At 75.8% G+C, this 51088-nt stretch carries 44 protein-coding genes (1 of these 44 only partly in view); 12 read left to right on the forward strand and 32 right to left on the reverse strand.

Translation table 11 applies throughout. From position 1 onward, the window contains the following. The 19 genes from ACFWAR_RS03090 to ACFWAR_RS03180 form a co-directional block, all read right to left on the reverse strand. Positions 1-425, reverse strand: partial view of a hypothetical protein gene (locus ACFWAR_RS03090; protein WP_385772535.1) — the 5' end (the start) only. 1045 nt of this gene lie to the left of the window's left edge; 425 of the gene's 1470 nt are visible here — the first part of the coding sequence; it begins with the start codon at positions 423-425; its stop codon lies off the left edge, out of view. Further along, a complete protein-coding gene (locus tag ACFWAR_RS03095; RefSeq protein WP_385772536.1) occupies positions 422-1885 on the reverse strand; it encodes a hypothetical protein in 1464 nt (487 codons plus the stop codon). Before ACFWAR_RS03095 ends, ACFWAR_RS03090 begins: the two co-directional genes overlap by 4 nt. Next, entirely contained in the window at positions 1882-3978 is a 2097-nt protein-coding gene (locus ACFWAR_RS03100) for an ATP-binding protein (RefSeq protein ID WP_385772537.1), read from the reverse strand. The genes ACFWAR_RS03095 and ACFWAR_RS03100 overlap by 4 nt, the downstream gene beginning before the upstream one ends. Next, a complete protein-coding gene (locus tag ACFWAR_RS03105) occupies positions 3971-5695 on the reverse strand; it encodes a hypothetical protein (protein WP_385772538.1) in 1725 nt (574 codons plus the stop codon). The genes ACFWAR_RS03100 and ACFWAR_RS03105 overlap by 8 nt, the downstream gene beginning before the upstream one ends. Further along, positions 5692-7833, reverse strand: a complete 2142-nt coding sequence (locus ACFWAR_RS03110) for a phage tail protein (RefSeq protein ID WP_385772539.1) — start codon at positions 7831-7833, stop codon at positions 5692-5694. The genes ACFWAR_RS03105 and ACFWAR_RS03110 overlap by 4 nt, the downstream gene beginning before the upstream one ends. Next, complete coding sequence (locus tag ACFWAR_RS03115) at positions 7833-10076, reverse strand: putative baseplate assembly protein (protein WP_385772540.1); 2244 nt, start codon at positions 10074-10076, stop codon at positions 7833-7835. Before ACFWAR_RS03115 ends, ACFWAR_RS03110 begins: the two co-directional genes overlap by 1 nt. Positions 10077-10095: 19 nt before the next feature. After that, on the reverse strand, positions 10096-10578 hold the full coding sequence (locus ACFWAR_RS03120) for a GPW/gp25 family protein (RefSeq protein ID WP_385772541.1): 483 nt from the start codon (positions 10576-10578) through the stop codon (positions 10096-10098). A gap of 76 nt (positions 10579-10654) precedes the next feature. Continuing rightward, the gene (locus ACFWAR_RS03125; RefSeq protein ID WP_385772542.1) at positions 10655-13636 is read right to left on the reverse strand and encodes a hypothetical protein; all 2982 of its coding nucleotides are present in this window, start codon (positions 13634-13636) and stop codon (positions 10655-10657) included. Continuing rightward, positions 13633-15162, reverse strand: a complete 1530-nt coding sequence (locus ACFWAR_RS03130) for a hypothetical protein (RefSeq protein ID WP_385772543.1) — start codon at positions 15160-15162, stop codon at positions 13633-13635. The genes ACFWAR_RS03125 and ACFWAR_RS03130 overlap by 4 nt, the downstream gene beginning before the upstream one ends. Then, positions 15159-15824 (reverse strand): phage baseplate assembly protein V, encoded by a 666-nt coding sequence (locus ACFWAR_RS03135; protein ID WP_385772544.1) that lies wholly within the window; start codon positions 15822-15824, stop codon positions 15159-15161. The genes ACFWAR_RS03130 and ACFWAR_RS03135 overlap by 4 nt, the downstream gene beginning before the upstream one ends. Continuing rightward, entirely contained in the window at positions 15821-16909 is a 1089-nt protein-coding gene (locus tag ACFWAR_RS03140; protein ID WP_385772545.1) for a phage late control D family protein, read from the reverse strand. The genes ACFWAR_RS03135 and ACFWAR_RS03140 overlap by 4 nt, the downstream gene beginning before the upstream one ends. Then, entirely contained in the window at positions 16902-17078 is a 177-nt protein-coding gene (locus ACFWAR_RS03145; protein WP_385772546.1) for a hypothetical protein, read from the reverse strand. The genes ACFWAR_RS03140 and ACFWAR_RS03145 overlap by 8 nt, the downstream gene beginning before the upstream one ends. After that, positions 17075-18439 carry a hypothetical protein gene (locus ACFWAR_RS03150; protein WP_385772547.1) on the reverse strand — a complete coding sequence of 455 codons (1365 nt, stop codon included), beginning with the start codon at positions 18437-18439 and terminating at the stop codon, positions 17075-17077. Before ACFWAR_RS03150 ends, ACFWAR_RS03145 begins: the two co-directional genes overlap by 4 nt. Further along, positions 18436-19020 (reverse strand): phage tail protein, encoded by a 585-nt coding sequence (locus ACFWAR_RS03155; RefSeq protein WP_385772548.1) that lies wholly within the window; start codon positions 19018-19020, stop codon positions 18436-18438. Before ACFWAR_RS03155 ends, ACFWAR_RS03150 begins: the two co-directional genes overlap by 4 nt. Positions 19021-19023: 3 nt before the next feature. Then, complete coding sequence (locus ACFWAR_RS03160; protein WP_385772549.1) at positions 19024-21063, reverse strand: phage tail sheath C-terminal domain-containing protein; 2040 nt, start codon at positions 21061-21063, stop codon at positions 19024-19026. Continuing rightward, on the reverse strand, positions 21060-21527 hold the full coding sequence (locus ACFWAR_RS03165; protein ID WP_385772550.1) for a phage tail protein: 468 nt from the start codon (positions 21525-21527) through the stop codon (positions 21060-21062). Before ACFWAR_RS03165 ends, ACFWAR_RS03160 begins: the two co-directional genes overlap by 4 nt. A gap of 42 nt (positions 21528-21569) precedes the next feature. Further along, on the reverse strand, positions 21570-23444 hold the full coding sequence (locus ACFWAR_RS03170; protein ID WP_385772551.1) for a phage tail sheath family protein: 1875 nt from the start codon (positions 23442-23444) through the stop codon (positions 21570-21572). After that, complete coding sequence (locus ACFWAR_RS03175) at positions 23429-24370, reverse strand: hypothetical protein (RefSeq protein WP_385772552.1); 942 nt, start codon at positions 24368-24370, stop codon at positions 23429-23431. The genes ACFWAR_RS03170 and ACFWAR_RS03175 overlap by 16 nt, the downstream gene beginning before the upstream one ends. Further along, positions 24367-24960 carry a DUF4255 domain-containing protein gene (locus tag ACFWAR_RS03180; RefSeq protein ID WP_385772553.1) on the reverse strand — a complete coding sequence of 198 codons (594 nt, stop codon included), beginning with the start codon at positions 24958-24960 and terminating at the stop codon, positions 24367-24369. Before ACFWAR_RS03180 ends, ACFWAR_RS03175 begins: the two co-directional genes overlap by 4 nt. Positions 24961-25074: 114 nt before the next feature. Here ACFWAR_RS03180 and ACFWAR_RS03185 point away from each other — a divergent pair, with 114 nt between their 5' ends. After that, positions 25075-25971: a hypothetical protein gene (locus ACFWAR_RS03185; RefSeq protein WP_385772554.1), complete on the forward strand. Its 897-nt coding sequence runs from the start codon at positions 25075-25077 to the stop codon at positions 25969-25971. 150 nt (positions 25972-26121) lie between these two features. On the opposite strand, the gene ACFWAR_RS03190 is transcribed toward ACFWAR_RS03185, so the two are convergent. Together ACFWAR_RS03190 and ACFWAR_RS03195 are read right to left on the reverse strand one after the other, a co-directional pair. Beyond that, entirely contained in the window at positions 26122-27036 is a 915-nt protein-coding gene (locus ACFWAR_RS03190) for an AAA family ATPase (RefSeq protein ID WP_385772555.1), read from the reverse strand. Between the two features lie 3 nt (positions 27037-27039). Beyond that, entirely contained in the window at positions 27040-28248 is a 1209-nt protein-coding gene (locus tag ACFWAR_RS03195; RefSeq protein ID WP_385772556.1) for an RNA ligase, read from the reverse strand. Positions 28249-28495: 247 nt separating this feature from the next. Between ACFWAR_RS03195 and ACFWAR_RS03200 the strand changes: the two genes are divergently transcribed. Next, on the forward strand, positions 28496-30235 hold the full coding sequence (locus tag ACFWAR_RS03200) for an Imm49 family immunity protein (RefSeq protein ID WP_385772557.1): 1740 nt from the start codon (positions 28496-28498) through the stop codon (positions 30233-30235). A gap of 66 nt (positions 30236-30301) precedes the next feature. Beyond that, entirely contained in the window at positions 30302-31156 is an 855-nt protein-coding gene (locus ACFWAR_RS03205; RefSeq protein WP_385772558.1) for a carbon-nitrogen hydrolase family protein, read from the forward strand. Between the two features lie 19 nt (positions 31157-31175). On the opposite strand, the gene ACFWAR_RS03210 is transcribed toward ACFWAR_RS03205, so the two are convergent. Beyond that, positions 31176-34349 (reverse strand): transcriptional regulator, encoded by a 3174-nt coding sequence (locus ACFWAR_RS03210; RefSeq protein ID WP_385772559.1) that lies wholly within the window; start codon positions 34347-34349, stop codon positions 31176-31178. A gap of 106 nt (positions 34350-34455) precedes the next feature. Continuing rightward, on the reverse strand, positions 34456-34899 hold the full coding sequence (locus ACFWAR_RS03215) for a MarR family winged helix-turn-helix transcriptional regulator (protein WP_385772560.1): 444 nt from the start codon (positions 34897-34899) through the stop codon (positions 34456-34458). A 186-nt stretch (positions 34900-35085) separates the two neighbouring features. On the opposite strand from ACFWAR_RS03215, the gene ACFWAR_RS03220 reads away from it, so the two are divergent. Continuing rightward, positions 35086-36591 carry an MFS transporter gene (locus ACFWAR_RS03220; RefSeq protein ID WP_385772561.1) on the forward strand — a complete coding sequence of 502 codons (1506 nt, stop codon included), beginning with the start codon at positions 35086-35088 and terminating at the stop codon, positions 36589-36591. 6 nt (positions 36592-36597) lie between these two features. On the opposite strand, the gene ACFWAR_RS03225 is transcribed toward ACFWAR_RS03220, so the two are convergent. Beyond that, positions 36598-37209 (reverse strand): HutD family protein, encoded by a 612-nt coding sequence (locus tag ACFWAR_RS03225; RefSeq protein WP_385772562.1) that lies wholly within the window; start codon positions 37207-37209, stop codon positions 36598-36600. Positions 37210-37326: 117 nt separating this feature from the next. Next, positions 37327-39078 (reverse strand): glycosyl hydrolase family 18 protein, encoded by a 1752-nt coding sequence (locus ACFWAR_RS03230; RefSeq protein ID WP_385772563.1) that lies wholly within the window; start codon positions 39076-39078, stop codon positions 37327-37329. Positions 39079-39383: 305 nt separating this feature from the next. Here ACFWAR_RS03230 and ACFWAR_RS03235 point away from each other — a divergent pair, with 305 nt between their 5' ends. Then, positions 39384-40283: a RimK family alpha-L-glutamate ligase gene (locus ACFWAR_RS03235; protein ID WP_385772564.1), complete on the forward strand. Its 900-nt coding sequence runs from the start codon at positions 39384-39386 to the stop codon at positions 40281-40283. Further along, positions 40280-41089 (forward strand): RimK family alpha-L-glutamate ligase, encoded by an 810-nt coding sequence (locus ACFWAR_RS03240; protein ID WP_385772565.1) that lies wholly within the window; start codon positions 40280-40282, stop codon positions 41087-41089. The genes ACFWAR_RS03235 and ACFWAR_RS03240 overlap by 4 nt, the downstream gene beginning before the upstream one ends. Positions 41090-41137: 48 nt before the next feature. On the opposite strand, the gene ACFWAR_RS03245 is transcribed toward ACFWAR_RS03240, so the two are convergent. After that, positions 41138-41806, reverse strand: a complete 669-nt coding sequence (locus ACFWAR_RS03245; protein ID WP_385772566.1) for a GNAT family N-acetyltransferase — start codon at positions 41804-41806, stop codon at positions 41138-41140. A 64-nt stretch (positions 41807-41870) separates the two neighbouring features. On the opposite strand from ACFWAR_RS03245, the gene ACFWAR_RS03250 reads away from it, so the two are divergent. Both ACFWAR_RS03250 and ACFWAR_RS03255 read left to right on the forward strand, forming a co-directional pair. Then, on the forward strand, positions 41871-42608 hold the full coding sequence (locus ACFWAR_RS03250) for an SAM-dependent methyltransferase (RefSeq protein WP_385772567.1): 738 nt from the start codon (positions 41871-41873) through the stop codon (positions 42606-42608). A gap of 43 nt (positions 42609-42651) precedes the next feature. After that, positions 42652-43017 carry a DUF6204 family protein gene (locus tag ACFWAR_RS03255; protein ID WP_385772568.1) on the forward strand — a complete coding sequence of 122 codons (366 nt, stop codon included), beginning with the start codon at positions 42652-42654 and terminating at the stop codon, positions 43015-43017. Here the strand turns inward: ACFWAR_RS03255 and ACFWAR_RS03260 are convergent. Next, the gene (locus ACFWAR_RS03260) at positions 42932-43888 is read right to left on the reverse strand and encodes an EamA family transporter (protein WP_385772569.1); all 957 of its coding nucleotides are present in this window, start codon (positions 43886-43888) and stop codon (positions 42932-42934) included. The genes ACFWAR_RS03255 and ACFWAR_RS03260 overlap by 86 nt on opposite strands. Before the next feature lie 117 nt (positions 43889-44005). Between ACFWAR_RS03260 and ACFWAR_RS03265 the strand changes: the two genes are divergently transcribed. The 4 genes from ACFWAR_RS03265 to ACFWAR_RS03280 all read left to right on the forward strand — a co-directional run bounded on the left by ACFWAR_RS03265 (position 44006) and on the right by ACFWAR_RS03280 (position 46722). After that, positions 44006-44488, forward strand: coding sequence for a MarR family winged helix-turn-helix transcriptional regulator (locus tag ACFWAR_RS03265; protein ID WP_385772582.1), 483 nt, complete (start codon positions 44006-44008; stop codon positions 44486-44488). Between the two features lie 47 nt (positions 44489-44535). Then, the gene (locus tag ACFWAR_RS03270; protein WP_385772570.1) at positions 44536-44901 is read left to right on the forward strand and encodes a YbjQ family protein; all 366 of its coding nucleotides are present in this window, start codon (positions 44536-44538) and stop codon (positions 44899-44901) included. Between the two features lie 133 nt (positions 44902-45034). Next, positions 45035-46159, forward strand: coding sequence for a TauD/TfdA family dioxygenase (locus ACFWAR_RS03275; RefSeq protein WP_385772571.1), 1125 nt, complete (start codon positions 45035-45037; stop codon positions 46157-46159). Further along, on the forward strand, positions 46156-46722 hold the full coding sequence (locus ACFWAR_RS03280) for a phosphonate degradation HD-domain oxygenase (RefSeq protein WP_385772572.1): 567 nt from the start codon (positions 46156-46158) through the stop codon (positions 46720-46722). Before ACFWAR_RS03275 ends, ACFWAR_RS03280 begins: the two co-directional genes overlap by 4 nt. 26 nt (positions 46723-46748) lie before the next feature. On the opposite strand, the gene ACFWAR_RS03285 is transcribed toward ACFWAR_RS03280, so the two are convergent. Genes ACFWAR_RS03285 through ACFWAR_RS03305 form a run of 5 tightly spaced genes read right to left on the reverse strand, consistent with a single transcriptional unit; the run spans position 46749 to position 51042 of the window. Further along, positions 46749-47501, reverse strand: coding sequence for a GntR family transcriptional regulator (locus ACFWAR_RS03285; RefSeq protein ID WP_385772573.1), 753 nt, complete (start codon positions 47499-47501; stop codon positions 46749-46751). A gap of 58 nt (positions 47502-47559) precedes the next feature. Continuing rightward, positions 47560-48201, reverse strand: a complete 642-nt coding sequence (locus ACFWAR_RS03290) for an HAD family hydrolase (RefSeq protein WP_385772574.1) — start codon at positions 48199-48201, stop codon at positions 47560-47562. Next, a complete protein-coding gene (locus ACFWAR_RS03295; RefSeq protein ID WP_385772583.1) occupies positions 48198-49274 on the reverse strand; it encodes an ABC transporter ATP-binding protein in 1077 nt (358 codons plus the stop codon). The genes ACFWAR_RS03290 and ACFWAR_RS03295 overlap by 4 nt, the downstream gene beginning before the upstream one ends. Positions 49275-49318: 44 nt before the next feature. After that, positions 49319-50194 carry an ABC transporter permease gene (locus ACFWAR_RS03300; protein ID WP_385772575.1) on the reverse strand — a complete coding sequence of 292 codons (876 nt, stop codon included), beginning with the start codon at positions 50192-50194 and terminating at the stop codon, positions 49319-49321. Further along, the gene (locus ACFWAR_RS03305; RefSeq protein WP_385772584.1) at positions 50182-51042 is read right to left on the reverse strand and encodes an ABC transporter permease; all 861 of its coding nucleotides are present in this window, start codon (positions 51040-51042) and stop codon (positions 50182-50184) included. The genes ACFWAR_RS03300 and ACFWAR_RS03305 overlap by 13 nt, the downstream gene beginning before the upstream one ends. Positions 51043-51088 lie beyond the last annotated feature (46 nt).

Below are 51088 nucleotides of genomic sequence, written 5' to 3' on the forward strand. Positions count from 1 at the left end.
CCGTAGGGCCAGGAGGCGGGGACGACCTCGACGTACCAGAAGGCGTTGGGTCCGGGGGCGAGGCCGCCGAGCGGGAGGGTGATCAGGCGTTGCGAGCGCAGCGGGCGGCCGTCGGGGGCGACGGCGAGCCCGCCGCCGACGCGCAAGGTGGCGTCCTTGACGCTGACCTCGTACCCCTCGGCGACGCCGGGACCGCCCGCCTCGCCGACGGCCAGGGCCAGCTCGCGGGCGTAGTCCTGGATCCGGTTGAGGTGTTCGGCGCGCAGGAACAGGCCGTCGAAGGCGGTCAGCCGGTCGATGCCGCCGCCCGCCGTCGCGGGGGTGCCGTCGGACGCCGGGGAACCGGGTCCGGCGGCGACCGGTCCCACCGGCGGGGCGGGCGGGGTCGTGGCGGGGGACGGGGGCGTGCCCTCGGTGACGGTCATGCCTCGTTCCTCCCCGTCGCCGATACGCGCGGCAGACGTACGGTGATGATGGCGTCGTTCCCTTCGTCGGCCGTGCCCGGCGGCCCCCCGACCACCCCGGCGAACGGCACGGCCGGGTCCTTCCCGTAGAGCGGCTTGGAGCCGGTGCCGCGGACCCGGATGCGGACGGTCTCGTAGGCGGGCCGTTGGTCGAGGTCGACCTTCACCCGGTGGCCGTCGGTGGAGATCCGGATCCCCGCGACCTCGTCGTCGGCCCAGCCCCGCCCGGCGTCGGACAGCGAGCTGATCTCCACCCCTTCCGGTTCGGCCGACCCCGGGGCGAGCGGGGCCGTGACGTCGAAGCTCAGCACGGTGTGCTCCCGCGACCAGGTGAGGGACTCCGGGACCAGCCGCGGCCCCCCGGCGTCCGGCGCCGCGGGGGCCCCGATCAGGCCGGGGGCCAGGGCGCACAGCAGTTCCTGGATCGTGGTGGTCGGCAGGAGGGCGGTACGGGCCCCCGCGTCCAGGGTGACGGCGCCGATCCGGACGCACTCCTCGTACTGCGTGACCTCCACCGTGAGGCGGGCCAGCACCACCGCGGCGTGGTCCTCCGTCACCGGGGCCCCGGGCGCGCACGCGTCGCCCTCCGCCCGCTCCGGTGCCTGCGCGGTGGCGTCCAGCGCGGCGAGCCGCCGGAAGGCTTCGAGCAGGGCCGGGGCGCGGCGCGCCTCGGGGACCCGCGCCACCTCGGCCGCGGCGCGCCGGGCCTCCTCGCCCGCCCGGTCGCCCGGCAGGACCTCGTCCAACCCGAGCAGGACCCGTACCCGGTGGTACGGACGCCAGGGGGCCGGCGCCTTCGAGCGGATCGTGATCCGCGCCGTCTCGACGATCCGGGAGAAGTCGTCGTGGCGCCGCGTCACGTCGCAGGGGTCGGCGAGTGCGGGCACGGGCCGGTCGGGACAGGTCGCGAACTCGGCGAGGATCCACGCCTCGACGGTCCTGGCCGCGGGAGGGCAGGGCGGGGGCTGCGCGGGCGCGCCGGGCTCCGGGTCGGGTGGTGCCGGAGCGGGATCCGGGTGGCGTGCGGCCCAGGCCGCGGCCCAGTCCGTGAGCGAGACGCACCAGGACGTCTCCAGGCTCAGCTCGCGCCCGAGCCCGTCCACGGCGAGTCCGGGCACCACGCGCAGTTCCCCGCCGTCGCGCCGCACGCCCAGGCCCCACACCACGCCGGGGCCGTGCAGCCAGGCGTTGTGCAGCATCTGTTTGCCGCGCGGATTGCCCATCAGGACGCGGAAGTCGTCCTCTCCCAGCAACATCCCGAAGGCCACGCGCAGCGCGAGGAACGGGTTCGCCCCGACGTCGTCCCCGGCGCAGGGGCCGGGGTCGCGGGCCGTGCCGCGGGGGTCGCCGGTGTACGGGTCGGGGGCGGACGCGCCGCCGCAGCCGCACGGGCTGGTGCTGCCGGTGCCGAGCGCCGTCATGATCTCTCCTCCTGAGGGGGTTCCTGCGGGGACCTGCGCCGATCGGACTCCTCGACGGGCGCGGTCGGTTCGGCGGCGGCCAGGGCGGTCGCGGCCCGGCGGTCCGGGGGCGGGCCGCCCGGGTCGGGGCCGCCCCCGGGGAACGGCCGGCCGGCCTTCGCGTACTCGCGCCGCATCGCGTCGAGGAGGTGGTCCTGGTCGATCGCTCTGCCCTGGTCCGCGGCGCGGAAGGCGCCGCCGATGGCGGCGTTGCGGATCCATCCGCCCGGTACCGGACAGCGCCGCGCGAGCGCGGCGAGGTCGACCTCGGGGTGCAGGAGGCCGGGCGGCAGGTGGATCTCCCACAGCCGACGGCGTCCGTCCGCGTCGGGGAAGGGGAAGTCCACGACGAAGTCCATCCGGCGGGTGAAGGCGGCGTCGATGTTCTGCCGCAGGTTGGTGGTCAGCACCGCGAGGCCGTCGAACCGGTCCAGCCGCTGGAGCAGGTAGGCCGTCTCCATGTTCGCGAAGCGGTCGTTGGACCCGGAGACCTCCGTCCGGGTGGCGCAGAGCGCGTCGGCCTCGTCGAGGAGGAAGACCGCCTGGGTGCGCTCGGCGACGTCGAAGCACGCGGCGAGGTTCTTCTCGGTCTCGCCGATGTACTTGGAGACCAGCTCGGACCCGTCGACGACCAACAGGTCGCGCCCCGCCTCCGCCGCCAGGACCTCGGCGGCCAGTGACTTCCCGGTCCCGGAGGGCCCGGTGAGCAGCAGCCGCACCCCCCGGGCAGCCCGGGCCGTTTCCCGCAACCGCCAGTCGTCCAGGACGAGGGCCTGGTCGCGCAGGCGCGCCACGGCGTCGCGGAGTTGGCGGCCGGACTCCCCCGCGAGCACCAGCCGGGACCAGCGGGCGCGCGGGGTGCGCAGCCGGGTGCCCGGGGGCAGCAGCGCGGCGGCCCGCGCCCGGATGGCGCCGCGGACGTCCTGCTCGACGCCCTCGTCCCGCGCGCCGAGCGCGGCCCGGCTGTGGACGTCGAGGGCCACCTGCGCCGTGAGCGCGGGGTCGAGGGGGTGGCGCGCGGCCAGCTCGGGGGCCCGCTCGGGGGCGTCGGGCAGGGCGGCGCGCCAGGCCGCCCGCCGGTCCCGGGCACCGATCGGGCCGACGGGCACGGTCAGTACGGGCCACTGCGGGCCGGGGCGGACCGTCCCGGGTGCGGCGCAGACGAGGAGCGGGCCCGGCAGCCGGTCCAGGGCGGGGACCACGGGACCGCGGCCGTCGGTCGATGCCGGTGCGATGAGCAGGGGCACCGCGCCGCGCAGCGCCGCGTGGAGCCCCAACAGCCCCATGGCCACGGGGTCGTCGGGGCGGGCGCGGGCGGCGGTCAGTCCGAGCCCGGCCGCCCGGGCGAGCGCCGCGCACCGGCTCAGCGCGATGGTCTCGTCCCGGTCCGGCACGAGCAGGATCCTGGGTTCGGCGGAGCACAGCGCGGCCACGGCCCGGGCGGTCTCGGGGAGTTCGAGCCAGGCCTCCAGACCGGCGACCGGCGGGCCGGGGTCGACCGGGGCGAGCGCGGCGGGCCAGGCGGGATGCCCGTGCAGCGCCTCCCACGCCTGGTCGGCGAGGGTGAGGGAGCGTTCGTGGAAGGGGCCCTCGCCGGTGAGCGCGAGGACGCCGCCGCGCACGGCGGCGCCTTCGTGGAAGAGCCTGCGCAGCAGCACCCGGGCCGGGACCCCGTTCCCGCCGTCGTCGCCCGGGCGGTCAGTGAGCAGGCAGGCGAGGCCGACGCTGGGGTGCGGGGCGCCGCCGGGATGCATGGCGCGCAGCGTCCGGGCCAGGCCCTCGTGTTCCTCGGGGAGCCCGGCGAGCAGGACGAGTTCGCACTCCAGCGGGCTCAGCCCGAACCGGTCCACCAGGCGCCCGAAGGGGGTGGCGAAGAGCGGGGCGGCCGGATCGCCGATCACCGCCCGGCTCGCGGCTCCCTCGGCCCAGGCCCGCAGGAACGCCGAGGGCGCGCCGCCCGCCTCGGCGCTGCACGTACGGTCCAGGAGGTCGGCCAGCCGGAGGGCGACGGTGGCCGCGCGCGCCGACAGGTCCCGGCTGGTGCGGTCAGACATAGCGGTACCTCACGACCGCGCCGAGCCAGCCGAGCCAGCCCGGGTCGAGGTCCAGTCCGGCGCGGCGCACCACGGGATCGGTGTCGGCGGCGGACAGCGTCGCCTCGATCCAGCCGGGTTCGGCGGTGATCCGTCCGGCGCGGCGGGCCATCGCCCGCACCGCCGCCATCGCCTCGGCGGGGGTCGTGCCCGCCCGCTCGCCGTGCAGGCGTACGGCGGTGACGCGGGCCCAGTCCGCGGCGAGTTCCGCGATCCGGGCCCGCTCGGCCGACGTCGCGGGGGCGGCGGCCGTGACGGTGGCGGCGCGGTCGGGTCCGAGCCCGGCCAGGGCGAGCAGCGCCGCGTCGGCGGCGGGGGCGTCGGGCAGTAGGAGCCGCGCGACGTGGTGGAGCACCCAGGACAACGGGCGGGCGGCGAGGTCGGTGTCGTCCAGGACCCGGTCGGGGAGTCCGGTCCCGGCGGCCGTGGCGAAGAGGAAGAGCAGGCCGGTCCAGCCGGTGTCCGCGCCCGCCTCGGGAGCGGGCGGCGGCGCGGAGCCCGCCGACCGGGGCGGTACGGTCCCCCGCGCGCGCGAGCCGTCGTCCTCGGGCGGTACCGGAAGCCGGGGCGCGCCGGGGTCGGCCGGAGCCAGGGGCGGCCGCGCGGCGGCCACGGGCGCGGGGATCGCGGCGCCCCGCACGGCATCGGCCGACGCGGCCGGGGGCGCTGCGGGGGCGGGGACCGGGGCGGCGGCGGGCGACGGGGCGGGATCCGGTGCGGGTCGGACGCCCGGGTCCGGCGGCGCGAGGTCCGCGCCGTGCTCCGCGGACGCGTCGGCCGGACCGCACAACCGCTCGGCGAGCTCCCCCGCCAGACCGGGCGCCGGGGGGCGCAGGAGCAGGGCCGGGGCGGTGTCCGCGACGACCAGCACGGCCCACGCGGCCCGTACCGGGGCGGAGGGCCGCAGCCGGGACGACCTGATCAGCTCCGCCAGCGGCGAGGCGGCGGCCAGGGCGGTCGCGAGCGCGGTCGCGCGGGCGCGGGCCGCCCGGTCCGGCGCTCCGGCGGGGGTCGCCCGTACCGCGGCGGCGGGTGCGGTCCAGGCGGCGTCCGGGGTGAGCCGCGCGGCCAGCAGTTGCCAACCGGCTCGGCCGAGGGACCGGTCCAGGGCGGCGAGTCCGGCCCGCTCGGCGGCGCGCAGCAGGGCGGCGGGGGTCTGTCGGGGGTGCCGGTCCAGGGCGGCCAGGATCGCGGGGCCGGGCGCGAGCGACGGGTCCGGGTCCCCGGCGCGCAGGATGCCGGTCTGCCGCCAGGCCCACAGCCGGGCGGTGCGGCCGGTCGCGAGCCCGGCGACGGCGTCGGCCAATGCCTCCCCGTCGTGCCGGTAGTGCACGAAGGTGCCCGGGCGGGCCTCCCGGACGGTCTCCTCGATCGCGGCCGCGACCGCCTCGGACCAGGCCCGGGCGAGCGCGGGGTCGGGGCGGGCCAGGTCGAGGGGCACGGTCAGGTCGAGGCGGGGCAGGCACCAGCGGCCCGGCGGCAGGTCCAGGGCCCGCAGGGCCGCTTCGAGGCCGCCCCCGAGGGCGTGCCGCAGGGGACCGCGCAGCCGTCCGGGATCGGCCGCGCCCGAGTCGGCGGCCGGTCGCAGGATGACCGAGAGCCGGTCGACGACGAGGACGGACCGGTCCGCGTCCTCGGGCGGAGCGGCGGGGGCGGGCGGGGTGGCGGCGGGGGTCATCCGACCCTCACCGCCCCGGCGATGGAGGTCTCGCCGACGCGCGCGCCGACGGCGGGCACGCCGACGATGCCGTCGTCCCCGATCCGGACGCCGCCGACGACGGCGGGGCCCCAGGCGGCGCCGGGGCCCACGACGGAGGTCAGTCCGAGGTGGAGCGTACGGCCGATCCGCATCCCCGCGCCCAGCGGGCAGATGTCGACCAGGGTGTGCGCCGGCTTGTGGGCCTCGACGACGGCCCGGACCACCTCCAGCTGTTCCGCGCCGAGTTCGGCGGGGATCAGCACGCTGAACCGGTGTGCGGTGGCCGTGTATCCGTCCTCGCCGGGCCGGGTGCCGCCGACGGTGAAGCGGCCCAGCGCTCCCGAGGTGCTCGCGGCGCCGCCGACCGCGGGGGCGGGCGGCCCGCCGGGTCCGGCGCCGAGCACGGCCCCGCCGAGCCCGCGCAGCCGCCAGCTCTCCACGACGCTGATGGGCAGCGGGAGGTAGAGGCGCAGGATCCGTTCGAGGCAGGCCACGGTGCCGCGGATGCGGAAGAGGTCGTAGGCCTGGGCGACCAGCGCGCGCCGGGCGGCGAGGGGCCAGCGCCGGTCGAGGGCGAGTCCCAACAGCCCGGCCAACCAGCCGAGGGCTTCTCGCGGAGTGGCGTCCGGGTCGAGCAGCAGGGTGCGTTCGGCGGCCCGGCCGTCCCACTCGTGCAGCAGGCCTTCGGCGGGGGCGAGGAACCGTTGGAGGAAGTCCGCGTCGCCCTCGTCCCGGCTCCAGGCCCGGGGGAGCCGGCCGGGCAGTCGGTGGCCGGGCCGCTCCACCCGTAGCCCCCGCACGCGGGGGGTGAGGCGGAGGGTTCCGGTCAGGTGGAGCACGATCCACAGGTACCGGCCGGGTGGAGCCGTGACGGGGGCCTCGTACGTGTCGTACCCGTCGTCGGGGGCGATCTGCGCCCAGGGCCATTCGCGCCCCGTCGGGCGGCGGAAGAGCGGTGCGCGTTCGGGGAGATGGGCGGCGACCTGGTCGGCGGAGGGCAGCGGCGGGGTGAGCTCGGGGTGGCGCACGACCCGCCCGCCCCGGACCGGAGGCGTCTGCGGCAGCGGGTCGGGGACGGTGTCCTCGTCGCTGGTGAGGCAGCTGATCCGGAGGTCGGTGCCGGGCGGGACGCACGCGTCGAGGAACACCCGCCCCCAGCGGGTGCGGTACTCGGCGGCGTCCAGCCGGTAGCAGACGACCCGACCCGTGGGGGTGTAGCGGGCGGCGGGTCCCGCGGTACGGGCGATGCCGTCGGCGGTGGTGAAGGCGATCCGGCCGTCGGGGGCCACGGTCAGGGCCCCGCCGTCGTAACCGGGGGCGCGCAGCGGTTCGATCTCGGCCCAGGAGGCGCCGTCGGGGCGGAAGAGGCGCAGCGGCCGGCCCGGGCCGCGGGCCACCACCAGGGTGCCCTCGGCGGTGAAGTCGAGGTCACCGGCATCGGGCACGACGAGCGGTCGGGAGCCGTCCGCCCGGGCGAGCACGGCCCGGCCGCCGCCGGGTCCGGTCCACAGGACGTGCACCTGCCCGGCGTGGTCGGCGATCCGGGTGGGCCGCAGGCCCGCGGCCCCGGCCGGTGGGCGCAGCACGGGCCCGGGCCGCGGGTCCCGGCGCCCGCGCAGGACGACGAGGCCGACCGGCCGGGTGAGCAGGGCGACGACGGCGCCGCAGTGGGCGGTCAGGTCGAGCGGCCGCCGGTGCGGCCGGGCGGCGTCGCGGACCGGGACGCGGCGCAGCGGCCGTTCGGCCCAGAGGTCGACCACCTGGACGGCGCCCGCGCCGGATTCGGCGATGTAGAGGCGTTGCGCCGTGTCGACGGCGAGTCCGCGCGGTACGCACAGGGTGCCGGGCGGCTGGTGCGCGGCGTCGGCGGCGGGCCCGGTGCACGCGGCGGGCAGGGCTTCGACCCGGCCGGTCCTGGGGTGCGACCGGTAGGCGCGGCCCCACCGGTCGAAGGCCAGCCCGGCGGGCCCGTGCCCGGCCGGTGGGGGGCCTCGTTCCGGCTCGGGCTCCCAGGCCAGGCAGACCCCGCCCTCGTCCAGGAGCGCCGTCGATTCGTGGGCGCAGCGCGCCCATTGATCCGCGTCGGCGAGCAGGCCGAGCGTCCGGTCCGCGTACATCAGCACACCTCCGGGGGCAGGGGGACGATGACGGGGTCGCCCGGGGGCGGCGCGGGGGTGCCGTAGCCGGCGCCGACGGGCAGCGGGGTGCCGGTGACCACGGTGATCGCGCCGAGCCGGGGGACCTCCCACGGCCGGAGGGGGACGAGGGGCATCGGTGTCCACACCGGGTCGGCCGCCCCTGCCCGCGAGGGCGCGGCCGGGTGTGCGGTCGCGGACGGTGTGGCGCGGCGGGCCAGCAGCAGTTCGTCCTCGATGTACGCGAGGCCCTCCACCTGGACGGCCACGGCTTCCAGTTCCGCGCGCCGCACCGCCCGGCCCAGCGGCCAGCCGCCGCCCTCCGGCCCGTACGGCGGGAGCGGGGCGAGGTACTGGCGCAGGATCAGCTCCACCCAGCGGCGCACCGCGTCGCTCTGGTAGCCCTCCCGGGTCCGGATGCCGACGGAGACCGCGATGTCCACGTAGGTGGGCGGGATGACGTACAGCTCGGTGGTGACCAGCCGACGCGGATCGAGGTACGCCGCGACCCGGCGCAGGAGTGCGAGGTCGGGCAGGGGGGCGCCCGGGTCGCGCAGGTCCTCCGTCGGGAAGACGAGCACGCTGATGACGCCCGCCGCGGGTTGGGTCGGCGTGTCGGGGTGCAGCAGCGGCAGGGCTTCGGCGCGCCGGATCCCGGGCACTTCGAGGGCCAGCGCCCGGAAGTCCTCGGCGGTGACGGCCCGGTCGCGGCGGTGCACCTCGGCGGGCAGGGCGTCCAGGGCGTCGGCGAGGGAGGCGGGATCGGCTCCCCCGGTGGCGGGGAGCGGGTTGGTGACCTTCACCCCGGCGACCCCGGTGAAGGAGTCGATCGCCCCGGCCGCCACGTTTCCCGCGGAACCGCCGCCGTACCGGTAGGAGAGCACCCGGATCCGCTCGCCGATCCGGGGCAGTCGGCCGCGCGTGGCGAAGCGGACCACGCCCGCTTCGGCGTCCAGCGTGTAGTGCCGGTCGAGGGGGCCGCTGGTGGCGAAGGACTCGACTTCGGTCCAGGGCAGCCAGCCGTCGGCCTCCTCCACCTCCAGGCGGACGCTGCCCGCGACCACGGGGCGCTGGGTGAGGCGGAAGGCCTGGTCGGCGTCGGCCGTGCCGGTGCCGAGGAGTTCGGGCGTGGCGGTACGGGCCTGCAGGGCGCCCACCGCATTGATCCCGACCCAGCGGATGCGGTGGATGGCGTCGTTCTCCCCGGCCGGACGGCGTACCCGGAGCCAGCACAGGACCCGCGCGGCGGCCTTCTCGTCGTCGAGCGGGGGCGGGCTGTCCGCGCCCGCTCCGCCCGCGGCGCCCCGGGCGTGGGTGGGGAACGCGGACGGCAGGGCGAGGGAGACCACGCCGCGAGCGGTCAGTCCGCGGGTGGTGTCCGCGAGGACGTCGAGCGGGGTGAAGGCGGACGGGCCGACGGGGCCGTTCCACAGCTCCCAGAGGAAGCCGGGGGGCGCCGAGAGCAGGTCCGACGCGCGCAGCCGGGTCGGGTCCGCGGGGGTGCGGGGCACCAGGTCGTAGGGGCGCGGCAGTTCCTCGTCGGGGAGGACGCCCAGGAAGATGCTCCGGCCGCGCAACTCGCGCGGGTCGGCGGAGTCCTTGGCCAGCAGCGCGATCCACAGGCACTGGTCGAGGGTGGCGGCGACGTCGAGCGGTGGGGCGGCCCCGTCCAGGGGATCGGTGGGCACGGCGGTGGTGACGTAGAAGGAGACGGGCGCTCCGGCGCAGGCCCGGTCGCGCTCGGCCGGCGGCAGCGCCTCCACCGCGTTCTGTCGGCGCCGCTTCTCGGTGGCCGCGCGCGCGGGGTCGTCGGCGGACGGGGCCGGGGCCGCGGTCTTCCCGACCGCCAGGACCTCCAGCGGCCAGGCCACCACCTCGTTGTCGGTCTCGAAGGGGACGGCGCCCGCGCGGGCTTCGGCGGCGCGCAGGACCTGGACGCCCGCGGGCCGTTCGGTGTCGAGGACCAACAGGGTGCGGGCGATCAGGGCGGGCCGGGGACGGACGCCCAGCAGCCGCAGGAACGCGACCTTGGTGGTGTCGGGGATCTGGTTGAAGCGGAAGAGCAGCGACTCGCCGAGGTGCGCGAAGAGTTCGAGCAGGGCGATGCCGGGATCGCCCGCGTTGTGGTCGGTCCACTCGGGGGCGTAGACGGGGATCCGCTTGACCAGCTCGTCCCTGAGCTGCTCGAAGGTGCGGTCGTCGAGGATGGGGCCGATCAGTGGCATGCGCGCTCCCGTCCCTCCGCTATCGCAGGTAGAAGGGGTAGACGAGGTTGTCGGGGCGCAGGTCCAGGAGGTGGACGTAGGCGATGTCGATCCACACCATGGTCGGCTCCTCCCCCGGGGTCACGGCGACCTCGGTGACCCTGATCCGCGGCTCCCAACGGGTGAGCGCCTCGCTGATCTCCGCGCTGATGGCGCCGCGGGTGGCCGGGGTGTTCGGTGCCATCAGGTGGCGGCGCAGTCCGCAGCCGAAGGTGGGCCGCATGACGCGCTCGCCGGGCTCGGTGTCGAGGATCGTCTCGATCGACTGCCGGACCACGGCGGGCCCGCTCAGCCAGGCGGGGGCTCCGGGTCGGTCCCCGGGCGCCGGTCCGCTTCCCGCCGTGCCCGCCGCCGAGGGGCGCAGCGGGAACCGGATCCCGGTCCCGGTCCAGGTCTCGCCTGCGGATGGTGCTCCCGGTCCGTAGCCGCCGGGGGCGGAGGTGAGGGCGTCGATTGCTGCCATGCCCTCCATGCTCCGCACGGACCGTCACCGCAACGTTTCCGGCGGGCCGTGGCGAGGGGTCCCGCCACGGAGGGCCTCATCCCCGGCGTCTGCCGAGGATCTTGGCTATCTGCCCCAGCAGCAGCGTCTTCGCCTCGTGGTACCACTTGATGGCCTCGTTGATGCGCTCCTGCGGGTACCACTTGCGGGCTCCGGCCCACTGGGGCCAGGGCACTTCCTGGCGGGAGGAGTTGGGGCCCTTGGCCTGCATGCGCAGGTTGCCCGGCTGGTGCACCAGCTCCACCCGCTCCTCGTGGTGCAGCCGTGCGACGTCGGGGATCTCGGCGAACTCCTTCTTCGCCACGACGTGGTCCACGCTCCAGGACGCGCGCGGGACGGGGTTCGCGCCGTACTCGTCCTTGCCACCGGCCCGCTGGTAGGTCGCGGTGCGGTGCGTCGCGGGCACCTTGGTGTCCTCCAGCGTGTCGTAGACCGACCGGCCGGCCCGCTCCCGCTTCTTCGCGCGTTCGGCGTCGATCAGGTCCTGCTTGACGCCGTTGGCCTTGCGGGCGTCCAGCTCTCTGATGTGGACCATGACCATCCCCCGGGTGACCAGGGCGGGGGCGATGTCGGGATACGCGTCCCGGAGGATCGCCCGTTCCACCGGGGTGCTGCCCTGTCCCACCTTCCCGGCTCCGACGGCCTCCATCCTCCGGTTGAGGGCCGCCAGGTGGACGCGGGCCTCCTCGTCGTCCGGGACGGGCACCTCCGCGGTCGGCTTCGCCGCGGTGTCGGCCTCCACGAGCGGGATGTTGTGCGTCGTGGGGTTCATCGAGGCCGTGATCTGCCAGGCGTGGCCGTGGAGTTCGGCCTCCAGTGCGGTGAAGCCGTGCGTCCTCTTGATGCCGGCGAGGGCGTCCCGGAGTTCGACCGCGTCGTACGGGTCGCGGTGGGACTTCGCGGCGACCTCGCCGAGCGCCTTGAGGCCGGTGAGCCAGCGTTCCTGGACGGCGGACGCGGGCACGACGGGCGCGTCCGGCCCCGCCTTCGCGCCGACCGCTTTCGTCCCGGCCGCTTTCGTCCCGGCCGGTTTCGCCCCGGCTGCTTTCGTCCCCGGGGGTGGGGTGGCACCGGCCCCCTTGGCGGTGGGCGGCGGGGTGGCCGGACGGGTGGCCCCCGCCGCCTTGCCCGCCCCGGCAACCGGCGGCGCCGCGCCTCCCGGGTCCGACCAGCTGCCGCGCTTCGGTTCGTCCGTCGCCGTCTTCGCGGGCAGTCGGTCGCCGACCAGGTCCGACAGGAACTTCTCCGGGGCGAAGTCCACCTCGCCGAAGGTCACTTCGGGCACCTTCCCCGAGCCCACGACGTGCTCCACGTCGGCCCCGATCCCGAACTCGCCCGGCAGCGGGTACTCCCGCTGGAACAAGGGCCAGTCCCACCGGTGGTCGGGGACCGGGGACCACCAGGGGCTGTCCAGCTCCACGAAGAGTTCGCCGCCGAGGCCCAGGAACGGCTGGGCGGCGAGCTCCATGTGACCGGCGAGGAAGAACTCGCCGTGCTTGCCCGCCTTGGGGTCCGCGACCTCGCGGTAGCCGATCCGGGGGGTGGCCTCGACGTAGCCGCGGATGCCCGCGAGCGCGCTGAGCGCGAGGCCCGCCTTGATGTCGTGACCGACGAGCGTGGCTCCGGCGCCGCCCTCGGCGGTGAGCCGGAGCCCGGCGGAGGCGGAGACGTTGAGGGTCGCGGTCAGCCCGAAGTCGCGCAGCACCTCGGGCTTGGTCGACCAGGTTCCGGTCAGTTCGATGTGGTCGAGGGTGGCCGGGCCCAGCACCGCGAGGGCTTCGAGACCGATGTTCGCGAAGAGGAAGACGTTGCCGACGAGCGGGACCCCGTAGGCCGCGCGCACCTCGAAGCGGGCGAGCTGCTTCTGGTAGCGGCGCTCCGCGAAGAGCGGTTTGTCCATCCGGGGGGCGATCTTGCCGACCACGGTGACGTCGCCGAGGTGGTCGACGATCACGAGCGCCTCGCCGCTGAGCCAGTCGGCGAGCCTGACCTGGAGCGTGCCCCAGCCCGCGACCACCCGGGGCCCCGGTGCGGCGACCGCCGCCGGGGCCGGGGCGGAGGACGGCGCGGCCGGTTCCGGGGCGCCGGTGGCCGGGGGTGGGGCCGCCGCCTTCGCCCGGTCGGGCAGCTTGCTGTCCGTCAGCTCCTTGGCCGTCTTCGCGTCGGTGGCGACCAGGGTGACCTCGCCGTCGAACTTCTCGTTCGTGTAGCGCACCGTCCCGCGCACGTCGACGGCGCCCGCCCCGAAGGCCGCCGTCACCTGGCCGGTGAATCCGCGCAGCAGTACGTCGACGCTCGCGCTCCCGGTCAGGGCGCCGTCGGGACCGCGCCGGACCGGGACCGCCACCGCGCCCAGGCCGGCCACCGCTCCGCGCGCGACCGCGTCGAAGGTGACCACCTCGTTGGCGAGGCCGAAGGCGCCGGTGGCGCTCAGGAAGCCGCCGAGGGCGAAGGACATCCCGCTGACGTTCACCACCAGGGTCGTGCCGCGCAGTTCGTTCTCCACGCCGGGCAGCCGCAGGCCGCCCAGGCCCGCCCAGCCCAGCGCGTCGGGGTGCTGTTCCATGAGGTCGAGCAGGGCCCGGCCGCCGTCGAGCAGTCTGCCCTTGACCACCGCGCCGGCGTGGCCCTCCAGCACGCCGTCGTGGACCCGGAGCGCGAGGACCGGCTCGATCCCCCGGGCGCGCAGCGGGTGCAGCAGGGGGTGCGGGAGCGGGATCGACTGGAAGGCGTCGCCCGGTCCGGTGACCAGGGCGCCGCCCTCCGTCCGCCGCAGGTTCAGGGTGCCCCTGGCCAGCTGTCCGAGCCGGACCGGGACCGGTCCCCCCGCGGCCCCCAGGGCGTCCAGGTGGGCGGCGATCGCGGGGGAGGCGGTCAGCTCCGCGCCCCCTCGCAGGACCAGTTCCTCGACGAGCGCCCCACCTGGTGCGACTCCCGTCGGGACCGGAGCCGGGACCTTCGCGGGCAAAGGTGCCGCCTCCGGCGCCCGCACCGGCACCGGTTCCGCGCGGGCGCTCATCCTCCGGCCCCGCACAGCGGGTCGGGGGGCGAGGTCTCCGGTTCGGGTCGTGGCACGGGCCCGGGCGGCGGCGGGGTCAGGGCGTCGAGGAGGTCGTCCCCGTCCTCGTCGGCGAAACCGCTGCCGGGGTCCTGGAGCCGGGCGGCGGCGCCGGGGCTGCCCAGGAGGGTGTCCAGGTGGGCCCGTTCGTCGTCGCCCATCGTGGACAGCTTGCCGCCGGCCGCGAAGTAGGCCTTGAGCGCGGCGAGCGCCTCCACGGACGGGGGCAGGCAGAAGCGCAGCGCCAGCAGCCACCAGAGCTGGAAGAGGAACACCACGATCGGCAGGAACAGGCTGAAGACGAAGAACGCCACGATCATGAGGATTTCGAGGGCGAAGGTGCAGGTGCGGGCCGTGGTGCCGCCCACGGAGCCGCCGCTCGGGGTGCCGCCGCCGGGATCGAAGGAGAACTGCGAGCCCGGCGGACTGGTGACGGCCACTCCCCCGAGCCCGGGCGGGCCGCCCGCGCGGGCGGCGACCGCCCTCAGGTCCGGCAGGGTGAGCGAGGTCGTGCGGTTCTTGGTGCCTTCCGGATCGTAGAAGGCGGCCAGGCGGAAGCTCTCCGTCGGTGCGCTCCACGAGGTCTCCACCGGGCAGTGCTCGTGCCCGGGCCGCGCGGGGCGCCGTACGAAGCAGGTCAGTTCATAGAGGGACTGCGGATCGAGCTTGGGGGCGCCGAGGTCGTCGTGGTCGCCGGAGGAGACCGGTACCAGGCCGAACCAGAGGGAGCGGGCGGGTGGTGCCGGTCGGTCCGGGCAGTCACCGGAGCGCGGCGGCAGCCGCCACATCGGGAACTCCTGTTCCCGGTCGGCCGGGCGGCCGGGCGGAGCGCTCCCGCCGAGGGGACGCCACTGCCCGCCGGCGGGTCCGGTCATCCACGCCTCGGTGTGCTCCTCCAGGCCCACTTGGTCGAGCAGTGCGCGCTGCTCCTCGGCGAAGCGGGTCCGTGCCAGGTCCGCGCGCAGGACGTCCCCGGCCTCCGAGGTCACGAGGCCCGCCGGGGCCCGCTCCGCGCCGAGCAGCTCCGCCGTGAGCCGACCCGCGAGCCTGCGCAGGACCTGCGGCGGCGCGGTCAGGTCCATCCGGCGGCGGCGCATCACGAACCCCACCTCCAGCCCTTGCGCGGACTGCGGGCGGGGCAGCCCGGGCCGGTCGCAGAACAGCTCGACGACGACCGCGTAGAACCGGTCGTGGCTGGGTTGGTAGAGCTTGCGCAGCCCGGTGCGGACCAGTCGGTGGGTGGCGAAGCGGGCCCGGCCCGGCTCCCGGTCGCCGAGGGCGACGGGCACCGGGTAGGACCAGACGTCCTCGGCGCGGTCGAAGCGCAGGGAGTCGCGCGGGTCCGCGAGGAGCCGGGTGACGAGGTCGGCGCGGTCGTACTTCTGGAGGGCCGGGGCCAGCGCCCTCGGGTCGAAGCGGTCGAACCCGCCGCGCTCGCAGGTGTACCAGGGGGCGAGCGCGCGGAAGCCGTGCTCGGCGGCGCTCACCAGATGTTCCCGGCGCCGGGCGTGTAGGCGGGGGACACGATCCCCTGGTCGACCAGGAGGGTGCCGACCCGGACGATCCCGCTGAAGGTGGAGCATCCGGCGGTGACGTTGACCACGGGCGCGGTGACGTCGAGGGAGGACACGGCCTGGATCTCCACGGCGCCGCCGGTCAGTCGGACCAGGCAGCCGCCGCTGTGCCGGATGGTGATCTGCTGCGCGGCGTCGTCGAGGGTCACCTCGTGGCCGGAGGCCATGGTGATCCGGACCTTGGCCGCGCCGGGGGTGTCGTCGAACTGGAGCCTGCTGTCCTGCCGGGAGCGCAGCTGGCGCAGGTCGTTGGACGGCTGTGGTGTGTGGGGCAGGGCCGCGCTGCCGTGCCAGGCGGCGCCGAGGACGTACGGGCGGCGCGGGTTGCCCGCTTCGAAGGCGACGACGACCTGGCTGTCGACCTCGGGCAGCACCAGCAGTCCCTGCTCGTCGTCGGCGTACGGCGAGCACAGCGTGGCCCAGGCGCGGACGTCGCGCTCGCCCTCCTCGCCCATCCAGGGGAAGCGCACCTCGACGCGGCCGAGCCGCTTCTCGTCGACGATGTCGGTGACGAACGCGGGGTAGACGCCGAAGTATCCGGGGACGGAGCCGTCCGCGGGGGCGGGCAGGGTCATCGCACCACCTCGTTCAATGAAGGGCGTTCGGCGTCGAAGCGGGTGCGGAAGCCGTGCTCCGGGTCGAAGGTGTGCCGGATCCGGGTGACGTGGTACCCCTCCCCCTCGAAGGGCGCGCCGACGGAGCGGAGGGTGAGCCGGCCGCCGACGACCAGGTCGGGGCTGCCGTGGGTGGTGCCCGCGACGCTGACGAACCGGCGTCCGCGGCGCAGCATTTCGGCGCGGGCCCAGGCCCGGGCCTCCTCGGCGGTGAGGGCGCTCTCGCGGATCCGCAGGCTGGTGGCCGGGCCGAGGGTCTGGGTCAGCAACCGGGCGCCGGTGCGGCCGCCCGTCGTCTCGGCCTCCACGACCTCGGGGCCGGCACGCTCGTCGATGCCCGCGCCGCGCTCGGCGTCGTAGCCGGTGACGACGGTCTCGCTGCGCTGGTGGGCGAGGTCGGCCACGAGCCGGACGGAGAGCAGTTCGCTGCCGTAGACCAGGGTCTGGGGGGTGCCGCCGCGGCTGCCGCGGGGGCGGAAGTGCAGGGTGCGTCCGCTCGCCCACAGCTCGGCCTGGATGAGCCGGGCCCGCTCGCGCAGGAAGGCGAGGTCGCTCTGGTTGAGTTGGTGGACCAGGTCGTAGCGGGGGCCGGGGGCGTCGGCCTCGGCGCCGAGGCCGTGCTCGGCGGCGACGGCTTCGGCGAGGGCGGCGTCGGTCGTCTCCCGGTAGGTGCGCACCCGGCGGGTCATCCGCAGCCGCATCAGGGCGTCTTCGGCGTGCACGAGGACCTGGGGCGGTTCGCCGTCGCCGAGGACCAGCTCGACGGCGGAGACCACCCCGTCGAAGACGTGGCGCAGCCGGTCCGCGGGGCCGAGGGCGACCTTGAGGGCGCTGCCGAGGCCGATGGTGCTCCCGTCGAGGTGCAGCAGGCGGTCCTGCGGTCCCTTGGCCCCGGCGCCGACGGCGAGGAAGTGCGCCCGCAGGGTGCGCAGGCCCTCGGTCCCCTCCGCGACGTCGAGGTGGACGCAGTCCCGCGCGAGGTCCCTGACCAGCGCGCCGCCGACCTCGAAGACGGGTGATACGGCCGCGACCACCGGCTCAGTCATCGAAGGCCTCCGCGCCGGTCCGGGCCGCGAGCCAGGCGGCGCGCTCGCGGGCCTCCCGGTGGCGGTCGGCTGCGGCGTGCGGATCCGCGGCGCCGCCCGCCGGGGCCGTCGGGCCCTGTCCGGCGGCGGGCACGACGTCGGTGTGCAGTTCTCCGATGTACACGCTCATGGCGGGCCTCCTCGCGGTGTCCATCCCAGGGTGCGGGGGCCCGCGTCACGGCGGCGTTGCTCGCAGTCGGCGGCGGCGCGGCCGGGCGGATCGGGCGGGAGCCGCTCCCACGGCGCGGCGCCGGGGTCGGGCGCCGGGACCTCCTGGCGGCGGGCCCGGTCGGCGAGGCTGCGGCCGCCGCCCGCCTCGACCTCGGCGAGGGTCCCGGGATCGGCACGCGCGCGCAGTGGTACGCCCCGGCCGTAGCCGAGCGAGCGCCGGTCGGGCGCGGCCGGGCCGGGGGCCGGTGTCGCGGCCGGGTACGGCGAGGTGGCGGGCGGTGCGGTGGCCCGGCCCGCGGCCGGTGGCACCTCGAAGGACTGCCGGGCCCGGGCGGTGGCGCGGTCCACCGCGGCGCCCGTGACCGCGGCCGCCGCCGCGGCGATGCCGCCGCCGGCCGACAGCGCGAAGCCCGCCGCGACCGGATCCGCCGCTCCGCCGTGGCCCGCGGCTCCCTCCCCGGGCGCCACGTCGACGCCGATGCCGAGGGCGCCGGCGAGTCCCGCCACGGAGGTCGCCGCCACCCCACCGGCGGAGGTCGCCGCGAAGGGCCCGGCCCCGGCGAAGGGGACGGTGACCTCGGCGCCGAGCTGTACGGCGGCCCCGGCCGCCAGGGTCAGCGGGCTGTCCAGCCCGTTCATCGCACCGCGCCACCCGGCCGGGTCCAGCCCCAGGCGGGAGAGGACCTGCTGCGCCGATTCCCCTTCCCGCGCCCGCACCACCCGGTTCGGGCGGCCGGTGCCCGAGGTGCCGGGCGCGGCGCCGGTGCGGGGGGCGCCCGGTTCGGTGGCGGCTCGGGCGTCGCGCGTACCGGGTCCCTCGGCGTGGGCCTCGTAGGCGAAGTTCTGCTCGACGAGGGTGACGCCGACCTTGGCGCGCAGCGGGGTGCCGTCGGGGGCGAAGTGGTCGAGCTCTTCGGTGATCTGGGTGACGATGCCGTTGTAGCGCAGGGTGCCCCAGACGAAGCGGACGACGGGCGGCGGGTCGGCGGGCCGGTCCGGCGGCGGTTCGGCGTACTGGCGGACCAGGGCGGTCCAGCGGCGCACGTCGACGTACTGGCCGCCGGAGCGCTGCTCGGTGGTGTCGAACTCCAGGTCGAAGGTGAGGGTGGAGCCTTCCGTCGCGGGATGTTGGCGCTTCTGGGAACGGGTGGTGGCGCCGCCGCGATCAACGCTGTTGTTGCGGCTGATCCGCAGGGAGGTGGGGTTGAACTGGACGGGCACGGCGGGGCCGTCGTCGACGACCAGCGGTGGTTGGTCCTTGGCTCCGGCGCCGCCGCGCGCCAGGCGTTGCAGGGTGGCCTGGGCGAGGGGGGCGCTCACGTGGTGCGCTCCAGCCGCAGGCCCTCGTGGGCGATGTGCAGTTCCTCCATGGCGATCTCCCCCGTCTTCGCGTGCAGCGATGGGCCGATGATCTTCAGTGGCAGTCCGCGGGTGAAGGTCCAACGGGCCACCACCCGCTGCCCGGTGGGGTCGAGCACCTCGATGTCCCCGTCGTAGCGGACCGGGGGCGCGGCGCCGCCGACCGCGTCCTGGAGCCAGTCCCACAGGCCGGTGTCGGCGCTGCCGTCCGGTGTCGCCAGGAACATGCCGCGCCTGAGGACGAGCGGTTGGAGCCGGACCCGGCCCAGTCGGCGCACCGACCCGTCGTTCGCCCCGCCCTGGGCGTGCTCGCGGACGTCGACCTCCAGGCCGAGCCCGGTGCACTCCTGGAACCCGCCGTCGCCGAGCCGTTCGGGCGCCGGGGCGGCGGGTCCGCGGTCCGCTCCGGTCGCGCCGACGGCCGCCGCGGGGGCGGCGTGGGTCACGTGCGCGAGGACGGGGGGCGGCAGGTCCGTGCGGCCCGGGGCGGCGCTGCGGGTGAGCCGGACGCGGAAGCGGAAGGTCTGTACGGCGTCGGCCACGGCTCACCCCACCGCCACGGCGCCGTCAGCGTCCTGGGAGATCCGCAGGACGAGGTATTCCAGGGGCTGCGCCGGTGCGACCCCGATCTCGGCGACCAGCCGCCCGAGGTCCTGGGACCAGGCGGGGTTGAGGCGTTCGTCGCAGCGCACGAAGAAGGACTCCTCCTCGCGGTCGCCCGCGAACGCCCCGGAGCGGTGCAGTCCGCGCAGCAACTGCACGACGGCGCCCCGCAGTTCGGCGCGGAGCTCGGGCGAGTGGGGTTCGAATGCCAGGACCTGGGCCTGCCGGTCGAGGGCGAGGCGCAGCATGGTCATCAGGCGGCGCACGCTCAGTTGGCGGTAGTCGGGGTCGCCCGAGAGCGTCCGGGCGGACGCGAGCCGGAAGCCGTCGCGCTCGGCCCGGAAGACGTCGATGCCGAGCAGGTGCAGGGCGTCGTGGTCGGCCTCGGCGAGCGGCTGGGCCGCGGTCACGGCTTCGGCGGCCAGTTCGTTGGCGGGTCCCCAGGGCAGGCCCAGGCGCCGTTCGCGCTCGGCGATGATGCCCGCGGCGAAGCCACTGGGCGGGACGAGGACGGCGCTGCCCCGGGGGTCGTCCGCGGGCATCACGCCGAGCCACGGGTGATGGGCGGCGGCGTAGGAGCTGTCGAAGGCGGCGCGCCAGCGGGCGACGGCGCGCACGGGGAGCCGGGGCGGTACGTCGAGCAGGGCGACGAAGCGCCGCTGCCGCTCGGCGAGGGCCACGAGCCGCTGCTGGCGGCGCAGGATCTCGGGCAACCGCGTGACCCCGTCCAGCAGGAACTCCCGTGCGGCGGCGGATCGGGAGGTCAGCGGCGGCGACGGGGGCGGGCAGGGGGCGAAGACCGCGCCGGGCGGGGTCCGGGTGGGGAGTTCGGTGCTCTCGGGCGCCTCGGCGTACTCCCACAGCAGGTCGGGTACGGCGAGCAGGGCGACCTCGGTGACCAGCGCCATCCGGTCCATGCCCACGGCCGGGGCGGGGCCGGTCCCCGGCGCCGCACCGGGATCCTCGACGGCCTCGCCGCCGCCGACGGGCAGCAGGTCGACGGGGCCGGGGCCCTGGAAGCTGTCGGGGCCGATCCCGGCGTAGCGGTCGAGGCCCGGGCGGACCGGCCGGGAGAGGGCGGAGCCCAGCCTGCCGTCGGGCGGCGGCAAGGGGTCGGGCCAGGTCCCGTCGGGGGTGACGAGGAGGGATTCGGCCGCCAGTACAGCGGCGGCGGGGCGGGGGTGGTCGCCGCAGAGGCCGAGCCCCGCGAACCGCTCCCGGCGGGGGCGGGCAGGGTCGGGGTCGGTGATGGTGACGGTGACGGTGACGGCCTCGGCCTCCACGGCCAGGGTGACGGTCCGGCCGCCGGGGCCGGTGACGGGCGGCCGGTCCAGGAGGGCCCTCCGGCGCCGCGGCCCCCCGGCCGCCGGTCCGGGACCGGGGCCGCCGGCGGACGGCGCGTCGGCGAAGCCGGTGACGCGGAAGAAGTCCCCGGTGGTGGGCAGCCCCCTGCCCCGCAGCCGCAGGACGCTTCCGACGGGCGGGATCCGGGCCTCGGGCAGGGCCAGCTCGCGCCCGGTCACCACGGCGGCGAACTGCTCGGCTCCGGTGAACTCCCACCGGACGGCGAGCCGCCCGCCCCAAGCGCCTTCGTCACGGGCCCGCAGGTCCACCTCGGCGCCGCTCCCCGCGGCCGCGCCCGCGGCGGCGCCGAGCCGGGTCCGGTGCAGCGCGTGGGCCTGTTGGGCGGCGGGGTGCGGGGCCCGCGGGAGGGGGGCCACGCGCAGCACGTGGGCGCGGACCCCGCCCTGTGCGAAGAACGCCCGTACCGCGTAGGGCAGCAGGCCCGGGCCCTCGAAGCCGCCGAAGCGGTCGAGGTAGTCCGTCCAGCGGTCGACGGCGACCGGGGTGTCGACGGGGCCGCGCGGGGCCACGCCGACGAACCCGGCGACGTCCAGGCGCACCGGGCCGAAGGAGGGCGGCGGGCGGCGGGCCTCCCGGTAGACGCCGGGTGCGCCGAACCGCGGTCCGAGGGGGGTCACGAGGAGAGCGACAGGAAGTCGATGGATTCGGCGACGAGGTGCAGCTCCTCCATGGCGACCTCGCCCCCGCCCTTGCCCTGGAGGGTGGGACCGACCCACTTCTTGGGCTGGGCCTGGTTCAGCCGCCAGGAACAGACCGGGAGGTGCCCTTCGTCGTGGAGCGTCACCGTGACGGTGAGGGGGAGGTAGATGCCGCTGCGGGTGTCGGCGATCCACTTGAAGAGCCGCAGGTCGCCGATGATGCCCCGCTTGAGGGTGACGTCGTCCGTGGTGTTGGTGTTGGCGATCTTCCGGACGTGGTTGAAGTGGTCGTTCCCGTTGCGGTACTCGGAGAACTTCACCTCGTTGCCCGCTCCGCTGAAGTCGGAGAAGCCGCCGCCGATGTCCCCCTCCAGGCCGGCGCTCGTGTTGCCGAGCTGGACGAGGAAGTTGAAGGCTCCGTAGGGGTTGGTGCGCGTGGCCATGGGTCTGTCTCCCGGTCTTCCGGCTGCTTGTGGCGGGGCGCGTCAGGTGCGCTGGGCATCGGCCGTGAACTGTCCGACGCGGAACACGACGAACTCGGCAGGGTAGGTGGGGGCCACGCCGACCAGGCAGACCAGCCGTCCGTTGTCGAGGTCGTTCTGCGTCATCGTGGTGCGGTCGCAACGGACGAAGAACGCGTCCTCGGGCTTGGTGCCCAGCAGGGCGCCGGTCTGCCAGGTGGCGACGAGGAAGTCCTCGACCGACTGGCGGACGGAGGCCCAGAGCCGTTCATTGTTGGGCTCGAACACCGCCCACTGGGTCGACTTGTCGATCGAGTGCTCCAGGTAGATGAAGAGCCTGCGGACGTTCACGTACTTCCACTCGGGGTCGGAGCTCATGGTCCGGGCGCCCCAGACGCGGCGGGCGCGTCCCTCGAAGAAGCGCAGGGCGTTGATGCCTTCGGGATTGAGCACGGCCTGGCGGTCGTAGGTGACGTTCGTGGTGAAGTCGTCGATGCCGAGGAGGACCTCGTTGGCCGGGGCCTTGTGGACTCCGCGCTCGATGTCGCTGCGGGCGTAGATCCCGGCGACGTAGCCCGAGGGCGGTACGTCCAGGAGCGCCGCGGGGGCGCCGGGGTCGGCGCGGCGGGCCGGGTCGGTGATCCTGACCCACGGGTAGTAGAGGGCCGCGTACTTGCTGTCGAACTGGGCGCGGAAGCGGCGGACTTCGGAGATCGAGCTGTCCGGGGGCGGGTCGATGACCGCCATGCGGTAGCGGAGCCGCTCGCAGTGGCCGATGAGGAGGTCGACGGCCGCCTTCTGCTCCGCGGCGGCGAGGGTGACGGTGTCCGGGACGGCGACGATGGCGATGTCGTCGATCTCGGCGAGCGCGCCGAGGCCGCGGGCGGGGTCGGTCAGGCTGTCCGGGTTGGCGTCCCGGCCGCCGAGGTCCGCCGCCGAGAGCGCGTCCCCGTCGCCGCCCCCGGCGAGGTAGAGGCCCTGCGGCGAGGTGAGGAGCGCGGCGAACCGGGCGCCCGCGGTCACCGGCTGCGCGCCGGTCGCGGGCGGTACGTTCTCCAGCCAGACCAGGGCGAACTCGTCGGCGGGGTCGGCGGCCTGCAGGACGCGGGCCACCGAGCGGGGGTGGGCGTCGTCCAGCTCCAGTTCGTTGTACACGTCGGTGCGCTCGCCCCCGGCGCGCACGGTCACGGCGAGGGTGAGGTGGAAGGCCGCGGTGCCGGCCGAGACGGACTCGAAGGCGCCCTGCGGGCCGAGGTACCCGAGCTCGCCGTCGGCGCGGCGGGCCACGACGCGGACGGCGGAGGGCGTCGGCGCCGTGGTGTCGGGGAGGGACGGGGCCTCGCCCCCGGCGAGCGGGAGGACCTCCACGGCGGCTCCGGGCCGCACTCCGGTGAGCCGGGGCAGCGCGCCCGGGCGCGGGACGAGGATGTTCTTGCCCCGGCGGAAGGTCACGGCGACGCTGATCCGGGAGCCCGCCGAGCCGGGCCAGCGCGCCCGCCAGCGCACCAGCGGGGCTCCCTGCGCGGGCGCCTGGACGGAGGCGAAGTTCCGCGGGACGTCGATGACGGGGGGCGTCGTGGCGGTCCGGGTGAAGGAGAAGACCCGGGAGACGTAGAGGCGGCGTCCGCCGTTGGCGAAGAACGCGCGCGCGGCGAGGGCCAGTTGGCAGTTGTCCTCGCCGATGGTGAGGCCGCCGAAGGCCCGTTCGTACTCGGTGTAGCTGGTGACCAGGGTCGGCGCGGGCAGGACCGTGGGGCCGCCGTCGGGCAGGGTGTAGGGCACGGGGCCGTACGCGGTGCGCCCTGCCATGGCGAAGGTGCTGGTCGGTACGCCCTCGATGGACCGGGAGCGGAAGCTGGTCTCCTCGACGTAGACGCCGGGGGTCAGGTACTCGGGCATGTACGGCTCTCCTCGCTCACGGGTCGGTCGGTGGTGTGGAGCAGGTCGTCGGTGGGGAGCACCTGGCCGACGGTGAGGGTGCGGACGGTGTCCGCGGCGCAGGTGCGGTAGCCGGCCGGCGGGGCGAGGCCGCGCAGCACGTCGTTGTCGAGGTCCTGGGGGCCGGGCGGGGAGGCGCTGCGCCGGACGGCCTCCGCGACCAGGTCGGCGAGCGGGTCGGGCGGCCGGGGCCCGCCGGTCGGCGGGGCCGGGTCCGGGGCGTGGGTGCGCAGGGCGATCGCGACGCGGGGCGGTGACGGGAAGGGCAGGGGCGCGGCGCCGCCGATCAGCAGCAGTGCCTGTCCGTGCTCGTCGCCGTGCGCCCAGCCGAGGAGCGCGCCGCCCGGGCCGAAGGCTTCGATCCGGGGCCAGCGCACGGGTTCGGCCGATCCTGGTCCCGGGCGGGTGACGCGCAGCCGCAGCCCCGTCATGCCCTGGGGGACGGGGTAGGCGGGCCCGGGGAGCAGCCAGGGCAGCAGCAGCCGTGCGTCGGCGCGGACCCGGGGCCCGGTGGGCGCCGCGTCGTCGGCGGCGGCGAGCTCGGCGCGGGTCCACAGCGCCACGGCGAACCGGCGCGGGATCCAGCGGCGGGCGGGGTCGTCGATGCGTACGCGCACGGAGGCGCCGACTTCGCCGGGGGCGCCCGACGTCCCGTAGCGGAGCACGAATCCGGACGGTTCGTGGCGCTCCAGGGCCCGCACGGGGTCGTCCGGCCCGGGACGGCGGCCGGGGATCCGGGCGGATTCCCAGCCGACCCGCAGACCGGGACCGGCCGGGCCCCGGGTGTGGGCGTCGAGGGGGCGGACGGCGAGGGCGAGCCGGTGCAGCACGACCGGCGTCCCGGGGGCGGCGGTGAGCCGCGGGTCCGGCTCCGCGGGGCCGGTCATCGCGGCGGCTCCGAGCGGGCGACGGCCACCGTGGTGACCTCGCCGGGCACCGGGAAGCGGCGGCCGTCGATGCGCACGACCCGGGCGAGGTAGGGCAGGGAGAGTCGGTAGTCGGTGGTCATCGCCTGGAACGCCTCGCTCATCGAATCCATCGCCAGCTCGTCGGGCACGATCTGTACGGTGTCCCCCGGCAGCCAGCCGCCGGTCGGGTCCAGGAGCGGTCCGGTGAGGGGTCCCGCGCTCTCCAGGATCCGGACGGCGAGCCCGAGCCATTCCAGCTCGGACTCCACGACCTCGTCCCAGGCCGCGATCAACAGGTGCATCCGCAGCGGCAGTCGGGGCAGCCCGTCCCGCGCCGCCAGGGCGGCCCACGCGGGCCGGGTGTCGTGGTCGACGCTCAGCCGGTAGCAGTAGACGGTGACGGCCGGGCGGCGGATCAGCGCGTCCGTGGTGCCCACCCGGTCGAAGTCGACGGGCCCCGCGAGGACCGCCTCCGGGCGGCGCTCGTCGGGGATCTCCGCGCGGAAGCCCGCGTTGAGCAGCGTCACGACGCTGCGCCCCACGGCGGCGAGTGCCCGGTATCCAGCCATGCTCCGATGCTGCGGCCCGCCCGTCACGCCCGCGTTGCGGGCCGCGGGCGACGGACCGGTGACACCCGGCGGCCCACACTCGGTGCGCCTGCCCCATCGAGAAGGAGAGCCCCCATGAGCAGCACCTCGCACCCCCGGCCGGCCGGCACCGACTGTGACCTCGGCGCCATCGACGATCTCGCGTGCAGCGCCAAGGGGATCCAGCGCCGGGCCGAGGTCACCCAGGAACACCTGCCGCAGCTGCGCGAGTTCCAGGAGAAGCTGGGCGCCGCGCGCGTGGAGTACGCGAAGGCCCGGCACACCGCCCAGGGCGATCTGGAGGTGGCGGGCGAGGTCCTCGACCGGGTCCGCGAGCAGATCCGCTGCCGGATCACGCCCGAGCAGCGGCACTGCCTGCGCGAGGCCGTGGACGAGGTGTTCGAGGAGATCGGCGAGTGCTCGGACGGCTGGGGCTGCTGTGTGGACGACTGCGACTGCGACTTCGACGACGGGGTCGGGGAGGACGACACCGTCGCCACGCTGTCGGCCCGGATCGCCCGCTACACGGCGGAGGTGCTGCGGGACACGGCGTGCTTCGTCTCCCTGGACGGGGAGCTGACGGCGCTGCCGGAGCGGGCCGCCCGGATCCGGGCGGACGCGGCACAGTTGCTCGCCGACGCCGCCGACCCGGTCGTGGGCAAGGACGTCGTGCGGCTGTACGCCCGGTTGTTGGTGCTGCGGCGCCGGATCCACGACGCGTGGCGCGGTTTCGCCACCGTCTCGGCCTACGTGGAGTGCCTGTGCAAGGTGCTGCTGTGCGTGCTCAAGGGGTGGCGGGCCATCGCCGCCCTGGAGGGGGCGCGGGCCGAGTTGACGTGCAAGGAGGAGTCGCGCAGGGCGGCGTGCCTGCGCAAGCGGAACCAGGTGGTGGAGGAGGTCATGGCCGTGTACGCCCGGCTGTGTCCGCCCTGCCCGCCGGGGCACGGGGACGGCTCGGAGGAGGAGCCCTGCGAGGAGTCCGACACGGCGTGAGGGCGGTGAGGGCGGCGGGGGCCGGACCGGCGGCCCGGCGCCGGGCCGCCTCCTTCGGATCCCGCCGTCCCCGGCCTGCCCTCCGGGGGGAGGGATCTTCCGGGGACCGGCGAGGTCCGAAGGGAGGCCGCGGGCCGCCCGGGTGCGGGCTCAGAAGGCCCCGTAGTTGACCTGCCAGGTGGGCAGCCCCATCCGGCGCCAGATGGCGACCACCCGGTCCCGGTCGTCCAGCGATACGCGGACCGCGAAGCGGTGGCGCACGTGCCGGTCGAAGAGTTCGGCCTTGACCACGTCGTCCTGCCGGTGGTCGCCGGAGGCCCGCATCCACAGCTCGTCGTACGGCACGTCGTAGCGCGCGAGCCACTCCTCCGTCTGCGGACGGTGTTCCTCGCTGCGCCCCGACAGCAGCACGATGGTGTCGCCGTCGGCCCGCCGGAAGGCCGTGAGGGCGTGCCGGACGGACGCGTTGAGGAGGTCGGTCCCGCAGCGCGAGAAGTCGTACGGGCCGCGGTCGCCGCGCAGCGCGAGCGTCCCGTCGATGTCGCACATCACGGCGGCCGGCAGGGCCGGATCCGCGACGTAGGGCTCGACGTCGGGCTGGTCGTTCAGCCAGGCTTCGGTGAGCCGCCAGCCGCCCTTGGTGGCCTTCGCGTGCTTCTCGGCGAGGATCCGGATGATCTCCTCGCCGACGGAGCGCTCCCGCTCGGCGTCCCGGCGCACGCACTCCTCGACCGGCACGTCCGTGAAGTCGTGGACGACGAAGGTGGCCCGCCCCGCCACGGCCGCCTTCAGCCGCTTGGGGATGTGCTGCGTCAGGTGGGTGTTGTCGACGACCACGTCGAACCCGCCCTCGACGGCGGTGCGCACCGCGGCGTCCTGGATCGCGAGGACGGTCTGCTCGTGCGCGAAGGACCGCTCCCCCTCCGCGGCGGGGACGTCGAGCATGGCCCGCAGGTCATCGAGGTTGACGCGGCGCATCCGGCCCCCGGACTCCGCCTGGAGCGAGCGCGCGGCGGTGGTCTTGCCCGACGCGGGCAGCCCCGTCATGACGTGGACGACAGGCACTGGTCAGTTCTCCTCATCGGTCGTGAACGGGTCGGACGCCTGCGGCCGCACCGCCCGCCAGGTGACGAGGTCGGTCGGCCGTGCGTCGAGCCGCAGGAACACGGCCGCCCGGATGCCCGGGTCGGCCACCGCCCGCGCGGCGCGGGCGAAGGCGCCCCGGTCGTCGCCGAGGTGCGCGATCTCCCGGAAGGCCTCGTCGATGGCGCGTTCGCGGTCGGTCGCGGCACGCTCCATCCCCGCGATCATCTCGCGGACCCAGCTGTCGAACTCGTCCGGGACCTGTTCGAGGAGCGCGTCGAGCGGGGCGCCGCCGTGGGCGCGGACCTCGGCGAGCGAGCAGCCGAGGCCCTGGGCGACCTGCCGGGCGGGCAGGGCGGCGAACCGCTGGATGCCGTGTCCGCGCCAGATGTCGCGTTCGGTGACGCCGGTCAGGACCTTGTGGAGGCGTACGTATTCGGCGATCTTGGCCTTCACCCGGACACCGGAGGCGTAGCGCAGCACGAAGCCCTCGGCGTCGGTGCCGGTCGCCGCCGCGCCGTCCGGCAGCGTGCTGGACTCGGTCCGCGCGATCAGCTCCTCCAGCGGCATCGCGGGCCACGTGGTGACGACGGACCCGATCCCCTCCCAGCCGCGCGCGGCGGACGCCAGCGGCAGTTCGGTGCCGTCGCGGTCCATCGCGGCGAGCAGCACCAGGTCCCGGCGGTCGCCGTAGTCGACGACGATCCGGTTCTGCGGGTAGAGGATCTCGGCCAGGTAGGTCACGCCCGGGACGAGCGCGGCGGTGTCCTCGGCGTCGAGGTACCGCTGGGCCCAGGTGGCCTGCTCGCTGATGAACGACCCCTTGGACGCGACCCGCCACGCTCCGGCGTAGTGGAAGACGACGGCGAGGCTCCCGTCGACCTTCTCGTAGACCTCGAAGGGCTCGTCCGGCAGGTCCGGCGCGTAGGGCTGACCGGCCGTGTGCTCACCGACGTTGAAGAACTTCGGCAGGGGCAGTGCGACGATCTCGCCGGTCGCGTCGTCGGCGACCAGCCCCCGGCACCGGGTGGTGACCCGGTTCCAGACCCGCTCGTACTGGCAGGTCCGCGTGTAGGTGTAGATCGACAGCGGCAGCTCGGGGTGCGACTTGCGCGTGACGTGCCCGGCGTCGAGGGCCGCCGCGAGCTCGTCGGGCGGCATCAGTTCTTTGAGAGTCAGGGGCGCCTGGCTCATGGGATTCCTCCTGGTTGCGAGCCTCCAGTCTGCCCCGGGGCCGCGGCCCGCCGGTATCGATTAACCGACCCGCGCCGTGCGGACGCACGGGGTGGGCGCACCGCCTCCACCAGCGCCGAAGCGGCGTCGGGCCCGTTGTCGGACCCCCCGCCTATGCTGGCCGGACAAGATCGGATGAGGCCATCCGGCAGGGAATCGTGGGAGGTTACGGGTGCGGATCGAGCGCCATGCGGTCGGGGATGCGGCGTTGTCCGCCGCGGTCGCGGATTTCGCCGAGCGGATGGCCGGTGACGTGCACCGGATGCAGCACGACGAATCCCCGCAGTACGGCTGGGAGATGATCTGCGAGTCCTTCCTCGACTACGTGGGTGCGCGGTCCGTGGACAATCCGGAGCTCGCCGGGAAGGACTGCAAGCTCGCCTTCGAGTCGGCCGCCGCGGCCGCGATGGGCTCGTTCGCCCTGACCGCGTGGCCCCAGCGGGTGGGGGACGTCTTCATCGAGTACACCGGTACCGGGGTGGTCTACGACCGGGAGGAGCCCGCCGGCGACGTGTCCGCCCACGACTGGCTGGACACCTTCTTCCTCGCGTGCGTCGCCGGGGACACCGACCGCGACGGGGCGCTCTTCCTCAGTGCGGCGCCGCCGCGCGACGGGCAGGAGGGGCGGGCCGACGTGGCGCTCGTCCACGCCCTCTCCGCCTTCGTGTACGGGGTCCTCGGGAGCGCCGGTGCGGGCGGCGCGGCGGGTCCGGTCACCGACGAGCAGCGCGCCGCGTTCATCGACGTACTGGTGCGGGAGCTGGGCCCGGGTAGCGACCGGTCCCACGACCGGGCGGCGCTGGCCACCCTGCGGGCGCTGGCGGCGGACGACCGGGAGGCCTTCACGGCGGCGTTGGCCGAGCAGTTGACGCGGTACCGGGAGCGGCAGGCGGCGACGGCGAAGCCGCACCCGCGCTCGCTGCTGCCGCTGGACGCCCTCGCGCTCGCCTCACTGGCGCAGCGGTGGAAGGGCTGGGAGCCCGGTGTGGACTGCGCGTACCTGCCCGCGGCCGCGCTCGGCGGTTTCGCCCCGCCGGTGCCACGGGTTCGGGCCTTCGGCGCGGACAAGCGGCCGGACGCCCTCGCGGCGCTGGCCGCCGGACCGCTGGTGGTGGACGGGCCGCGCCGGTCGCGGGGCCAGGAGCCGAGCGACGCGGCGCGGGCCGAGCAGGCCGCGCGGGCCGAGCGCTACGACCAGTACCTGGGGCGCAGCGCGGCGGAGTTCGCCGATCCCGAGGAGCGACCGGAGCACGTCGCGCGGGGGCTGCCGGGCCTGATGGACAACCAGTACCGGATCTTCCAACGGCGGGTGACGGACGGTCGCACCGCGGACGACGGGCGCGGTGCACTGGTGCGCGCCGCCGAGGCGGGGACGGCGGCCTTCCAACTGGCGGCGGCCGAGCCGGACACCGAGCGGGAGGTGAGTGTCGGCGGCGTGACGCGCGCGCTGCCCGCGGGGGGCCGCCCGAACGCGCTGGGCCCGGTGCAGTGGCTGCGGGCGACGGCGGCGGCCGTGGTCTCGGGGGAGGAGGCCCTGTTGGCCGAGTGCGTCCGGATCGGCCCGGACCCCTTCGGCGGCGGCGGCCGCGCGACGGCGGTCCGTGCCTACGCGACGGCGCTCCACGACCACCTGCGCGGGGCCGACGCGGAGCCCGCGCTGCGCGCGGCGGCATCGGAGGCGTTCCGGATGCGCGACCTCAACTACCTGCTCCCGCCGGTGGTGTTGCTGTCGCAGCTGGCCGCGGGCGACCGGGAGGGTTTCGCGCTGGCGCTGGCGGACGCGCTGGAGGACCACCGCGACCACTACGAGGTCGGCGAGAACGCCACCGACCCCGACGCCCTGCTCAATCCGGACGTCCTGGCGCTGGTCTGCCTGGCCCGCCGGGCCGGCTGGGAGGTGCCGGTGCGGTCCCCGTACCTGCCGGAGCCCTTGGTGCCGGTCGCCTAGGCGGTGGCGATCCGGGCGGCCGACCCCGCCCGGACCGCTCGGCCCGCTCGGGTAGTTTGGTGGTCCATGGATGATCTTCATGGCCTTCCCGCCGCCCCGCTGACCGTCGTGGCGGGCCAGGCCGCCTGCGCCGCGCTGGACGTCGCCGCCAATGCCGCCACCGCGGCCGATCTGGTCCGCCGCGCCGCCGACCGGGGCGGCGACCTGCTGGTCCTGCCGGAGCTCTTCCTCACCGGCTACGAACTCCCGGGCATCGCCGCCGACCCCGCCCGGCACGTGCCGGTCCCCGGGGACTCCCGGCTGGACGTCCTGGCCGCCGCCTGCGCCGCGACCCGTACCGCGGTGGTCGTCGGGGTCCCCGCGCGGGACGACGGGACCGGGGAGCTGCGCATCTCGGCCCTGGTCCTGGGCCGGGACGGTCACCGGGCGGCCCGGTACGACAAGCAGCACGTCACGCCCGGCGAGCGGGCCGCCGGTTTCGGCGCGGGCCCGCGCGGGTGCACGCTCTCGCTGGACGGGTGGCGCCTCGGGCTCGGCATCTGTTGGGATTCCGGCTTCCCGGAGCACGCCCGCGCGGCCGTGCGGGGCGGCGCCCACGCGTACCTGGTCGGTGCGATGTTCGGCCGGGGCAACGGCGAGCGCCAGCTCGCCACGGTGTTCCCCGCGCGGGCCCTGGACAACACCAGTTACGTCCTCCTCGCCAACCACTGCCGTCCCAGCGGCCCGTACGACGGCTGCGGCCGCAGCGCGGTCTGGAACCCGGACGGCACCCTGCTCCGCGACGCCGGTACCGACGACCCCGGGCTGGCCGTCGCCCGCCTCGACCCGGCGGTGCTGGCCGGGGCCCGGTCGCAGGACCCCGTCCTGATCGATCCCTCGCTCGAAGCCCCCGTCCTCCCCCGGAGCGGCGGCACGCTCTGAGGCGTCGCCGACGCGGCCGTCACTCCGGGGGCGCGCTCCGCGTCCCGTCCGGTTCCAGGCCGTACGGCCAGTTCAACTCGCGCCATTGCCTCAGCCGCAGGTCCCCGGCCAGGCCCCGGTCGGCGGCCGTCCGGGCCAGCCGTTCGGCGTCCCGCCAGGCACCGGCTTCCTCGCGGCTCAGGACGAGCCCGTCCAGGGCGTCGCTGGATCCGCCCGCGGGTTCGCGGTCGGCCGCGAGCAGGGCGAGGCGCTCGGCCTCCTGGTGCTCGCCCGCCCGTTCCCGCTCCAGGGCGAGGCGGTCCAGCGCTCGGGTGTGGCCCCGGTCGGCGGCCAGGACGGCCAGCCGCTCGGCCTCCTCGGCGTCGCCCTCCCGGTCCCTGTTCGCCACCAGGCGGTCGAGGGCCTCCCCGGACCCCCTCTCGCCGGCGGCCAGGACGGCGAACCGTTCGGCCTCCGCCCGGTCCCCGGCGGCTTCCCGCAGCTCCGCGAGCCGGAGCAGAGCGCGGGGGACGCCGTGGTCGGCGGCGAGCCGGTAGAGCCGGTCGGCGTCCTCCTCGTACCCGGCCCGCTCGCACATCTGCGCGACGGGGAGCAGGGCCCACGGGCTGCCCTGCTCGAAGGCCAGCCAGTACAGGCGCAGGGCCCGGTCCCAGTCCCCGGCCCGCTCGCGCCGCTCCGCGAAGTGCGTGAGACCTCCGCTCCGCGAGGCCAGTCGTTCGGCCTCCTCGAACTCCCCGTCCTCCTCCCGCATCGCGACGAGCTTGTAGAAGCCGTGCGCGTCGCCGTGGTCGGCGGCGAGCCGGTAGAGCCGGTCGGCGTCCCCGCGCGCGCCCGCGTCGAGGCGCCGTCCCGCGATGAGGGACAGCACGCGGGGGTTGCCGTGGTGGGCGGCCAACCGGGCCAGGCGCTCCGCCTCGTCCCCCTCCCCCGCCTCCTCCCGTCGGCCCGCGAGGCCCTGCAGTGCCTCGGGGTGGTGGGCCCGCCGGTCCGCCAGCACGGCGAGGCGCTCCGCCTCGTCCCGTTCCCCCGCTGCGTCCCGCAGGTCCGACAGCCACCGCAGGGCGGTCGGGTGGCCCTGCTCGGACGTCAGCAGGGCCAGGCGCTCGGCCTCGTCCCGGTCCCCCGCCTCCTCCGCCAGCCGGGCCAACCAGGTCGTGGCGCGCGCGGTGCCGTGGTCGGAGGCCAGCCGGTAGAGGCGGACGACGTCGGCCCACGCCCGCGCCGCGTCCCGCGTCCCGTCCTCGACCCCGTCCGTCAGGTACCTGCCCGGCCGCGCGTCCCGCAGGAAGAAGCCGTTCGGGAAGGAGCCGTCGGATCCGCCGCTCCAGCGGGCCCGGCCGGACGTCCCCCGCTCGCGCGGCCGGAACGGCGGGAACACACCGGCCGGTGCGACGGCCCGGCCGTCGGACCGGGGAGGGGACGGCGGGTCGAACACGGGGAGGCCGAACGCGGGCGCGCGACCGTACCCGCGTGCGGGACCGTATCCGCGTCTGACGTCCTGCTCCCGCTTCTGGGCCAGCTCGTACAGGCAGATCGTGTGGCCCTGTTCGGTGGCCCGCAGGTACAGCCGCTCGGCCTCCGCGCCGTCCCCCGCCGCCTCGCGCTCCGCGGCGATCTTCGCGAGCGCGTACGGATGGCCCAGTTCGGCCGCCCGGACCGTGAGGTGGCGCGCCCATCGCGAGCGGTAGCGCTCGCGCGCGGCCCCGGCGAGCCGGTAGACGTCCTCGGCCTCGGTGAGGTGGTCGTGGGCCGCCCGCCAGAACGACTCCGGAGGGCATTGCGCGTGGCCCTCGGCGCGCCCGTGCTGTTCGAGGTAGTCCGCGAGCCGGTAGCGGGGCCCGCCCGGTGCCCGCGCCGGGAGCGCCGCGGGGCCGGATGCGCCGGGCGCACCGGTCGGGCCTCGAACGGGGCGCGGCCGGATCCGGCGCAGCGGGGCCAGGTTCCCGTGCACGGGCTCGGCGAGACGGGGGTAGGCGTACCGCTCCCAGCCGTCGGCGAGGGCGTCGTACTCGCCCTCGGTGAGGTAGTCCACGGCGGCATCGGTCAGGAAGGAGCCCGGCAGGTGCGGCCCGACGCCGAGCCGACGGGCGTCCATCGCCGCGCGCAGGAGCGCCCGCTCGGCGGGGCCGGCGGCCCGGTAGCGGTGCAGGAGTTGGGGAGCCCCGGCCAGCTGCTGCGTCAGGTGCCCGTCGCTCACCAGCGCGAGCGAGCCCGCCAGTTGTACGTCGCCCGCCGCGGCCAGGACGGCGGCGGCGTCCAGTGCCTCCCGGTCGAAGGCGTCGGGCACGACGACGATCCGGCCCTCCAGCAGCTGTCGGACCTGCGCGCCGGGACCGGGGCCCGGCTGCGCGCCGGGCAGGGCCGTGTAGGCGCGGGCGTAGTCGGGCCACAAGGTGGCCAGGACCAGGACCGGGGCGCGCCGCGGATCGCCGAGCAGGGTGCGCAGCGCCGCGGCCACCCGCTCGCCGGCGCCGCCGTCCGCGCCCAGGTAGTGCTGGGCCTCGTTCAGCCAGAGCACCGTGCGCGGCGCCACGCGCTCGATGTCCGCCAGGGCGGCCTCGGCCCGGGAGGGGTCGTAGGGGTGCCACAGCCGCCATCCGTGCGGGGCCAGCGGGAGGACCGCTTCCCAGCAGGCCCTGGTCTTGCCCGTCGAGGACGATCCCACCAGCACCACCATCGCGCTGGTTCCGTCGGCGGCCGCGTCCACCGCCCGCCGCAGCACGGCGTCGTGTTCCCGGCGCACGTACCCCGGCAGGGCGCCCGAGCCCGCCGTTCCCCTGCTGCCGGGGCGGGGCAGGCCGACGGGATCGGCGCTGGGGTGCACCTCCAGGTCGATCGGATCGCACTGCGCGATGGGCCGTCCCGGCCCGGCCGGGTCGGCGGCGGCGTCCGGTGGCTCCCCCGGCCCGGCCGCGGCCCGGCGGCGCAGGTCCAGCAGCGGGTCCACGGGCAGGCGCAGCGGCTTCGCGAGGGCGGCCACGACTCTGCCCGCCGGTGGCTCCGCGCCCTTGAACACCCCGTACAGGGTCGACCGCCCCAGCCCCGCCCGCGCGGCCCACTGCGTCATGCTCAGGCCCGCCTTGTCGCGGCCGTCCAGCAGGCGCGCGCGGAGTTCGGCCAGTGCGGCCGGGCGCGGCTCCTCGTCGTGGCCCTCCAGGGCGCCGTCCCCGTCCCCGTCCCGCGGCTCCACCACGCCTCCCACCCGGCTGCCGGTGTCCGACGTCGCCCATGATGGTCCGCCCGGACCGCGCGGGACCCGGATTCGCGGGAAGTGGTCCGCGCCGCGCGGGGCGCGGCCGTCAGAGCGCCTTGCTCTCCATCGTCGGGCGCAGCCGGGCGAGCAGGGCGTAGAGGGTCGCGCTCTCGTCCTCGTCGAGGGTGTCGAGCGCGCCGTGCGTGGCCTGCATCTCCTCGCGCACGCGCCGGATGATCTCGCGGCCGGCGTCGGTGGCCACCACGTTCTTGACCCGGCGGTCGGCGGGGTCCGCCTCGCGCCGGACGAGGGCGCGGGCCTCCAGCCGGTCGACGATCCCGGTGACGTTGGACGCGTCACAGACCAGCAGGGTGGCGAGCCCGCGCATCGGGACCGGTTCGTCGAGCTGGGCGAGGGCCTTGGCCTGGGTGGAGGTGAGGCCGTGACGGGCCGCCGCGGCGGCGAAGTCCCGCCACTGGGCGGTGGCGATCGCGGCGAGCAGCTCCAGCAGCTGGAGCTTGGCGGGCGAGGGCGGTGCGGTGGCGCTCATGACTGGAGTGTACTCGGAGTGCTTGAGGTCATCAATCATTTACTTGACGTCCTTAACTATCCAGGTCTAACGTCATCCCCCTGACCAATTGCTTGATGCACTCAAACATCTGCGGTCTGAAGCGATTCCGAAGCGATGCCGAGTGAAACCCCAGCGTTCTGAAGCCATGAGAAGGTCCTGCCAGCCATGAGCACCCCCGCATCCGCCCCCGCCGCCGGGCAGAGGAACGAGACGGTCATCGTCTTCGCCCTCAGCCTCGCCGCCATGGTCGTGTCGATGATGCAGACCCTGCCCGTCCCGATCCTGGGTCTGATCCGGACCGATCTCGGTACGTCCACCGCCAACGTCAGCTGGGTGACCACCGCCACCCTGCTCTCCGCCGCGGTCTTCACCCCGCTGCTCGGCCGCTTCGGTGACCAGCACGGCAAGAAGCCGACCCTGATCGCCGTCCTCGGCGTCATGGTCGTCGGTTCCGTGATCGCCGCGCTGGCGACCTCGCTCCCGCTGCTGATCCTCGGCCGCGTGCTCCAGGGCGCCGCGACCGCGATCTTCCCGCTGGCCCTGTCGGTGCTGCGCGAGGAGGTCCGCCCGCAGAAGCTCCCCGGTGCGATGGCCCTGGTCAGCGGCACCCTCGCCTTCGGCAGCGGGCTCGCGCTCGTCGCCACCGGCCTGCTCACCTCCGGTGCGGACGCCGACTACCGCAACGCCTTCTGGATGGCGACCGGCTTCGCCGTCCTCGCCCTGCTCGCGGTCGTCTTCCTCGTCCCGGCCACCCGCCACAAGACCGGCGGCCGCACCGACGTCCTCGGCGCGCTGACCCTCGGCATCGCGCTGCTGCTGCTCCTGCTGCCGATCTCCCAGGGGCACGAGTGGGGCTGGTCCTCCGGCCGCACGCTGGGCAGCTTCGCCGGCGCCGTGGTCATGGGCGCCGTGTGGGTCTTCACCGAGCTGAAGGTCCGCGAGCCGCTCGTCGACATGCGGATGTTCGTCCACCGCCCGGTGCTCATGGCGAACCTGGCCGGCATCCTGGTCGGCTTCGGGATGTTCGCGAACTTCCTCGGCGTCTCCTACCTCGTGCAGATGCCGAAGGCCCTCACCGGCTACGGCTTCGACGCGTCCATCCTGCGCGCCTCCGTCCAGTTCCTGCTGCCCGGCGCGATCGTCTCGCTGCTCGCCTCTCCGGTCGGCGGCCAGCTGGTCCGCCACCGCGGGCCGCGGATCGCCCTCGCCGTGGCCGCCGGGCTCGGCGCCGTCGGCTTCGGCTGGCTGGCCCTGGACCACGAGCACACCTTCTCCGTGATCGGCGCCGGGATCGTCGTCGGCGCGGCCGTCAGCTTCGGCTACGCGGCCATGCCCGCCGTGATCATGGCGAGCGTCCCGCACCACCAGAGCGGCATCGCCAACGGCATCAACTCCATCTCCCGCTCCACCGGCAGCGCGATCGGCAGCGCCATCGTCACCACGATCCTGGCGTCCAGGACGATCGAGCACCTGCCCGCCGGGGTCCCGCCGCTGCCCGCCGAATCGGGCTTCACCCTGACCTTCGGGATCGGCGCCGTCGCCTTCGCGCTGGTCGCGGTGATCAGCTGGCTGGGCCTGCGCGGCAGCACCGGACCGCGCGTGGTCGAGGCGAGCGCGCCGCGACTGCAGAGCGTGCCGACGAAGACGCCCGAGGCCGCCGACGCCGTCTGACCCGCCCTACCCCACCGGTGCGAACCGGACCACCGCCGCGCGGCCTTCCGCGCCCAGGTGCAGGACGCCCTGCTCGCCGCCCGTCGCGAGCAGGGCGTCGTACGTTCCCAGCCGGACCCCGTCGAGGTGCGGGCCGACGAGGGACGCGGCGCCCTCCAGCGCCACCACGAGCAGCACCTCGCCGTCCCCGGCCGGGCCGCCCAGGGCGAGGTCGCCGCGCACGACGGCGACCTCCGCCCGGGTGGTGGTCCTGCGGTACATGACGTTGAAGTTCACGACGGGTCCGGCGAGCAGCCGGCAGTCGGTGGCCACGTCCCCGGGGAACCGCTGCGGGGCGAAGCGTTCGTCCACCGCCCGGCGCACCCCGTCCACGGTGAGGTCCATGCCGGCCCCCTCGACCACGGTGAGCGTCCGGTCGACTCCGGGGAACGCCGAGAAGGGGCCGTCGGCGGCCACCTCCGCGAGACTGACCCGCCACCCGAAGTCGCCGGCGACGGAGACCCGTCCGGGGACCGGGGCCCCGGCCGCGATCTGGCGGGTGACTCCCCCGCCGTTCTTCCAGGCCTCGGCCGTCCGGTCGGCGGCCCGCAGGATCCGTACGTCACGTTCGCTCGTCATGGTGATCAGCATGCCCCGGGCCGGGGCGCCGGAGCGGACCGGGCCGACGCGCGCAGCGGCGGCCGCGACCCCCTGCCTTCGGGGTGACAGGGGGCGCGGCCGCCGTGCGCCGGTCCGTCAGCCGACCGCGAGGTCGTCCCCGTAGACGGATCCCTGGCCGTACCAGCCGTGCAGGAACACCGTGACCGTGCCGGAGGCCCCGGTGGTGAAGGGCACCGACAGCTTGGTCCAGGCCGCGGAGCTGGTCCACGTACTGGCGCTGGCGCCACCGCGCACGCCCAGGTAGGCGTAGCTGCCCTGGACCCAACCGCTCAGCGTGTACTTGGTGTTCGGGGTCAGCGTGAGGGTCTGCGCGCACTCCCCCGTCTGCCCGGCGGTCGGCGCCGTCTTCAGGGCGTACGAGCCCCCGTGCGCCGGGGTCGCGACCACCGCGCCCCCGCTCTCGCAGGTCCACGGAGCGAGCGCGCCGCTCTCGAACCCGCCGTTGACCAGGGCTCCGCTGCCGCCGCCCGGGCCGGAGACCGTGAGGGTGAAGGTCGCGGAGTGGCCGAGCTGGCCCGCCGTCCCGGTGACGGTGATCGGGTACGTGCCCGGCGCGGCCGAGGCCGCGGCGGTGACGGTGAGCTGCGCGGAGCCGCCCGCCGTGACCGAGCCGGGGGCGAGCGTGGCGCTCACCCCGGCCGGGGCCCCGGTCGCGGTCAGGGCGAGGGTCTTGGCGTTGCCGGAGGTGACGGCCGTGCTCACCGTGGCCGTGGTCGTGCCGCCGGGGGCCACCGAGGCCGAACCGGGCGCGACGGCGAGGGAGAAGTCGTCGGCCACCGGTCCTCCGCCGCCGGTGAAGGGCGCGAAGGTGTGGGTGAAGTACCAGGGGTCCTGGACGATGCCCGAGCAGGTGTCGGAGCCGCCGGTGCCGGGGCAGCCGCCGTTGTCGCGCTGGAGGGCCCAGAAGGAGAGCGTGTTGATGCCCTTGCCGACGGCCCAGTTGTAGACGGTGGTCGCGTCGGCGGTGGTGAAGGTCTCGGCGGCGCCGAAGTCGTCGATGCCGGGCATCTCGGTGACGCCGATCATCCCCCAGAGCTGGGCGGGGGTCTTGGTCGGGTAGAGGGTGGCGAGCTGGTTGTAGAGGCCGGTGGCGGCGGTCTGGGTGTCGGCCGCCATGTTGTGGCTCGCGTTGTCGTAGTAGTCGAAGGTCATCAGGTTCACGACGTCGACCTGCGCGCCCGCGGTCTTCGCGCTCTTGAGGACGGCCAGCCCGCTGCTCGCGAGGCCGCTGGTGGTGGTGGGCAGGGTGTAGGAGATCTGGAGCGGTCGGCCGCTCGCCGCGGCCCAGTCCTGGACCTTCTTGATGGCCTGGTTGCGGCGGTCGATGCCGGCCTTGTTGGTCAGCGAGTTGTCCTCGATGTCCATGTCGAGGCGCGCCATGTCGTAGGTGGTGATCACCTTCTCGTAGGCGGCCGCGATCGAGTCCACGTTGGTGCAGCTGTCGGCGATCTCGGTGCCGCCGTTGTCGGCGGCGTACCCGCCGAAGGAGGGGATGACGTCGCCGCCGCGCGAGCGGATGGTGGCGAAGTCGGCGCCGAAGACGGAGGCGGAGATCGGCTGGCCGGTCGAACCGTTCCAGTAGGGGGTGCACGATCCCTTGGCCTCGGTCTGGACGAACGCCATCGTGAGGTACTTCGCGCCGGACTTCTGGGCGAGGTCGGCGGGGCTGTCGTTCGAGTACGCCTCGAAGTAGGGGGCGAACACGTGCGCCGGCAGCGGGGTGGCGGCGGCGTGGGCCGCCGAGTCGGCCGCGAGGACGAGGCCGGCGGAGGCGGTGAGCGTGCAGAGGGCGGCCAGTAAGGCGCGCAGGGACCTGGGGCGTCTCATCGTTGCTCCCGGTGGGGCGTGAGCGAGCGAATGGGCGGACGCCTCATGATTGGTCTGGACCATCCCTCGGTCAAGGGTCCAGACCACTTCATTCCCAAGGGTTTGCCGATCCGGCCAACTCACCGACGGACGGGGCCCTTTGGCGGGCGAAACGGGATGCGGGGGCTCTTACCGGGACGGGATCCGCACCCCCCGGGAGCCGGGAACACCGCACCGATGCCGGGCTCGTGGCGGTTCATGACATCCTATGACGTCACAACTCGCCGGGCCGGACCGGTCGATGTCCGGGCAGACAGGGAAGGTCGATGAGGCTCTGCTTTCTGGTGGAGGAGCAGTACCGCCATGACGGCATGCCGAACGAGGTGATCGGGCAGCTGACCTCGTGGGGCCACCACGTGGACGTGGTGCGGTCCGGCGGTTCCCTCCTGCGCATGACCGAGACGGTACGCACGGGCACCCACGACGCGTGGGTGCTCAAGACCGTGTCCGGGGGCCCCGGCCTCACCCTGCTCGAAGCCGCCGCCGGGGCCGGGATGACCACGGTGAACGACGCCCGCGCGATCCGGGGCGTCCGGGACAAGGCCCTCGCCGCGGCCCTGGGCGCCAGCCGCGGGCTGCCGCTGCCGGCGACGTACGCGGTGGCCCGGCCCGAACTCCTGCTGGAGATACCGGACGCGGAGTACCCGCTGGTGGTCAAGCCCGCCGACGGCAGCTCCGGCCGGGCCGTGTACCTGGTGTCCTCGCCGGACCGGCTGGCCGCGATGCTGCCGGAACTCGCGGGCGAGGGCATGCTGATCGCGCAGCCGTACGTACCCAACGCGGGCACCGACATCAAGGTCTACAGCGTCCGCGGCGAGCTGTACGCGACCGAGCGCCGTTCACCGCTGCACCCGGACCACGCGGTACGGGAGAGACGCGTGCCGCTCTCCGCCGAAGTGGCCGCGATCGCCGGGCAGGTGGGCGCGGTGTACGGGCTGGACCTGTACGGGGTCGACGTGATCCTCGGTCCGGACGGACCGGTGGTGGTCGACGTGAACGACTTCCCGAGCTTCCGCCAGGTGCCGGACGCCGCGGCCCGGGTGGCCCGGGCCGTACTGGAGCTGGCCCGGGCCGGAGCGGCGGGCCCCGTCCCGCGACCCGCGATCCCGGCGCAGGCGGGCGCGTCGACGGCGCCCCTGACCGCCACGGCCGGCGAGGCGCTGTGAGGATCGGCCTGATCACCCCCGAGCCCGGACATCCGCTGCTGGCCGGGGCCACGGCCCTGCTCGCCCCCGAGCACCGGGTCGAAGCCCTGGACCCGGGCACGGCGACGCGGCTGCCGGGGCCGCCCGCCGACGTCTACCTGCTCAAGTCCCGCACGCCGCGGGCGCTCGCCCTCGCCCGCGAGGCCGAGGCGCTCGGCGCCCCGGTGATCAACTCGGCGGCGGCCACCGAGCTGTGCCAGGACCGTACGGCGATGGCCGGGCTGGCCCGTGGGGCGGGCCTGCCCTTCGCCGCCACCCGCGCCTACGCCACCCTCGCGGAACTGGCCTCGGGCCCGCCGCTCGCGGGACCCGTCGTGGTCAAGAGCCACCACAGCCGTCGGGGCGACCTGGTCGCCCGGGTCGACGACGGGGCGCGGCTGGCCGCGCTGGTGGACGAGTGGGCCGCGGAACCGGTCGTGGTGCAGGAGTTCGCGCCCAACGACGGCTGGGACCGCAAGTTGTGGGCGATCGGGGACCGGGTCTTCGCGGCGCTGCGCCGCTCCGAGCTCTCCCCCGGCGGGCGGGGCCCGACCCTGCCGCTCCCCCTCGACGAACTGCCGCCGGGCTGGGTCGAGCTGGTCCGCGCGGTCGGCGAGGTCTTCGCGCTGGACGTCTACGGGGTGGACGTCATCGCCGCCGCGGAGGGCGGGGAACCGCTGGTCGTGGACATCAACGCCTTCCCCGGCATCCGGGGCCAGTTCGGCGCCCCCGAGGCCCTGGCGGCACTGGCCCTGCACCGCGGCGCGCACCGCACCGCCCCCCGCTGAGCGCGACCGGCCAACGCCCGTGACCGGCCGGGCCGGTCGCGGCCCGGCTCAACCGGCCCGCGCCGCCCCGCCTTCCCGCACGGCTCCGCCGCCCGCGCGCCGACGCAGCCGCTCGGCGACCGCGGGCCAGTCGGTCCGCAGGATCGAGTACTGCGCCGAGTCGCGCGGGTTGCCGTCGGCGCCCAGGAAGTGCGCCCGCCGCACGCCCTCGAAGGTCGCGCCCAACCCCTCGATCGCCGTGCGCGAGCGCAGGTTGCGGCGGTCGGCCTGCAGGGAGATCCGGTGCACCCGCCAGGTGTCGAAGGCGAGGGTGAGCAGCAGGAGCTTGGACTCGGTGTTGATGCCGGTGCGCTGCGCCCAGGGCGCCAACCAGGTGGAGCCGATCGAGCCCGCGTCGGGGACCCCGTCGGGGTTGACGTGCCCCGGCCGCGGCGGCCACACCCCCGCGCGCCAGTACTCCAGTTCGCGCAGCCGGGTCGAGCCGGCGATCCGGCCGTCGCCGGCCCTGCGCACGGTGTAGGTGGCGGCGAGTCCGGACGACCGGTCCAGCAGCGCCCGGTCGATGAAGCGGTCCACCGCGTCCTGGTCCGCGGGGACGTACGTGTACCGGAAGCTCGTACGGTCCTCGGTCGCGGCGGCCAGCAGCCCCGCGCGGTGCTCGGGGCGGATCGGCTCCAGCCGCACCAGGTTCCCGTGCAACGGTATGGATTCATGCATGTGCACATGATCCACCGGGGGTAATTCGGATGCGGAGCGGGTGGCCGGGTGTGAGGGTGCGGCCATGAACCGCGAAACGATCTCCCGCATCGCCCACACCCACCACCCGATCAAGGCCCCGCTCGACGACGCGTCGGTGCGGCGCCTGCTGGAGCACGCCCTCGCCCACGAGGACGCCCGCCTGCTCGACCTGGGCTGCGGCACGGCGGAGTGGCTGCTGCGCGCGCTCGCCGCGCATCCGGGAACCCGGGCCGACGGCGTCGACGTCTCGCCGGAGGCGCTGGAACAGGCCTCCACCGCCGCCCGCGCGCGCGGCCTGGCGGACCGTCTGGTCCTGCACCAGCAGCCGGCCGCGGAATTCACCGCGCCGCACGCCTTCGACCTGATCCTCAGCATCGGCTCCACGCACGCCTTCGGCGGGCTGCTGCCCACCCTCGAGGCGGCGGCGCAGCGGCTGGCGCCCGGTGGGCGGGTGCTGATCGGCGACGCCTTCTGGGAGCGCGAGCCGTCCCCGGAGGCCGTCGAGGTGCTCGGCGAGTACGAGGACCTCGCGACCACCCTGGACATGATCGGCGCGGCGGGCTGGACGCCGGTGCTCGGGCACGTCAGCACCCGCCGGGAGCTCGACGACTACGAGTGGACCCTGTGGGGCACGCTGGCCGAGTGGGCGCTGGACCACCCGGACGATCCGGACAGCGCCCGGGCCCTGGCCACGGCCGGCGAACGCCGCTCGGAGTGGCTGCGCACCTATCGGGACAGCTTCGGCTTCCTGACCCTGGTGCTGCGCCGGACGGCCGGGTGAAAACGTGGTGCGGCCCCCTCGGGCACCGCCCTAGAGTCGAGGGATGAGCACTCGCACCTTCCGCATCACCGTCCGCGGCGCCTTCGACGGACTCACCGCCGAGCAGCACGCCGAGCTGGTCGCCCGGGCGCCCGAGCACGACATGCTGCGGGCGGAGTTCACCGCCGAGGGCCACCTCACCTACGACATCGCCGCCCGGCCGTTCTTCACCTTCCGGTTCCTGGAATCGGGCGAGAAGGAGGAGGACATCCTGGACGCGAGCGCGCGGGCCGAGCTGGCCGCCGAGGCGTGGCTGGAGGAGCGCGGGTACGGCTACAAGAACATCAAGTCCCAGTCCCAGGACCTCTCCCTGGCTCCGCTGGGCAAGCGCGGGCGGCGCGCGGCTGCGGCGGCGCTGCCGACCGACTGACCGGCGGTCGGGCCGGGGCCGGGCGCCCGAGCAGGATCCCGGCCAGGGCCAGCAGGAGCCCGCACAGCTGCCGGGGGGCGAGGCTCTCCCCGGCGACCAGCGTGCCGAGCAGGACGCCCGTCACCGGGTTGAGCAGTCCGACGAGGCCGACGGTGGCGGCGGGCAACCGGCGCATGCCCGCGAACCAGGCCGCGAAGGCCACCGCCGTCGCCAGGACGGCCGTGTAGCCGAAGCCGAGCAGGGCGGGTCCGTCCACCGCGGGCGGTCCGCCCTCGACGCCGACGGCCAGGGGGAGCAGGAGCAGGCCGCCGCCGACGAGCTGCCAGGCGGTGGAGGCGAGTATCCCCGGCGCCGCCGCCCCGTCCGCCTGGTACCAGCGCTTGGCGAGGACGAAGCCGAGGCAGGACATCACCATCGCCGCCGCCGCGGCGCACGCGCCCGGCACGTCGACGGCCGTGTCCGCCCCGAGCAGCATCAGGGCCACTCCGGCGACGCCCACTGCGGCCGCACCCAGGTGGCGCGGGGCGGGGCGCTCCGCGGTCAGCGGCCAGGCGATCAGCATCAGCACCAGGGGCGCCGCCGCCATCACGGTCGAGGCCACGCTGGAGGGCAGGCGCTGGGCGGCGAGGTAGACCAGGGCGAAGAAGCCGCCCATGTTGAGGGTGCCGAGCAGCAGCGACTTCCACCACCACGATCCGCGCGGCAGCACCCGTGCGACCGCGAGCAGCATCAGTCCCGCGGGCAGGGCCCGGATCGCCGCGCCGTACAGCGGCTGGCCCGCGGGCAGGAACGCCTGGGTGACGTAGTAGTTCGCGCCCCAGGCCACCGGTGCGACCGCGGTCACCAACGACCACCGCAAGGTATCTTCCATGGAAGACACTTTACCTTCCAGGGAAGGTATCTTGGGAGGGTGCACGACGAGATTCCTCCGGACCCCGCCCCTGCCCGGACCCCGGACCCCGCCCCCGCTCCCCCACCGCCGGACCGCATCGCCCGCATCCAGGCCGAGTGGGCCCGCGAGCGCCCCGATCTGGACGTCACGCCGCAGGCGGTGATCGGCCGGCTCCACCGGCTCGCCGCCCTGTTGACCGAGCGCCTGTGCCTGGTCTTCGGGCGCTACGGACTGAGCGAGGGCGAGTTCGACGTCCTGGCCGCGCTGCGCCGCGCGGGGGCGCCGTACGAGCGCGCGCCCGGCGAGCTGGCCGCGCACACCATGGTGACGACCGGCGCCATGACGAAGCGGATCGACCGGCTGGAGCGGGACGGCCTCGTCACGCGCCGCCGCTCGGCCGCCGACGGGCGCGGCCGGGTGGTCGGGCTCACCCCGGCGGGCCGGGAGCTGTTCGACCGGGCCTTCACCGAGCACGTACGGGGCGAACGGGCCCTCCTCGACGCCCTCGATCCGGGGCAGGCGCAGCTCCTGGAGGTCCTGCTGACCACCTGGCTGCGCCAGGTGGAGCCGCCTTCGTAGGCCCGCCCCGGGATGCGGGCCGCGCGGCGCGGCGGGAGAGTGGCCGCATGGGAATCGATGATTACGGCGGCGGTACCGGGGCGCAGTCCGCGGTCCTGGTCGTCACGACGAACGACGTGCCGGGCTACCGCGTGCAGAAGGTGATCGGCGAGGTCTTCGGCCTCACCGTCCGCTCGCGGCACCTGGGGAGCCAGATCGGCGCCGGCCTCAAGTCGATGATCGGCGGCGAGCTGAAGGGCCTGACCAAGACCCTGGTCCAGACCCGCAACCAGGCCATGGAGCGGCTCATCGAGCAGGCGCAGGCGCGCGGCGCGAACGCGGTGCTGATGATGAGGTTCGACGTGACCGACGCCGCCGACGTGGGCACCGAGGTCTGCGCCTACGGAACGGCCGTCGTCATCGCGCCCCAGTAGGCGAGCCGTCCCGTCGACGAGCCGTCCACCGCGTCGCCACCTGGTCGTCATGCGCGGCTGCCACGCTGCCCGCGGGTCAAGTTGTACAGACAACTTGACCCGTGGGGGCGAGGACGCCCCGAGGACGACGCACATGACGACGGGAACCGTGATGACGGCAACGACGATCCCCCGCCCGCCCGCGCTCTGGCTGCGCGACAACTGCCCCTGCACGCACTGCCGCGACCCCCGCAGCGGCCAGAAGCTGTTCCAGATCACCGATCTGCCCGCCGACCTCGCGGTCGGCTCCGCCCGGGAGGCCCGGACCCCGCTCGGCGAGGCCGCCCACGAGATCGTCTGGGCGCCGGACGGCCACCGCTCGCTCTACCCGCTGGCCTGGCTGGACGCGCACGCCCCCGGACCCGCGGCCGACCGCCCCGGCGACGGGCGGACCGAGGCCGACAAGGAGCTGTGGGCCGCCGCGGACCTGCGCGACCGGCTCCCCGAGGCCGACTGGGCCGCCTACACCGGGGACGACGCCGTACGGGCCGGGGCCCTGGAGCACGTCCAGCGGCTCGGCTTCGTCCTGCTCCGCGGGGTCCCCCGCCGCGACCGGCAGGTCCTCGACGTGGCCCGGACCTTCGGCCACATCCGCGCGACGAACTACGGCGAGCTCTTCGAGGTGCGCGTCGAGCCGGAGCCCAACAACCTGGCCTTCACCTCGGCGCCGATCACCCCGCACACCGACAATCCCTACCGCGATCCGGTGCCCACCCTCCAGCTCCTGCACTGCCTCGACAACAGCGCGAGCGGCGGGGACTCGGGACTGGTCGACGGCTTCCACGCCGCCGCCCTGCTGCGCACCGAGGACCCGGCCGCCTTCGCCGTGCTCACCCGCACCCCCGTCGAGTTCGCCTTCGCCGACGCGCACACCGCGCTGCGCGCCCAGCGACCGCTCATCGAGACCGACGCCCTCGGCCGCATCCGCGAGATCCGCTTCAACAACCGCTCGATCACGACCCTGCACCACCCCGCGGAGGTCCTCGACGCCTTCTACCGCGCCTACCGGAGCTTCGCGGCGCTCCTGCTGCGACCGGAGCTGCGGCTGGACTTCCGGCTCGCCCCCGGCGACTGCGTCGTCTTCGACAACACCCGTCTGCTGCACGCCCGTACGGCCTTCGCCGAGTCGGGTGCGCGCCACCTCCAGGGGGCCTACGCCGATCTCGACGGGCTCGCCTCCACCCTCGCCGTCCTGCGCCGCACCGGAGGTGCCCGATGAGGCCGCCCGCCGACGCTCCCCTGGACGCGCTCGCCGCGCTCTTCGCGGGCGAGGGCAGCGCCGAGTACCTGGGCGAGGCCGTCACCCAGGCCGGGCACATGCTCCAGGCGGGCGCGCTCGCGCAGGCCGCCGGGGCGCCCGCCGCGCTGGTCGCCGCCGCACTGCTGCACGACGTCGGACACTTCCAAGGCGCCGTCACCGGACGGGACCTGATGGAAGGTCACCGGGACAACCGGCACAGCCACACCGGGGCGGACTGGCTCGGGCAGTGGTTCGGGCCCGAGGTCACCGAGCCGGTGCGGCTGCACGTGGCCGCCAAGCGCTACCTGTGCGCCGTCGAACCGGGGTACTTCGCCCTGCTCTCCGAGGCCTCCGTGCACACCCTGCGGATGCAGGGCGGACCGATGAGCGCGGCGCAGGCGCGCGCCTTCGAGGCGCTGCCGGGGGCGGCCGACGCGGTCGCCGTGCGCCGCTGGGACGACCTCGCGAAGGATCCGGAGCGGGACACCCCCGGCTTCGAGCACTTCCGGCCGCTGCTCGCGGCCCTGCTGCTCGCCCCCTGAGCGGCCCGGGAGGCCGCCGCCCGGTTTCAGGGACCGAGGCGGCGGCCCAGGGCGCTGGCCGCCGTCGTGTGCACCGTGAAGGACACCGTTCCCGGCAGGTACCGGTCCTGCGACCACTCCACCGGGACCCCCGCCGGGTCGGTGGAGCGCCGGCGCTCGCGCAGCAGCGCCTCCCCGGCCCCGCAGCCCAGCAGCTCCGCGTCGTCGGCGTCCGCCGCCACGAGGTCGATGGTGTGGTGGCCGTCCATGAACAGCACGCCGTGGCGCGCGAGTTCCTCGGAGTACGAGACGGTGTCCAGCGGCATGCCCGCGACCAGGGCGCCGACGGCCTCCGGGTAGGTGGTGCGTTCCACCATCACCGGCGCTCCGGCCAGCGTGCGCAGCCGCCGCACCCGGTAGACGGGGCCCCCGGGGGCGATCCGCAGGTGTTCGGCCTCTTCGGCGTCGGCCGCCGCGCGGTCGACCGCGACCGTCCGCCCGCCCGGTTCCCGGCCCAGCGAACGCGCCCACCGGGTGAAGCTGCGCAGTTCGGCGGAGCCCGCGTCACCGGGGGCGGCCAGCACCACGCGGCGGGTGCCGCGGCGCGAGGTGACCAGGCCGTCGGCGCGCAGCGCGGCGAGCGCCTGGCGGACCGTGCCCCGGGACACGCCGTGTCGGCGGGCGAGTTCGTCCTCCGCGGGCAGCCTGGCCCCGGATCCGTACTCCCCCGCCGTGATGGCGGTCCGCAGGTCGGCGGCGACGCGGAGGTACAACGGGGTCCTGCGCGATGCCTCGTTCACGGACCCAGCTTGTCACGTTCGCTCGCGCCGACCGCCCCGGGCCGGTGCTCCGGCCCGCTCAGGCGCACAGGGCGCGCAGCAGGTCGGGGTCCGCGTCGGCGAGCGAGCCGAGCAGGGTCAACCCGGGGGCGGGGGCCAGGGGTTCGGTGGAGGGGACCCCGAGCACCCGGCAGCCGGCGGCCAGCGCCGAGGCGATGCCCGTCGGGCTGTCCTCCACCGCGACGCAGCGCTCGGGCGCCGCGCCGAGCGCGAGCGCGGCCGCGAGGTACGGGTCCGGCTCGGGCTTGGTCCGTACGGTGTCCTCCGCGCCGAACAGGACGTCGAAGCGGTGCCCGTCCAGGGTGCCCGCGACCTGGTCGACCACGGCCCGCGGCGAGGCGGAGACCAACCCGGTGGGGACGGCCTCGGCGCGCAGCGCGGCCAGCAGCCGCAGGGCGCCGGGGCGCGGGACGGTTCCGGCGGCGAGCCGCGCGGCGAAGCCCCGCCCCAGCTCGGCCGCGAGCTCCGCCTCCCCCGCGTCCAGGTGCCGGGCCAGCAGGGCGGCGGCGTCCTCGACGGAGCGCCCGGTCACGGCGGTGCGGCGGACCGGGTCCAGTGCGCGCCCCCGGCGTGCGGCGGAGGCCTCGACGACCTCCAGCCAGACGCCCTCGGTGTCGACCAGGGTGCCGTCCATGTCGAAGAGGACCGCTTGCAGGCTCATGCCGGGCCGCCCTGGGGGGCGAGCAGCACGGGACGCGGGTGCGGCCGTACGGCGACGCGCGCGCCCGGCAGCAGGGCGGCCGCCGCGTGCGTGGGGACGTCGGCCTTGACCTCGCTCACCCGGCCCGCGGCGTCGGTCAGCGCGATGCGCACCCGGACGGTCGGGCCGTGGAAGGCGGTGCCCAGGACGCGGCCCGGGCCGTCGTCCTCGGCGGTGACCTCCAGTCCCTCGGGGCGCAGCAGCGCCTCGACCGGACCGGGGGCCGGAGCCGGACCGTCGACGGGCAGCCGGACGCCGAGCACGTCGACGGTCCCGTCGGCGGCGGCGTGCGCGGGGACCCGGTTCATCGCGCCGATGAAGTCGGCGACGAATCCGGTGGCGGGACGGGCGTACAACTCGGTCGGGGTGGCGCACTGTTCGAGGCGGCCGCCGCGCATGACCGCGACCCGGTCGGCCATCGAGAGGGCCTCTTCCTGGTCGTGGGTGACGAAGACGGTGGTGATGCCGAGCTCCAGTTGGAGGCGGCGGATCTCCTCGCGCAGGGTCACGCGCACCTGGGCGTCGAGGGCGGAGAGCGGTTCGTCGAGGAGGAGCAGCCGGGGCCGCAGGGCGAGCGCCCGGGCGAGGGCGACGCGCTGCTGCTGGCCGCCGGAGAGCTGGTGCGGGTAGCGGTCGCCGTGGCCGGGCAGGCCGACCAGTTCCAGGAGTTCGGCGGCGCGGGTGCGCCGTTCGGCGGCGGGCGCCCCGCGCATGCGCAGGCCGAAGCCGACGTTGTCGGCGGCGTTCAGGTGCGGGAAGAGGCTGTACGACTGGAACACCATGGCGGTGTCACGGCGGTTGGCCGGGACCGGCGCGATGTCCTTGCCGTCGAGCAGGACCTGCCCGGCGTCGGGCCGTTCGAAGCCGGCGAGCACGCGCAGGGCGGTGGTCTTGCCGCAGCCCGACGGGCCCAGCAGGGCGAGGAGTTCGCCCGGGGCCACCTCCAGGTCGAGCCCGTCGAGGGCCACGGCGGAGCCGAACTCCCGGCGCAGGCCGCGCAGTTCGAGGCTGGCTCCGGCGCGGGGCTCGGGCATCGCGCGCGTCGTGTGCGGCGCGGTGGTGGCGGTGGTCGCGTTCATCAGGGGGTGACTCCTACGGCCTTCGGGCGGGAGGTGCGGTGGTGGCGCTTGCGGCCGGCCACCGTCAGGACGAGCAGCAGGGCCCAGGTCAGCAGCAGGCTCAGCAGGGAGACGGCGACGGACAGCCGGGCGTCGGATCCGGAGGCCTGGACGACCCACACGGTGAACGGTTCGAAGCCGAGCAGCTGGGCGACCGTGAACTCGCCCAGGACCAGGGCCAGGGCGAGGAAGGACGCGTTCAGCAGGGCGCCGCGCAGGTTGGGCAGGACGGCGAGGACCAGCGCCCGGGGCCAGGACGCCCCGAGGTCGCGGGCCGCCTCGACGAGGGTGCGCACGTCCACCGCGCGCAGTCCGGCGTCGAGCGCGCGGTAGACGAAGGGCAGGGCCATCACGGCGTAGGCGAGGACCAGGACCAGCGGGAAGGCGGGGTTCTGGACGGCCACGAAGGTCTGGTAGAGCGGGGTCGCGGCGAGTTGCTCCGGGCCCCAGCGCAGCACCGTGGAGATCCCGGCGGTCAGCGCGACCGGCGGCACCACCAGCGGCAGGGTGCACACGACCTCCAGCACGGCGCGCAGCCGGGGCGCCCCGAGCCGCACGGCCACGGCGGCCGGGACGGCGACCAGCAGCACCAGGGCCACGGTGGCCGCGGCCAGGCCGACGGAGAGGCCCAGGGCGGCGAGGAAGCCGTCGGCGTGCACGATCCGGGTGTAGGCGGAGAGGGTCCAGCCCTGACCCGGGATGTCGAGGGTGAAGACCGCCGAGGCCAGCAGCGGCACGAGGAAGTACGTCGCGGCCAGCAGCAGGACGAGCGTGCGGCCGGGGCGGAGCGTGCGCGGCGGGCGGCTCCCGGCGGTGGCCGGGGTCAGGCGAGCCATCGGGCGCTCCTTCGCTGGAGGGGCAGGTGGACGGCCATCACCAGCAGCGCGACCAGCACCATGTCGAGGCTGAGCGCGAGCGCCACGTTCTCCTGGCCGATGAGCACGTTGCCGGACAGCGCGTCGGCGATCTGGAGGGTGACGAGGGGCACGGAGCTGCCGACCATCGACGCGGCGGTGGCGTAGGCGGCGAAGGCGCTGCCGAAGAGCAGGACGAACCCGCCGAGCAGGGTCGGCAGCAGCACCGGGATCCCGATGTGGCGCCAGTACCCCCAGGTGGAGGCGCCGCAGTCCTGGGCGGCCTCGCGCCATTGCGGGCGCAGCCCTTCCAGCGCGGGGGCCACGGTGAGCACCATCAGCGGCACCAGGAAGTAGAGGTAGGTCAGCGACAGGCCCCAGAAGCCGTACAGCGACCAGCCGTGGGCGTCGAGGCCGAGGCCGGTGGTGAGGACGCCCGCGTTGCCGAGGGTGGCGACGAAGGCGAAGGCGAGCGGGACGCCGCCGAAGTTGGCGAGCACCCCGGAGGCGGTCAGCACGGCCTCGCGCAGCACGCGGCTGCGGGAGCTGACGACCGCCTGGGCGACGAGGAGCCCGAGGAGGGCGCCCGCGGCGGCGGTGAGCGCGGACAGCTTCACGCTGCCGATGAGGGCGGTGCGGTAGGCGCCGTCGACCGAGCGGGCGAGGTTGTCCACGCCGTAGGCGGTGGTGCCGGCGACCGGGTCCTTGACGCTGAAGGCGCCGAAGACCATGGCCAGGGCGGGCAGGCCGAAGGCCAGGGCGACCAGCAGGAGCAGCGGCAGGGCGGCGAGCCAGGCGCCGCGGCCGCGGCGCGGGCCGCGCCCGGTCAGCGGCCGGGGCCGGTTCCCGGGGGCGGCCGCGGGGCGCCGCCCGGGC

The sequence above is a fragment of the Streptomyces sp. NPDC059917 genome (genome assembly GCF_042730635.1).
Taxonomy (GTDB): domain Bacteria; phylum Actinomycetota; class Actinomycetes; order Streptomycetales; family Streptomycetaceae; genus Streptomyces.

What these genes read in the sequence shown, in the direction of transcription:
- ACFWAR_RS03290 (WP_385772574.1), bottom strand. Translation starts at nt 48,201, where the DNA reads ATGAGCCTGCAAGCGGTCCTCTTCGACATGGACGGCACCCTGGTCGAC.
- ACFWAR_RS03255 (WP_385772568.1), top strand. Translation starts at nt 42,652, where the DNA reads ATGAGCACTCGCACCTTCCGCATCACCGTCCGCGGCGCCTTCGACGGA.
- ACFWAR_RS03105 (WP_385772538.1), bottom strand. Translation starts at nt 5,695, where the DNA reads ATGACCCCCGCCGCCACCCCGCCCGCCCCCGCCGCTCCGCCCGAGGAC.
- ACFWAR_RS03230 (WP_385772563.1), bottom strand. Translation starts at nt 39,078, where the DNA reads ATGAGACGCCCCAGGTCCCTGCGCGCCTTACTGGCCGCCCTCTGCACG.
- ACFWAR_RS03100 (WP_385772537.1), bottom strand. Translation starts at nt 3,978, where the DNA reads ATGTCTGACCGCACCAGCCGGGACCTGTCGGCGCGCGCGGCCACCGTC.
- ACFWAR_RS03270 (WP_385772570.1), top strand. Translation starts at nt 44,536, where the DNA reads ATGGGAATCGATGATTACGGCGGCGGTACCGGGGCGCAGTCCGCGGTC.
- ACFWAR_RS03245 (WP_385772566.1), bottom strand. Translation starts at nt 41,806, where the DNA reads ATGCATGAATCCATACCGTTGCACGGGAACCTGGTGCGGCTGGAGCCG.
- ACFWAR_RS03135 (WP_385772544.1), bottom strand. Translation starts at nt 15,824, where the DNA reads ATGACCCTGCCCGCCCCCGCGGACGGCTCCGTCCCCGGATACTTCGGC.
- ACFWAR_RS03145 (WP_385772546.1), bottom strand. Translation starts at nt 17,078, where the DNA reads ATGAGCGTGTACATCGGAGAACTGCACACCGACGTCGTGCCCGCCGCC.
- ACFWAR_RS03195 (WP_385772556.1), bottom strand. Translation starts at nt 28,248, where the DNA reads ATGAGCCAGGCGCCCCTGACTCTCAAAGAACTGATGCCGCCCGACGAG.
- ACFWAR_RS03205 (WP_385772558.1), top strand. Translation starts at nt 30,302, where the DNA reads ATGGATGATCTTCATGGCCTTCCCGCCGCCCCGCTGACCGTCGTGGCG.
- ACFWAR_RS03115 (WP_385772540.1), bottom strand. Translation starts at nt 10,076, where the DNA reads ATGCCACTGATCGGCCCCATCCTCGACGACCGCACCTTCGAGCAGCTC.
- ACFWAR_RS03235 (WP_385772564.1), top strand. Translation starts at nt 39,384, where the DNA reads ATGAGGCTCTGCTTTCTGGTGGAGGAGCAGTACCGCCATGACGGCATG.
- ACFWAR_RS03215 (WP_385772560.1), bottom strand. Translation starts at nt 34,899, where the DNA reads ATGAGCGCCACCGCACCGCCCTCGCCCGCCAAGCTCCAGCTGCTGGAG.
- ACFWAR_RS03120 (WP_385772541.1), bottom strand. Translation starts at nt 10,578, where the DNA reads ATGGCAGCAATCGACGCCCTCACCTCCGCCCCCGGCGGCTACGGACCG.
- ACFWAR_RS03170 (WP_385772551.1), bottom strand. Translation starts at nt 23,444, where the DNA reads ATGCCCGAGTACCTGACCCCCGGCGTCTACGTCGAGGAGACCAGCTTC.
- ACFWAR_RS03185 (WP_385772554.1), top strand. Translation starts at nt 25,075, where the DNA reads ATGAGCAGCACCTCGCACCCCCGGCCGGCCGGCACCGACTGTGACCTC.
- ACFWAR_RS03165 (WP_385772550.1), bottom strand. Translation starts at nt 21,527, where the DNA reads ATGGCCACGCGCACCAACCCCTACGGAGCCTTCAACTTCCTCGTCCAG.
- ACFWAR_RS03140 (WP_385772545.1), bottom strand. Translation starts at nt 16,909, where the DNA reads ATGACTGAGCCGGTGGTCGCGGCCGTATCACCCGTCTTCGAGGTCGGC.
- ACFWAR_RS03125 (WP_385772542.1), bottom strand. Translation starts at nt 13,636, where the DNA reads ATGAGCGCCCGCGCGGAACCGGTGCCGGTGCGGGCGCCGGAGGCGGCA.
- ACFWAR_RS03175 (WP_385772552.1), bottom strand. Translation starts at nt 24,370, where the DNA reads ATGACCGGCCCCGCGGAGCCGGACCCGCGGCTCACCGCCGCCCCCGGG.
- ACFWAR_RS03275 (WP_385772571.1), top strand. Translation starts at nt 45,035, where the DNA reads ATGACGACGGGAACCGTGATGACGGCAACGACGATCCCCCGCCCGCCC.
- ACFWAR_RS03300 (WP_385772575.1), bottom strand. Translation starts at nt 50,194, where the DNA reads ATGGCTCGCCTGACCCCGGCCACCGCCGGGAGCCGCCCGCCGCGCACG.
- ACFWAR_RS03225 (WP_385772562.1), bottom strand. Translation starts at nt 37,209, where the DNA reads ATGACGAGCGAACGTGACGTACGGATCCTGCGGGCCGCCGACCGGACG.
- ACFWAR_RS03280 (WP_385772572.1), top strand. Translation starts at nt 46,156, where the DNA reads ATGAGGCCGCCCGCCGACGCTCCCCTGGACGCGCTCGCCGCGCTCTTC.
- ACFWAR_RS03180 (WP_385772553.1), bottom strand. Translation starts at nt 24,960, where the DNA reads ATGGCTGGATACCGGGCACTCGCCGCCGTGGGGCGCAGCGTCGTGACG.
- ACFWAR_RS03110 (WP_385772539.1), bottom strand. Translation starts at nt 7,833, where the DNA reads ATGTACGCGGACCGGACGCTCGGCCTGCTCGCCGACGCGGATCAATGG.
- ACFWAR_RS03220 (WP_385772561.1), top strand. Translation starts at nt 35,086, where the DNA reads ATGAGCACCCCCGCATCCGCCCCCGCCGCCGGGCAGAGGAACGAGACG.
- ACFWAR_RS03095 (WP_385772536.1), bottom strand. Translation starts at nt 1,885, where the DNA reads ATGACGGCGCTCGGCACCGGCAGCACCAGCCCGTGCGGCTGCGGCGGC.
- ACFWAR_RS03260 (WP_385772569.1), bottom strand. Translation starts at nt 43,888, where the DNA reads ATGGAAGATACCTTGCGGTGGTCGTTGGTGACCGCGGTCGCACCGGTG.
- ACFWAR_RS03295 (WP_385772583.1), bottom strand. Translation starts at nt 49,274, where the DNA reads ATGCCCGAGCCCCGCGCCGGAGCCAGCCTCGAACTGCGCGGCCTGCGC.
- ACFWAR_RS03250 (WP_385772567.1), top strand. Translation starts at nt 41,871, where the DNA reads ATGAACCGCGAAACGATCTCCCGCATCGCCCACACCCACCACCCGATC.